At 71.5% G+C, this 57,149-nt stretch carries 49 protein-coding genes and 1 riboswitch (1 of these 50 running past the window's edge); of the genes, 29 read left to right on the top strand and 20 right to left on the bottom strand.

The annotated features are described in order from the left end of the window. On the bottom strand, positions 1 to 1,663 hold the 5' portion of the coding sequence (locus IR155_RS16230; RefSeq protein WP_135114437.1) for a D-alanyl-D-alanine carboxypeptidase. It extends 32 nt beyond the left edge of the window; 1,663 of the gene's 1,695 nt are visible here — the first part of the coding sequence; it begins with the start codon at positions 1,661 to 1,663; its stop codon lies off the left edge, out of view. Between the two features lie 81 nt (positions 1,664 to 1,744). Then, a riboswitch (TPP riboswitch) is annotated at positions 1,745 to 1,854 on the top strand. On the opposite strand from IR155_RS16230, the gene IR155_RS08675 reads away from it, so the two are divergent. The 3 genes from IR155_RS08675 to IR155_RS08665 all read left to right on the top strand — a co-directional run bounded on the left by IR155_RS08675 (position 1,846) and on the right by IR155_RS08665 (position 4,804). Then, positions 1,846 to 2,490 carry an ECF transporter S component gene (locus IR155_RS08675; protein ID WP_135114436.1) on the top strand — a complete coding sequence of 215 codons (645 nt, stop codon included), beginning with the start codon at positions 1,846 to 1,848 and terminating at the stop codon, positions 2,488 to 2,490. It overlaps the preceding riboswitch by 9 nt. Continuing rightward, positions 2,487 to 4,022: an ABC transporter ATP-binding protein gene (locus tag IR155_RS08670; RefSeq protein ID WP_233441157.1), complete on the top strand. Its 1,536-nt coding sequence runs from the start codon at positions 2,487 to 2,489 to the stop codon at positions 4,020 to 4,022. Before IR155_RS08675 ends, IR155_RS08670 begins: the two co-directional genes overlap by 4 nt. Beyond that, positions 4,019 to 4,804 carry an energy-coupling factor transporter transmembrane component T family protein gene (locus IR155_RS08665; protein ID WP_135114435.1) on the top strand — a complete coding sequence of 262 codons (786 nt, stop codon included), beginning with the start codon at positions 4,019 to 4,021 and terminating at the stop codon, positions 4,802 to 4,804. The genes IR155_RS08670 and IR155_RS08665 overlap by 4 nt, the downstream gene beginning before the upstream one ends. Before the next feature lie 497 nt (positions 4,805 to 5,301). Here the strand turns inward: IR155_RS08665 and IR155_RS08660 are convergent, their stop codons facing one another. From IR155_RS08660 to IR155_RS08645, 4 genes are all read right to left on the bottom strand, one after another. Further along, entirely contained in the window at positions 5,302 to 5,802 is a 501-nt protein-coding gene (locus IR155_RS08660) for a nitroreductase family deazaflavin-dependent oxidoreductase (protein ID WP_135114434.1), read from the bottom strand. Positions 5,803 to 5,822: 20 nt separating this feature from the next. Then, positions 5,823 to 6,566 (bottom strand): aminoglycoside 3'-phosphotransferase, encoded by a 744-nt coding sequence (locus tag IR155_RS08655; RefSeq protein ID WP_135114433.1) that lies wholly within the window; start codon positions 6,564 to 6,566, stop codon positions 5,823 to 5,825. 91 nt (positions 6,567 to 6,657) lie between these two features. Beyond that, a complete protein-coding gene (locus IR155_RS08650) occupies positions 6,658 to 7,941 on the bottom strand; it encodes an Nramp family divalent metal transporter (RefSeq protein ID WP_135114432.1) in 1,284 nt (427 codons plus the stop codon). A 118-nt stretch (positions 7,942 to 8,059) separates the two neighbouring features. Next, positions 8,060 to 9,091, bottom strand: a complete 1,032-nt coding sequence (locus IR155_RS08645; RefSeq protein WP_209306759.1) for a TIGR03617 family F420-dependent LLM class oxidoreductase — start codon at positions 9,089 to 9,091, stop codon at positions 8,060 to 8,062. A 155-nt stretch (positions 9,092 to 9,246) separates the two neighbouring features. On the opposite strand from IR155_RS08645, the gene IR155_RS08640 reads away from it, so the two are divergent. From IR155_RS08640 to IR155_RS08625, 4 genes are read left to right on the top strand one after another with little or no spacing between them, the layout of a single operon-like run. Continuing rightward, positions 9,247 to 10,962, top strand: a complete 1,716-nt coding sequence (locus IR155_RS08640; protein ID WP_135114431.1) for a dihydroxyacetone kinase family protein — start codon at positions 9,247 to 9,249, stop codon at positions 10,960 to 10,962. Positions 10,963 to 11,006: 44 nt separating this feature from the next. After that, on the top strand, positions 11,007 to 11,462 hold the full coding sequence (locus tag IR155_RS08635; protein ID WP_135114430.1) for a ribose-5-phosphate isomerase: 456 nt from the start codon (positions 11,007 to 11,009) through the stop codon (positions 11,460 to 11,462). 4 nt (positions 11,463 to 11,466) lie between these two features. Then, a complete protein-coding gene (locus tag IR155_RS08630) occupies positions 11,467 to 12,294 on the top strand; it encodes a triose-phosphate isomerase family protein (protein WP_233441156.1) in 828 nt (275 codons plus the stop codon). Beyond that, entirely contained in the window at positions 12,291 to 13,004 is a 714-nt protein-coding gene (locus tag IR155_RS08625) for a GntR family transcriptional regulator (RefSeq protein WP_135114429.1), read from the top strand. Before IR155_RS08630 ends, IR155_RS08625 begins: the two co-directional genes overlap by 4 nt. Positions 13,005 to 13,550: 546 nt before the next feature. On the opposite strand, the gene IR155_RS08620 is transcribed toward IR155_RS08625, so the two are convergent. Further along, positions 13,551 to 14,957, bottom strand: a complete 1,407-nt coding sequence (locus tag IR155_RS08620) for an HNH endonuclease signature motif containing protein (protein ID WP_167760744.1) — start codon at positions 14,955 to 14,957, stop codon at positions 13,551 to 13,553. Between the two features lie 267 nt (positions 14,958 to 15,224). On the opposite strand from IR155_RS08620, the gene IR155_RS08615 reads away from it, so the two are divergent. The 10 genes from IR155_RS08615 (at position 15,225) to IR155_RS08570 (ending at position 26,225) form a co-directional block, all read left to right on the top strand. Further along, complete coding sequence (locus IR155_RS08615) at positions 15,225 to 16,184, top strand: sugar phosphate isomerase/epimerase family protein (RefSeq protein ID WP_135114427.1); 960 nt, start codon at positions 15,225 to 15,227, stop codon at positions 16,182 to 16,184. Between the two features lie 4 nt (positions 16,185 to 16,188). Further along, on the top strand, positions 16,189 to 17,169 hold the full coding sequence (locus IR155_RS08610) for a 3-hydroxyacyl-CoA dehydrogenase family protein (protein WP_135114426.1): 981 nt from the start codon (positions 16,189 to 16,191) through the stop codon (positions 17,167 to 17,169). Continuing rightward, positions 17,166 to 17,933, top strand: coding sequence for an SDR family NAD(P)-dependent oxidoreductase (locus IR155_RS08605; RefSeq protein ID WP_135114425.1), 768 nt, complete (start codon positions 17,166 to 17,168; stop codon positions 17,931 to 17,933). Before IR155_RS08610 ends, IR155_RS08605 begins: the two co-directional genes overlap by 4 nt. Positions 17,934 to 18,167: 234 nt before the next feature. Then, on the top strand, positions 18,168 to 19,526 hold the full coding sequence (locus IR155_RS08600) for an MFS transporter (protein ID WP_135114424.1): 1,359 nt from the start codon (positions 18,168 to 18,170) through the stop codon (positions 19,524 to 19,526). Between the two features lie 175 nt (positions 19,527 to 19,701). Further along, the gene (locus IR155_RS08595; protein ID WP_135114423.1) at positions 19,702 to 20,409 is read left to right on the top strand and encodes a ThuA domain-containing protein; all 708 of its coding nucleotides are present in this window, start codon (positions 19,702 to 19,704) and stop codon (positions 20,407 to 20,409) included. Beyond that, on the top strand, positions 20,394 to 21,512 hold the full coding sequence (locus tag IR155_RS08590) for a Gfo/Idh/MocA family protein (protein ID WP_233441155.1): 1,119 nt from the start codon (positions 20,394 to 20,396) through the stop codon (positions 21,510 to 21,512). The genes IR155_RS08595 and IR155_RS08590 overlap by 16 nt, the downstream gene beginning before the upstream one ends. A gap of 4 nt (positions 21,513 to 21,516) precedes the next feature. Then, positions 21,517 to 22,686 (top strand): Gfo/Idh/MocA family protein, encoded by a 1,170-nt coding sequence (locus IR155_RS08585; protein WP_135114422.1) that lies wholly within the window; start codon positions 21,517 to 21,519, stop codon positions 22,684 to 22,686. A 55-nt stretch (positions 22,687 to 22,741) separates the two neighbouring features. Then, a complete protein-coding gene (gene rlmN / locus IR155_RS08580) occupies positions 22,742 to 24,001 on the top strand; it encodes a 23S rRNA (adenine(2503)-C(2))-methyltransferase RlmN (protein ID WP_135114421.1) in 1,260 nt (419 codons plus the stop codon). Positions 24,002 to 24,231: 230 nt separating this feature from the next. Next, positions 24,232 to 25,245: an aldo/keto reductase family protein gene (locus IR155_RS08575; protein WP_135114420.1), complete on the top strand. Its 1,014-nt coding sequence runs from the start codon at positions 24,232 to 24,234 to the stop codon at positions 25,243 to 25,245. Between the two features lie 65 nt (positions 25,246 to 25,310). Continuing rightward, complete coding sequence (locus IR155_RS08570) at positions 25,311 to 26,225, top strand: cytochrome b/b6 domain-containing protein (protein WP_209306758.1); 915 nt, start codon at positions 25,311 to 25,313, stop codon at positions 26,223 to 26,225. A 3-nt stretch (positions 26,226 to 26,228) separates the two neighbouring features. Here the strand turns inward: IR155_RS08570 and IR155_RS08565 are convergent, their stop codons facing one another. Both IR155_RS08565 and IR155_RS08560 read right to left on the bottom strand, forming a co-directional pair. Next, on the bottom strand, positions 26,229 to 26,816 hold the full coding sequence (locus IR155_RS08565) for a hypothetical protein (protein ID WP_135114419.1): 588 nt from the start codon (positions 26,814 to 26,816) through the stop codon (positions 26,229 to 26,231). A gap of 217 nt (positions 26,817 to 27,033) precedes the next feature. Beyond that, positions 27,034 to 30,816, bottom strand: coding sequence for a choice-of-anchor I family protein (locus IR155_RS08560; RefSeq protein ID WP_209306757.1), 3,783 nt, complete (start codon positions 30,814 to 30,816; stop codon positions 27,034 to 27,036). 160 nt (positions 30,817 to 30,976) lie between these two features. Between IR155_RS08560 and IR155_RS08555 the strand changes: the two genes are divergently transcribed. Next, positions 30,977 to 31,774, top strand: a complete 798-nt coding sequence (locus IR155_RS08555; protein ID WP_135114418.1) for an enoyl-CoA hydratase-related protein — start codon at positions 30,977 to 30,979, stop codon at positions 31,772 to 31,774. A 22-nt stretch (positions 31,775 to 31,796) separates the two neighbouring features. Here the strand turns inward: IR155_RS08555 and IR155_RS08550 are convergent, their stop codons facing one another. After that, a complete protein-coding gene (locus IR155_RS08550; protein WP_135114417.1) occupies positions 31,797 to 32,102 on the bottom strand; it encodes a TolB family protein in 306 nt (101 codons plus the stop codon). Between the two features lie 81 nt (positions 32,103 to 32,183). Between IR155_RS08550 and IR155_RS16225 the strand changes: the two genes are divergently transcribed. Next, entirely contained in the window at positions 32,184 to 33,398 is a 1,215-nt protein-coding gene (locus tag IR155_RS16225; RefSeq protein WP_167760742.1) for a DUF4082 domain-containing protein, read from the top strand. Here the strand turns inward: IR155_RS16225 and cofE are convergent. Continuing rightward, on the bottom strand, positions 33,365 to 34,156 hold the full coding sequence (gene cofE, locus IR155_RS08540; protein ID WP_135114415.1) for a coenzyme F420-0:L-glutamate ligase: 792 nt from the start codon (positions 34,154 to 34,156) through the stop codon (positions 33,365 to 33,367). The genes IR155_RS16225 and cofE overlap by 34 nt on opposite strands. A gap of 16 nt (positions 34,157 to 34,172) precedes the next feature. Next, the gene (locus IR155_RS08535) at positions 34,173 to 34,682 is read right to left on the bottom strand and encodes a GNAT family N-acetyltransferase (RefSeq protein WP_135114414.1); all 510 of its coding nucleotides are present in this window, start codon (positions 34,680 to 34,682) and stop codon (positions 34,173 to 34,175) included. Positions 34,683 to 34,792: 110 nt separating this feature from the next. On the opposite strand from IR155_RS08535, the gene IR155_RS08530 reads away from it, so the two are divergent. Continuing rightward, positions 34,793 to 35,353 carry a thioesterase family protein gene (locus IR155_RS08530; RefSeq protein ID WP_135114413.1) on the top strand — a complete coding sequence of 187 codons (561 nt, stop codon included), beginning with the start codon at positions 34,793 to 34,795 and terminating at the stop codon, positions 35,351 to 35,353. Positions 35,354 to 35,645: 292 nt separating this feature from the next. After that, entirely contained in the window at positions 35,646 to 36,902 is a 1,257-nt protein-coding gene (locus tag IR155_RS08525; RefSeq protein ID WP_135114412.1) for a hypothetical protein, read from the top strand. Here the strand turns inward: IR155_RS08525 and IR155_RS08520 are convergent. The 4 genes from IR155_RS08520 to IR155_RS08505 all read right to left on the bottom strand — a co-directional run bounded on the left by IR155_RS08520 (position 36,886) and on the right by IR155_RS08505 (position 39,359). Then, on the bottom strand, positions 36,886 to 37,404 hold the full coding sequence (locus IR155_RS08520) for a hypothetical protein (RefSeq protein WP_135114411.1): 519 nt from the start codon (positions 37,402 to 37,404) through the stop codon (positions 36,886 to 36,888). The genes IR155_RS08525 and IR155_RS08520 overlap by 17 nt on opposite strands. Continuing rightward, positions 37,401 to 37,970, bottom strand: a complete 570-nt coding sequence (locus IR155_RS08515; protein WP_135114410.1) for a hypothetical protein — start codon at positions 37,968 to 37,970, stop codon at positions 37,401 to 37,403. The genes IR155_RS08520 and IR155_RS08515 overlap by 4 nt, the downstream gene beginning before the upstream one ends. Further along, on the bottom strand, positions 37,967 to 38,707 hold the full coding sequence (locus IR155_RS08510; RefSeq protein WP_167760741.1) for a hypothetical protein: 741 nt from the start codon (positions 38,705 to 38,707) through the stop codon (positions 37,967 to 37,969). The genes IR155_RS08515 and IR155_RS08510 overlap by 4 nt, the downstream gene beginning before the upstream one ends. A gap of 139 nt (positions 38,708 to 38,846) precedes the next feature. Next, on the bottom strand, positions 38,847 to 39,359 hold the full coding sequence (locus tag IR155_RS08505; RefSeq protein ID WP_135114409.1) for a DUF1990 family protein: 513 nt from the start codon (positions 39,357 to 39,359) through the stop codon (positions 38,847 to 38,849). Positions 39,360 to 39,478: 119 nt separating this feature from the next. Between IR155_RS08505 and IR155_RS08500 the strand changes: the two genes are divergently transcribed. The 3 genes from IR155_RS08500 (at position 39,479) to rocD (ending at position 45,620) form a co-directional block, all read left to right on the top strand. Next, the gene (locus IR155_RS08500; protein WP_135114408.1) at positions 39,479 to 43,285 is read left to right on the top strand and encodes a proline dehydrogenase family protein; all 3,807 of its coding nucleotides are present in this window, start codon (positions 39,479 to 39,481) and stop codon (positions 43,283 to 43,285) included. A gap of 290 nt (positions 43,286 to 43,575) precedes the next feature. Then, the gene (ddaH, locus tag IR155_RS08495; protein WP_228066877.1) at positions 43,576 to 44,436 is read left to right on the top strand and encodes a dimethylargininase; all 861 of its coding nucleotides are present in this window, start codon (positions 43,576 to 43,578) and stop codon (positions 44,434 to 44,436) included. Continuing rightward, positions 44,433 to 45,620, top strand: coding sequence for an ornithine--oxo-acid transaminase (rocD, locus tag IR155_RS08490; RefSeq protein ID WP_135114406.1), 1,188 nt, complete (start codon positions 44,433 to 44,435; stop codon positions 45,618 to 45,620). Before ddaH ends, rocD begins: the two co-directional genes overlap by 4 nt. Before the next feature lie 419 nt (positions 45,621 to 46,039). Here rocD and IR155_RS08485 read toward each other — a convergent pair whose 3' ends face one another. Beyond that, the gene (locus tag IR155_RS08485) at positions 46,040 to 46,915 is read right to left on the bottom strand and encodes an alpha/beta hydrolase (protein ID WP_135114405.1); all 876 of its coding nucleotides are present in this window, start codon (positions 46,913 to 46,915) and stop codon (positions 46,040 to 46,042) included. A gap of 93 nt (positions 46,916 to 47,008) precedes the next feature. Between IR155_RS08485 and IR155_RS08480 the strand changes: the two genes are divergently transcribed. Beyond that, complete coding sequence (locus IR155_RS08480; protein WP_228066875.1) at positions 47,009 to 47,431, top strand: MarR family winged helix-turn-helix transcriptional regulator; 423 nt, start codon at positions 47,009 to 47,011, stop codon at positions 47,429 to 47,431. A gap of 5 nt (positions 47,432 to 47,436) precedes the next feature. Then, positions 47,437 to 48,810: an MFS transporter gene (locus tag IR155_RS08475; protein WP_135114442.1), complete on the top strand. Its 1,374-nt coding sequence runs from the start codon at positions 47,437 to 47,439 to the stop codon at positions 48,808 to 48,810. Between the two features lie 268 nt (positions 48,811 to 49,078). On the opposite strand, the gene IR155_RS08470 is transcribed toward IR155_RS08475, so the two are convergent. The 4 genes from IR155_RS08470 to IR155_RS08455 form a co-directional block, all read right to left on the bottom strand. Beyond that, entirely contained in the window at positions 49,079 to 49,924 is an 846-nt protein-coding gene (locus IR155_RS08470; protein WP_135114403.1) for a transglutaminase family protein, read from the bottom strand. Beyond that, the gene (locus IR155_RS08465) at positions 49,921 to 50,853 is read right to left on the bottom strand and encodes an alpha-E domain-containing protein (RefSeq protein ID WP_135114402.1); all 933 of its coding nucleotides are present in this window, start codon (positions 50,851 to 50,853) and stop codon (positions 49,921 to 49,923) included. Before IR155_RS08465 ends, IR155_RS08470 begins: the two co-directional genes overlap by 4 nt. Further along, positions 50,847 to 52,715: a circularly permuted type 2 ATP-grasp protein gene (locus IR155_RS08460; RefSeq protein ID WP_135114401.1), complete on the bottom strand. Its 1,869-nt coding sequence runs from the start codon at positions 52,713 to 52,715 to the stop codon at positions 50,847 to 50,849. The genes IR155_RS08465 and IR155_RS08460 overlap by 7 nt, the downstream gene beginning before the upstream one ends. Positions 52,716 to 52,790: 75 nt before the next feature. Next, positions 52,791 to 53,459 carry a ThuA domain-containing protein gene (locus IR155_RS08455; RefSeq protein ID WP_135114400.1) on the bottom strand — a complete coding sequence of 223 codons (669 nt, stop codon included), beginning with the start codon at positions 53,457 to 53,459 and terminating at the stop codon, positions 52,791 to 52,793. Positions 53,460 to 53,537: 78 nt separating this feature from the next. On the opposite strand from IR155_RS08455, the gene IR155_RS08450 reads away from it, so the two are divergent. The 3 genes from IR155_RS08450 to IR155_RS08440 all read left to right on the top strand — a co-directional run. Further along, positions 53,538 to 54,587 (top strand): lipoate--protein ligase family protein, encoded by a 1,050-nt coding sequence (locus IR155_RS08450; RefSeq protein ID WP_135114399.1) that lies wholly within the window; start codon positions 53,538 to 53,540, stop codon positions 54,585 to 54,587. A 92-nt stretch (positions 54,588 to 54,679) separates the two neighbouring features. Then, positions 54,680 to 55,669: an LLM class F420-dependent oxidoreductase gene (locus IR155_RS08445; protein WP_135114398.1), complete on the top strand. Its 990-nt coding sequence runs from the start codon at positions 54,680 to 54,682 to the stop codon at positions 55,667 to 55,669. 140 nt (positions 55,670 to 55,809) lie between these two features. Then, on the top strand, positions 55,810 to 57,149 hold a 1,340-nt coding region (locus IR155_RS08440), incomplete at its 3' end, for an MFS transporter (protein WP_135114441.1).

Here is a 57,149-nt window from a genome sequence, read left to right as displayed (position 1 = left end):
TGAGGCGCCAGATCAGGTCGGGGCCGGCGATGTCGCCCTCGAGCGCGAGCGGGATGCTCGTCGAGTCGAACGGGCCCGTGGCGGTGAACTCGCCCACGTTGGCACCGTCGGCGAGGCCGACCTCGATGTCGTACTCCGACTCGATCGCGGGAAGACCGCCGTCCCACAGGATGACCGAGGCGTCCCGGGTCGTGACGACCTCGGCGCTTTCGCCCCACTCGGTGGTGACGGTCGCGATCGTGGTGCCGGCCGTGACCGACGGGCTCGTCTGCAGCGACTGTTCCGCCTGATCCAGCAGCGTGCGGCTCACGACCTCGCGGCCCTCCTCATCCGGCTGCCCGAGCACGGCCGCGTAGACGCGCACCGTGGTCTGGCCGAGGGTGATGTCCTTCGCGGTGAGCAGGTTCCACTGCTCCTGCCAGCCGTCCAGAAGCGTGCCGGTCTTGATGCCGGCGACGCCCGGCTCGCCGAGCAGGGGGTTCGTGTTCTCGACCTTGCCCGCGCCGGGGAGATCGATCTCGGGCATGGCGACGATGTCGGCGATGATCGGATCGGCCATCGCCGCGCTCGCGAGCTTGATCAGCGCCGCGGGGGTGGCGGTGTTCTCGGGGTCGATGCCGCTCGGATCCACCATCGTGATCCCGGAGAGCCCGTGCGCCTCGAGCCACTCCGGCACGGCCAGCACGAACGCGTCCTTCGAGCCCCACAGCTCGGTCGTGAGCCGGTCGACGTAGTTGTTGGCGGAGCCGACAAGGATGCCCTCGAGCAGCTGGCGCTCGGTGAGCGTGCCGTCGATCGGCACATCCAGCGCTGACTCGTTCTGGTACCGGTACTGCCAGTAGAGCTGGCTGTCCTCGGCCGTGAACGAGTAGGACGGGCCGTCCTCGCCGACGCCGAGCGGCGCCTTCTCGAGGATCATCATCGCGGTGACGAGCTTCGTGATGCTCGCCATGGGAGCTGCCGCCTCACCCGAGGCGGCGACGGTGCCGAGGCCTTCGGCGCCGAGGGCGGCCGAGCCGTCGACGGGCCACGTCACGCCCAGCGGCTTGCCCGCGGCGGGCTGCACGGTCGCCTCGGCCACGGTGGGCTCCACCGCGCCGAGCGGCCACAGCGCGCAGCCGGCGACGTAGGCGATCGCCAGCGCGCCTGCCGTCAGCAGCGGCGCGGCCACCGATGCGCGGCGGCCGTCGCGCACGGGCGGCAGCAGGTCGGCGGTGGCGGGAACGTGCGGCGAGGTGCTGAGGGCCGCCGGCGCGGGGCGCGCCGCGATCGCGGCCGGATCGACCCACGCGAGCGCGGCGGTCGTCAGCGCGACCGGCTCGGGCCGTGGCGCGGGGGATCCGGATGCCTTCGGGGCCGGGTTCTCGAGGCCGAGCGCCTCGATCACGATCGCCGTCTCGCGGCGCGCGCGACGTCCGCCGGGCATGGGCTGGGGCTGCGGGTCGAGCTCGTCGGCCGACACCGCCCGCCGGATCGCGCGCTTCTCGAGCTCGATCAGCCCGGCGACATCGAGCGCCTGGGTCGCGCCGAGGGCGTCATCCGGTGCTGCCGGCTCGCGGCGCGCGGTCGCATCGTCGGCGGTCTCCGCGGCGCGCGTGGGCGCCGCGTCGCCTGCGGCGCTCGCATCGAGCGCGCCGCGCGGGGGGAGTTCGTCGGGGGCCACCCGATTACGGTACCTGCGGATGCCCGGGAGTTGCCGGAGATCCGCTGGTCAGCGAGCGCGCCGCGCTGGTCATAGAATCTCCACCAACACCACGGGAGTCCGGCGAGCCGGGCTGAGAGGAAGCGAACCGCGCTTCGACCGTCGAACCTGACCCGGATCATGCCGGCGCAGGGAGGAGAGAGATGAACACGTCCACGTCTGCGTCCATCGCCAAGGACACCACAAAGCCGTCGGGCCGCCGCACCTGGCGCGTCGTCGACATCGTCGTCGCCAGCGTCATCGGCGTCGCCGCCGGTGTCGTCTTCTGGCTGTGGGGCCTCGCCTGGCCGGGCCTCGACAGTCTGCTCGCATTCACCCCGGGGCTCTCGGGCCTCCTCGCCGGCGGCTGGCTCTTCGCCGGCGTGCTCGGCGGGCTCGTCATCCGCAAGCCCGGCGCCGCGCTCTTCACCGAGGTCGTGGCCGCCGTGGTGTCGATGGCGCTCGGCACCCAGTGGGCCTTCCTGACCTTGGTCTGGGGCCTCGTCCAGGGTGTCGCGGCCGAGCTCGGCTTCGCGCTGCTGCTCTACGCCAACTGGCGTCTGCTCGGCGCGCTCACCTCGGGGGCGCTCGCCGGCGTCGCGGTCGCCGTGCTCGACACGAACTTCTCCTCGGTCGCCGCGCTGGCGTTCGAGGCGCGCGCGGTCTACTTCGTGTCCGCCATCGTGTCGGGCGTCGTCATCGCCGGTCTGCTGTCGTGGGTGATCGTCCGCGCCCTCGCCGCGACCGGCGCGCTCGATCGCTTCGCGGCGGGGCGGGAAGCCCGCGCTGTCGGATCCGACGCCGCGTGACCGCACGTGACGTCACCCCCGCCCGCGTCGAGGCGCGCGGCTGGGGGTGGCGGCACGCGGGGCGCTCGCGCTGGGCGCTGCGCGGGGTGGACCTGCGGATCGAGCCGGGCGAGCGCATCCTGCTGCTCGGGGCGAGCGGATCCGGGAAGTCCACGCTGCTCCGCGGCCTCGCCGGCGTGCTCGGCGACGAGGAGGACGGCGAGAGCACCGGCGCGCTGACGATCGACGGCCTCGCCGCGGCGGAGGCCCGCGGGCGTGCGGGGCTTGTGCTGCAGGACCCCGACGCCCAGGTAGTCCTCGCGCGCGTCGGCGACGACGTCGCCTTCGGGTGCGAGAACCTCGGCGTCCCGCGCGAGGAGATCTGGCGGCGGGTACCGGCAGCGCTCGAGGCGGTCGGGCTCGACGTGCCGCTCGACCGGTCGACGACCGCGCTCTCGGGCGGTCAGAAGCAGCGCCTCGCGCTCGCCGGGGCCCTCGCGATGCGGCCCGGACTGCTGCTTCTCGACGAGCCGACCGCGAATCTGGATCCGGAGGGCGTGACCGAGGTGCGCGACGCGGTCGTGCGCTCGGCCGCGGCCACGGGCGCGACGCTCGTGGTGGTCGAGCACCGCGTCGACGCCTGGGCGCCGCACGTCGACCGGGTCATCGTGCTCGGCGCGGGCGGCGAGGTCGTCGCCGACGGGCGGCCGGACGACGTCTTCCGCGGGCACGCGGCATCCCTCACAGAGGCGGGGGTGTGGGTTCCGGGTGTCACGCCGCGCGTTTCGCGCACCCCGGTGGCCGGCGAGGCGGAAGACCTGCTGACCCTCGACGACCTCGCCGTCGGCCGCCGCCCGTTCGGTGCGCGCGAGGCCGTCGTCGCCGCGTCGGGAATCGAGGCCGCTGTCCGCAGCGGCAGGCTGCTCGCGATCACCGGGCCCAACGGCGCGGGAAAGTCGACCCTCGCGCTCACGCTCGCGGGCCTGCTCGCCCCGGTGGCGGGCGAGGTCGCGGCCACGGCCGCGCTGGCGGCATCCGGGGATCCGGGTGCCCGCCGACGCCGTGGGCGGCAGCCGACGGCCGGCGACTCGCCCCATGCCTGGTCGTCGCGCGACCTGCTCACGCGGATCGGGATGGTCTTCCAGTCGCCCGAGCATCAGCTGCTCACCGCGACCGTCCGCGACGAGCTCGCCGTCGGGCCGCGCGCGCTGGGCCTCGACGACGCCGCTGTCGCCGCGCGCATCGAGCCGCTGCTCGAGCGCCTCGGGCTCGCGCGGCTGGCCGCGGTGAACCCGTTCACGCTCTCGGGCGGCGAGAAGCGCCGGCTGACGGTCGCCGCGATGCTCGCGACCCGGCCGCGGATGCTGGTGCTCGACGAGCCGACCTACGGGCAGGACGCCCGCACCTGGCGCGAGCTCGCGTCACTGCTGGACGACGTCCGCGCGAGCGGGGCCGCGGTGGTGTGTGTGACGCATGACCGTCCCCTCGTCGATGCGCTGGCGGACGACATCCTGTCGCTCGCGGCGCCCGCGCAGACGGGGGCGGTGTCATGAGCCTGGTCGCCATCGACGCCCGGCACAGCCCGCTCGCGCGCGTGAACGCGCTCGCGAAGCTCGCCGCCACGCTCGTGCTCGGCGTCGCGCTCATCCTGTCCATCGACTGGGTCTCGGCGGGTGTCTCCCTCGCGCTGACCGCGATCCTGCTGCCGTTCGCGCGCCTGCCGTGGCGGCAGCTGTGGCCGCGGATGTGGCCGATCCTGCTCGCGGCGGCGATCGCGGCGGCCGCGACCGTGCTCTACGGTCGCCCCGACGGGCAGATGCATGTCGAGTGGGGTCTGCTGCGGATCAGCGACGGGTCGATCGCGCTCGCCCTCGCCATCCTGCTGCGCGTGATGGCGATCGCGCTGCCGAGCGTTGTGCTGTTCGCGACGACGGATCCGACGGATCTCGCGGATGCGCTCGCGCAGCTGGCCCGCCTTCCCTCGCGGTTCGTGCTGGGGGCGCTCGCGGGGCTGCGGCTCGTCGGGCTGCTGATCGACGACTGGCGCGAGCTCGGTCACGCCCGCCGGGCGCGCGGCGTCGCCGATACCGGGCGGCTGCGCCGCCTCGCGGGGCAGACCTTCGCGCTGTTTGTGCTCGCCATCCGGCGCGGCACCAAGCTCGCCACGGCGATGGAGGCCCGCGGCTTCGGAGCCCCGGGCCAGCGCACCTGGGCGCGCCAGTCCCGACTCAGCCCGGCGGACGCCGTCCTCGTCGCGATCTCCGTCGTGATCGCGGGCGCCGCGATCGCCACGTCGATGTGGGCGGGCACCTGGACCTGGATCCTCGGCCTCTAGCCCATCGCCTGTTCGTTGAGCGAGCGAAGCGAGTCGAAACGGTGGAAACGAGCCTCGGCACGGTCTGGGCCGTTTCGACTCCTCGCTGCGCTCGTCGCTCAACGAGCGAGGGGGGATGGGGCGCAGCATTCCCGGTCGTTGAGCGAGCGAAGCGAGTCGAGACGGGGGAACGAGCCTCGGCACGGTCTGGGCCGTTTCGACTCCTCGCTGCGCTCGTCGCTCAACGAGCGAGGGGGGATGGGGCGCAGCATCCCCGGTCGTTGAGCGAGCGAAGCGAGTCGAAACGGTGGAAACGAGCCTCGGCACGGTCTGGGCCGTTTCGACTCCTCGCTGTGCGCGTCGCTCAACGAGCGAGGGGAGCGTCAGCGAGGCGAGTCAGCGAGGCGGAGGGGGTCTCGGTCGTCGGGAGGGGGTGAGCGAGGAACGAGCGAGCCGGGCCCCCGCTGGCGAACGAGATCCCCCGCAGCCGAGCGGAAGGCACTCACGGCCCTGCAGGCTCAGCCCAACTCCCGCACAAGCCGAAGACGGAACAGCCGCACCTGCCTGCCCGAGTCGCGCTCGTAGGTGCGGTAGCCGGGCCACTGGCGCTCGATCCGCTTCCACGCGGCCTCGCGGGCGTCCGGATCCGTGTCGATCCGCTCGGCGACGACGGCGTAGCGGCGCCCGCGGACGGTGATCTGTTCCTCCGGGTGCGCGATGAGGTTGTGGGTCCAGGCGGGGTGGCGCCCGCGCGCGAAGTTCGTGCCGGCGACGATGGCGCATCCGGTGCCGTCGGGCGTGTACATCAGCTCGCTCGCGCGGAGCTCGCCCGTGCGTGCACCGACCGTGTGGAGTGTCAGCGAGGGGACGAGCACGCCCGACACCTGCGCGCGTCCCCCGGTCAGCGCGCGCACGACCCGCTCGGCGACGGGAAGCAGGATGGGCCCGGCCCCGCGGAACAGGCGCGTGCGCGTCAGCGGCGCCAGCGCCGCCCGCACGACTCGCACGACTCGCGACATGCCTTGATCCTCCCCCCGGATCAGGTCGCGTTCCAGAGGGCGCGGTAGTACGTCGTGCGGAGCGGATCCGGATCGATGCCGTACGCCTCGAGGAACAGGTCGTCCCACCCGGGGCCGTAGTTCCATTCGAGGCTCATCGTCGCGACCGCGATGTCCGCCCATCGGTCGGCGACGCCGAGTGAGCCGAGGTCGACGTGGGCGGCCCAGCGGCCGTCCTCGCCGAGCAGCGTGTTCGGCGCGCACGCGTCGCCGTGGCACACGACGAGCCGGTCGGTCGGCGGCGGATCGCGCAGCTCGTCGGGCAGGACGATCCCGCGCCCGGCGGCACGGGAGGCCCGCGCGGGCACCGACCAGTCGAACGGGCAGTCGTCGACGGGCAGTGCGTCGTGCAGCGCGCGCAGCCCCTCGGCGATCGCCTGCACGGCCACCTCCGGCCGGGCGACCCAGTGCGGGGCCACGGCCGACTCGCCCGCGAGAGCCTCGGTGACGAGCCACTCCTCGGCCTCGGTCTCGCCGTGCGCGCGCACGCGCGGCACCGGCGTGAACGGCGCCGCCCAGCGAAGCCGCTCCGCTTCCTCCGCCATCGACGCCTCGCCGTGCCGCGGCCCGTGCTTGATGTACGTGTCGCCGGCCCGCCACGTCACCCCGCCCAGTTGGTTGCGCCACACGGGCGCGAGCTCGGCGCCGCCCGCCAGCGCCCGCACGCGCGCAGGCGCCTCGATCGCCTCGAGTGGGATGCGGCCGAGCGGGGAAGGTGCGGACATGCGCCCATCCTGCCCGCTCGCTGCGGCCTCGACTCGCTCCGCTCGCTCGGCCCGTTTCGACTCGCTCCGCTCGCTCAACGACCGAATGGTGTCAGCCGCCGAAGGCCTTCACGATCGCCTGCACCGCCTGGTAGACGCCGAGCACGATGAACAGCAGCGCCGTGATGCCGAGGGCGACGTTTGAGTACCACTTGTTCCGGTAGTCGACGGGGATGCGATCCGTGTTCAGGATCGGCAGCAGCGTGATCGCGAGGAACGGCATGAACAGCGCGCCGAGGAATCCGTACAGCAGGATCAGGAAGATCGGCTGGTCGAGCAGGAGCAGCAGCATCGGCGGGAACGTCAGCCACACGAGGTAGACCTTGAACCACTTGCCGCCGGCCTGGGAGTCGGGGTGCGCCGATCCCTTCCCGGTGACATTGCCCATGAAGTCGGCGAACATCAGCGAGACGCCGTTCCACACGCCGAGCACCGACGAGAAGCCCGCGGCCCAGAACCCGACAAGGAACCACACGCCGATGAAGTCGCCGTACCGCTCGCGCAGCACGCCGTCGAGCGCGAGCAGGCTCTGGTCGCCGCCCTCGAGGGTGACACCCGCGGCGCGCACCACCTCGGCGCCGACGATCAGCATCGAGATGACGAAGATGCCGGTCATGACGTACGCGACCGTGTTGTCGATCCGCATGACGCGCAGGAACCTGGGCTTGTCCCAGCCCTTCTCGCGCAGCCAGTAGCCGTACGCGGCGAGGGTGATGGTGCCGCCGACGCCACCCGCGAGGGCGAGGGTGTTGAACACGCCGCCCTCGGGCATCATCGGCACGAGGCCGGAGATCGTCTCCAGGAAGTTCGGTGCCGCGATGACGGCGAGGATCACGATCGTGACGAACATCAGTCCGACGAGCACGGCGGTGATCCGCTCGAAGACCTTGTACTTGCTGAACCAGATCATCGCGAAGCCGAGGAGGCCGGTCAGGACGGCCCAGAACCAGGTCTGGGCGCCGAAGCTCCCCTCGGGGAACAGGGCGGCGATCGGAAGCGCCGTCGAGCTCATCGCCGACGCGCCGTAGACGAAGCCCCAGATGACGATGTAGGGAGCGAAGTACCAGACGGGCCAGCGGCCGAGCGAGCGCCAGCCCTCGAAGATCGTCCTGCCCGTCGCGACCGTGTAGCGTCCGGCACCCTCGACGAGGACGATCTTCAGGATGACGCCGACGACCACCGCCCACAGCAGCATGTAGCCGTAGTTCGATCCGGCCACCAGCGTCGCGACCATGTCGGCCGATCCGACGCCCGTCGCGGCCACCACGAGGCCGGGGCCGATCACCCGCCAGCGGGGCGTGTCGGTTGTGTCGTCGGGTGTCGTCTGCGTGCTCATGGCACTCCTCACCTCATCGTGCGGACAGGGTTACTGGACACATCCTTTCGCGGCGCGCGGGCGCAGAAGCGCGAAGCGCCGCGGAAGTGGGCAGAAGTGCCCGCGGAGGACCGCTGGCTCAGGGAGTGACCGCGAGCGCGGCGACGTCCGCCGGGTCGGCCGCATCGGGCGCGTTCACGCACACCGTGTCGGCGAGCCCGGCGAAGCGGGCGCGCAGGCCCTCGTGCACCTCGGCGGGAGTGCCGGCGACGGCGAACGCGTCGAGCATGTCGTCGTCGACGAGTGCGGCCATCTCGCGCCACTCGCCCCGGCGGGACGCGTCGTGCAGGCGGTCGGCGATCTCGTCCCAGCCGTGCAGCTCCATCACGGGGCGGTATGCGGGCGTGGACGCGTAGAACGCGATCTGCTGCCGCACCGCGGCCTCCTGCTTCGCGCGCGCGGCGGCATCCGACGCGACGATCACGAACGGCAGCGCGATCAGCTTCACCGGCTCGGTGAGCGCCGAGCGGGTGCGGCCCTTCGCGAGCGCCGGCACGCTGACCTCGGCGAGGTATTCGCGCGTGGTGAAGGCGTGCGCCACGAACCCGTCGGCCGCCTCGCCGGCGAGGCGGGTCATCGCGGCACCGACGCCCGCGAGCCAGATCGGCGGGTTGCCGTGCGGGTTGGGGCCGGGGTCGAACACCGGAGACATCAGCGTGTGCTGGTAGTGCTCGCCGCGCACCTGCAGCCGCTCACCGGTCTCCCACGCGTGCCAGATGGCGCGCAGGGCGGCGATGAACTCGCGCATGCGCGGCACGGGCGCCGACCACGGCATCGAGAAGCGCTTCTCGATGTGCGCCTGCACCTGCGACCCGAGGCCCAGGGCGAAGCGCCCCTCGGCCGCGAGGTGCACGTCGTTCGCCGCCATCGCCACGGTCATCGGGTTGCGGGCGAACGCCACGGCGATCGCTGTCGATACCCGGATGTCGCGTCCCGCGCGCTTCGCCTCGCGCGCCGCGAGGGCGCAGCCGATGAACGGGTCGTGCTGCGTCTCGGTCAGCTGGAGGCCGCTGAAGCCCGCCTCCGCCGCGAACCGCGCCGCCTTCTCCGCGCCGTCGGGGCTCGCGTCGCGCGTGCCGATCTCGATGTGGAACTCCGTCGTCTCACTCACCCGGCCATTCTGCGGGGAGGCGACGGCGACGGAGGCATCCGTTGTCGGATCCCCACGAGAAGGATCCGGACTCGACCACGGGCCCCGATGCGCCTACTATCGATCCTATAGGATTTTGGATCGCGGGCGATGAGGCCCAGAGAGGAAGCGGCGCGATGACGCGACTGTTCAATGACCCGGCGGCGTTCGCCGACGAGATGACCCAGGGCTTCGCGGACGCGGCATCCCGCTGGGTGCAGCGCATCCCGGGCGGCGTCGTGCGCTCGACCCGCTCCGAGGACCAGCAGGTCGCCCTCGTCATCGGCGGCGGCAGCGGTCACTACCCGGCCTTCGGCGGGCTCGTCGGCCCGGGCATCGCGCACGGCGCGGCGATGGGCAACCTCTTCGCCTCGCCTTCGGCACACCAGGTGTACTCGGTGGCGAAGGCCGCCGACCAGGGCCGCGGCGTGCTGTTGAGCTACGGGAATTACGCCGGCGACGTGCTCCACTTCACGCAGGCGCAGGACCGCCTGAACGCCGAGGGCCACGACGTGCGCACCGTGCTGGTGACCGACGACATCTGGAGCGCGCCGCGCGAGCGCATCGATCAGCGCCGCGGGATCGCGGGCGACCTCGCCGTGTTCAAGGTCGCGGGCGCCGCGGCCGAGGCGGGCTACGACCTCGACGGCGTCGAGCGGGTCGCCCGGTTGGCGAACGCCCGCACCCGGTCGTTCGGCGTTGCCTTCTCGGGCTGCACGCTGCCCGGCGCCGACGCGCCGCTCTTCGAGGTGCCCGAGGGTCGGATGGCCGTCGGCCTCGGCATCCACGGCGAGCCCGGCATCGACGAGGTCGACATCCCGACCGCCGCGGGCCTTGCCGAGATGTTCGTGACGAAGCTGCTCGAGGAGCTTCCCGACGGCGTGAGCCTCGGCGGCGCGCGCGTTGTGCCGATCCTGAACGGCCTCGGCAGCGTGAAGTACGAGGAGCTCTTCGTCGTCTACCGCACCGTTCACCGCCTGCTCGCCGAGCGCGGCGCCGTTGTGGTCGAGCCCGAGGTCGGCGAGCTGTGCACCAGCTTCGACATGGCGGGCTGCTCTCTCACGCTGCTGTGGCTCGACGAGGAGCTCGAGACGCTCTGGACGGCACCCGCCGACACCCCCGGTTACCGCAAGGGATCGGTCGCGCCGCAGCGGCACGTGGAGGTGCACGTCGACGCGGCCGACGAGGAGCAGCCGATCGGGCCCGCGAGCGACGAGTCCCGCGCCCTTGGCCGCGCGATCGCCGACGGCCTCGACGCCGTGGCAGGCGCCCTGGACGATGCGGCCGACGACCTGGGCCGGATGGATCAGGTCGCCGGCGACGGCGACCACGGCATCGGGATGCAGCGCGGATCCCGCGCCGCCCGGGACGCCGCGCACCGGGCGGTGGACGGCGGCGCCGGGGCGCGCACAGTGCTCGCCCACGCCGCGGAGGCCTGGAGCGACAAGGCGGGCGGCACCTCGGGCGCCATCTGGGCCGAGATCCTCCGGACCGTCGGCGAGGCGCTCGGCGACGAGTCGACGGCGGATGCCGCGGCGGTCGCCACCGGCGTGACGGCTGCGAAGGACGCCGTGATGGCCTTCGGCAAGGCGAAGGTCGGGGACAAGACGATGGTCGACGCGATGGTGCCCTTCGCCGACGCGCTAGCCGCGGCGGTCGCCGGCGGTCGAGGGCTCGCCGACGCGTGGGACCGCGCGACCACGGGGGCGGAGGGAGCCGCGCAGGGCACCGCCGACCTCGTCGCCACGCTCGGCCGGGCCCGCTCGCACGGCGAGAAGTCGATCGGCACTCCCGACCCGGGGGCGGTCTCGTTCGCCCTCGTGTGCCGCACCATCCACCGCACCCTCGGATAACGAACCGCGACACCGCGATCCCGCGGAGCTAAGGAGCAAGGAACATGGCACTTCGTCTCATCGTCGGCAGCGACGACGCCGGCTACCAGTACAAGGAGGCGCTGAAGGCGGACCTCGAGCAGAACGACCTCGTGGCGAGCGTCGTCGACGTCGGCGTCGACGCCGACGGGCACACCTCGTACCCGAAGATCGCGATCGAGGCCGCCGAGCGCGTCGCGCGCGGCGAGGCGGATCGCGCCCTGCTGATCTGCGGCACCGGCCTCGGCGTCGCGATCGCGGCGAACAAGGTCACGGGCATCCGCGCCGTCACGGCCCACGACTCGTACTCGGTGGAGCGTTCGGTGCTCTCCAACAACGCGCAGGTGCTGTGCATGGGGCAGCGGGTGGTCGGGCTCGAGCTCGCCCGGCGCCTCGCGCGCGAGTGGCTCACCTACGAGTTCGACGAGACCAGCCCCTCGAACGAGAAGGTCCAGGACATCTGCTCCTACAAGGGCGTCTGATCCCGTGTTCGTCATCGGCGCGAGCCTGAAGCTGTACTTCGGGCGCGAGCGGACGATGACGTGGGCGCGCGCGGTCGCCGAGCTGTGCGCCGCACACCCGGCGGTCTCGTCGGGAGTCGTGGAGCCCTTCGTCATCCCGAGCTTCCTGTCGATCCCGGAGGTCGTGTCGCTCGTGGGCGACGGACCTGTGCGTGTGGGGGCGCAGGATGTGTTCTGGGACGAGGGCGCGTACACGGGCGAGGTGTCGGCGCGGCAGCTGGCGGAGTTCGGCGTGAGCTTCGTCGAGATCGGCCACGCCGAGCGGCGCCGGATGTTCGGCGAGACGGATGAGACCGTCGCCCGCAAGGTGGACGCGGCGCTCGCCGCGGGCCTCGTGCCGCTCGTCTGCGTGGGCGAGGAGGTGCGCGGTTCGCCGGCCGCCGCCGCAGACGCCTGCGTGGCCCAGCTGGAGGCGTCGATCGGGCCCGCGCTCGCCGCGGGCCGGACGGGGCGGGTGCTCGTCGCGTACGAGCCGGTGTGGGCGATCGGCGCGGCCGAGCCGGCGCCGGATGAGCACATCCGGGCGGTCTGCCTCCGGCTTCGGGAGGCGCTCGGGGACTCGGGGGCCGGTGACGGCTCGGCGGTGCTGTACGGGGGGAGCGCGGGCCCCGGGCTGCTGTCGCGGATTCCGGATGCCGTCGACGGGCTGTTCCTCGGGCGGTACGCGCATGATCCCGCGGCGTTCGGCCGTATTCTCGATGAAGCTCTCGCCTGCGCGAGTGCGGGCGGTCAGCGTTCGGCGGCCGGGGATGAGGGGCGCGGCGGCGACGTCGCGGAGAGGAGTGGGCGATGAGCAGTCTGCCGCTCGGACGCGTCGTCGAGATCGAGCGTCGCGGTCTGCGCGACCGCGTCTACGACATGATCCTCGAGATGCTCCTCACGGGTGAGGTGGAGCCCGGGTCGCGCCTCTCGATCGATTCGATGGCGAGGCTGCTCGACGTGTCGCCCACGCCCGTCCGGGAGGCGATGGTGCAGCTGGAGCGCACGGGCCTCGTGACGCGCGAAGCGCTGCGCGGGTACCGCGTGGCCCCGCCGCTCGGGGCGGACGAGCTTGCGCAGCTGTTCGACGCGCGCCTGGTGATCGAGCCGGCCGCGGCCGCGGGCGCTGTGGCCGCGCGGGAGGAGCACGGCGAGTCCCTGCGAGCGGCTCACGCCGCGCACGTCGCCGCCGCGCAGCACGTGATCGACGAGCACACGGATGCAGGCGTCCCGCTCGAGGTGACGAAGAGCTATTTCGCGGCGGACGGCGAGTTTCACCGGCAGCTGTTCCTCGCGGCGGGCAACCATTACCTGCTCGAGATGTACGACGGGCTCGGCGCCCTCGTCCACCGGATGCGGCAGGCGGTGCTGGGGGGCCCGGATGACGTGCGCGAGGCGGTGGCCGAGCACGAGGCGGTGTTGCACGCCGTCGAGCGCGGCGACGCGGAGGCGGCGGTCGTGTGCATGCGCAGCCACATCCAGAACGTGCGCGGCCGTTCGCTGCGCGACACCGAGCGCGCGTAGTTCCGGCGCTGGATGCGCACCCGGCGGCAGGTGCGCACGGACCCGGCGCCGGGGGTGCCTAAGCAACCCGGGCGAAGTGCGCTCAGCCAGTGACGCTGAGCGCGTTGCCTGCGACGCGGCCGGTGGAGCCCGTGCGGCTGCGCGGGCCCGTCATCTCGACTCGCTTCGCTCGCTCGATAACCGATTTGGCTGGCTCTCGCCTGGCATGTGCGCTGTTGCCTGCGAGGCGACCGGGGCGGGGCCGGTGCGGCTGTGCGGGTCTGTCATCTCGTCTCGCTTCGCTCGCTCGATAATCGGATTGGCGCGACCGGCACGCGGCCCGTGTGGCTGTGCGGGTCTGTCATCTCGTCTCGCTTCGCTCGCTCGATAATCGGATTGGCGCGACCGGCACGCGGCCCGTGTGGCTGTGCGGGTCTGTCATCTCGTCTCGCTTCGCTCGCTCGATAACCGGATTGGCGCGACCGGCGCGGAGCCCGCGCGGCAGTGCGGGCCCGTCATCTCGACTCGCTTCGCTCGCTCGATATCCGAGCTGGCTGCCCGCGCGCGTCAGGCGGCGCGCGGGGGTGGGTCCCAGAGCCAGCGCAGTGGGGACTTCGAGCGCAGCTCTCTCGGCGGGCCGTCCGGCGGGTGGAGCATGTGCGGGCCCGTGCCGTCGCGGCGGATGCGATGACCGCGGTGGTGAAGGTTCATGTGGTGATATCGGCAGAGCAGCACGCCGCGGTCGACGTCGGTGCGCCCGCCGTGGGCCGCCCACTCGTCGATGTGGTGCGCCTCGCAGTACGAGGCCGGCATCGTACAGCCGGGCCACACGCAGCCGCCGTCCCTCACCGCCAGCGCGAGGCGCTGCTTCGGCGTGAACAGGCGCTGCTCCCGCCCCACGTCGAGCGGGTTTCCGCACGAGTCGACCGTGACCTCGACCGTGCCGGTGGTGCAGATCGCCTGCTCCACCGCCGCCGCGGGGAGGGCGTCTCCGCCGTCCTCGAGGTGCCCGACCGGATCGTCCTTCACGACGACGACGCGCACCCCCGGCTGCCGGGCGCCGAACACCTTCTCGGCGTCGGCTGTCGCGCCCGCACGGAGCACATCCATCAGGAGGTCGTATGCAAGCTGCTCGTTCGTGCGCGGATCGTCCACCAGCTGCTGCGCCCGATCGGCCTCGGCCGGGTCGACGAACCGGGGACCGCCGCGGCGGGGTCGCAGTGCGGCGTCGATCATCGCCTGCACCCAGGCCGAGCCGTGGTCGTCGTACCGGATGCGGGCGTGGCGCACCCCGTCGGCGTCGGTCCACATCCGGAACGACCGCGCCTCGTGCCGGGCGAGGTATCGCGCCTCGGCCCCGGTGGGATCGAGCCGGTCGCGGATCTGCCGCGCCACCGCCGCCAGGTCTTCCACCGTGCGCACCGCCACCTCGGCGAGCAGCTGCTCGGCGGCAAGACGCCAGGCCTCGACCGCATCGGCGTCCGGCCCATCCGCTCCCGGCTCGACCGGAGGCGCACCCAACCCGCGCAGGATCGCATCGGCCTGCGCCGTCGTCGCCCGTCCGTCGAGCACGGCCGCGTCGACGGGCTCGTGCCACGGCACCTCCCGCCCGGCGCCCGGTTCCCGTTCCGAGGCCTGCCCCGGCAACGCCGCCTCGACCAGCGACTCCCCGAGCCGCACGTGCCTCACCGCCTCCGCCCGCGACGATCCGGACAGCTCCTGCACCAGATCGACGGCATTGCGGTGCCCGCGCGCCTGCGCAAGGCCACCGTGCCCGGCCTCCCGGGTGGATCGCGTGGCGACGACTCCCGCCCCGATCGACTGCATCCGCTGCCCGGCCTTCACGAGGGCCGCCCCCAGCCCCGTGAACCGCACGACGTCCTCGTCCGAGAGGGCCGAGACGGAGTCCACGCCGACCGCGGCGAACGACGCGAGTGCGTCGATCCGCTGCTGCAGCTCGGTGAGGAAGTCCATGCCCCCAGTCTTCCCGGGGCCACCGACATTCAGGCCCGAAATCCCCAGTTCAGCGGCCACATCCGCAAACCGGTGGATAACTCGCCACGGAGGCATCCTGTGGACGAGAGGCAAACCGCCGAGGCGCCCGCCGAACGCCGGCAACCAGCCCGAGACCACACCCCAGATCGACCCCCGCGACCAAGCCCCCTTGACTTCCCGCTCCCTCGATCCTATAGGATCTTCGGTGGCGCCACGATGGCGCACGGAATGCAACGGAGCACACCTATGGCGACTGCCTCGTACGAGTACACCCGGGAAGCCTGGCCCATCGCGACCTGCCTGCACGGGTTCCCGACCGTCGGCAAGGACGGCACGGCCCTGCATGACGCGTCCCCCGAGGTCTGGGACGACATGTTCGAGCAGATCGAGGACGTCGGCTTCACGCTCGCCGAGCTCGCCGACAGCCACGTGCGCCCCGCCGACCTCGACGCGAGCCGCACCGACGAGTTCCTGTCGATCGCCAAGGCACACGGGGTGCGGATCCCGAGCGTTCACCTTCAGCGTCAGAGCGTGATCTGGCCGGGCCGCGAGGAGCAGAACCTCGCCTACGCCCACCGCACGATCGACGCCGCGGCCGAGTGGGGGATGGACGTCTTCTCCACCGGCCTTCACCAGCCCTTCACCGAGGCGCAGCGCAAGGCCCTGTGGTTCTGGACCGCGCAGGGGCCGAAGGACCCGGATGACCCCGAGGTCTGGAACGCCGCCGTCACGCGCCTGCGCGAGCTCGGCCGTCACGCCGCCGAGGTCGGACTGCAGATGTCGCTCGAGATGTACGAGGACACGTACGTCGGCACGGCCGACAGCGCCGTGCGCCTGATCGAGGACATCGGCCTCGACAACGTCGGCATCAACCCCGACATCGCCAACCTCATCCGCCTTCACCGGCCGATCGAGGACTGGCGCGAGATGTTCGCGAAGACCCTGCCGTACACCAACTACTGGCACGTGAAGAACTACACGCGCGACGAGGCGGCCGACGGCTCGTGGGCGACCTCGGTTCCCACGTCGATGGAGCTCGGCCTCATCAACTACCGCCAGGTCGTCCGCGACGCCATCCAGGACCATGGCTTCCGCGGCATCTTCCTCATGGAGCAGTACGGCGGCGATTCGCTCGGCGTCTGCGCCACGAACGCGGCGTACCTGCGCACGCTCATCCCCCGCACCGTCACCGACATCAAGGAGTGACCGAATGACCACCATCGCCATCGTCGGCTCGGGCTACATGGGCGGCGGCATCGCCCAGGTGCTGGCCCTCGCGGGCTACGACGTCCGCATCGCGGACGTGTCCGCCGAGATCGCCGCAGCCAACCTCGAGCGCCTGATCACCGAGGCCGGCCAGTTCGTCGCCGACGGTCTGTTCCCGGATGACGCGGTGCAGCGGATCCAGGATCGGATCAGCGCGGCCGAGTCGATCGAGGACGCCGTCGCCGACGCCGACTTCATCGAGGAGGCAGTGCCCGAGAAGATCGAGATCAAGCACGCGACCCTCTCGCGGATCTCGCAGGCGGCCCGTCCGGATGCGGTCATCGGATCCAACACGTCGACGATCCTGATCGCCTCCCTCGCGACCGCGGTGGAGCGCCCGGAGCGCTTCCTCGGTGTTCACTTCTCGAACCCGGCGCCGTTCATCCCGGGCGTGGAGATCATCCCCCACGAGGGGACGGACGAGGCGCTCCTGCCGTTCGTCGAGGAGATCGTGCGGGCGACCGGCAAGCAGACGGCGCGGGTCAAGGACTCGACGGGGTTCGTGCTGAACCGCCTGCAGTACGCGCTGTTCGCGGAGGCCTCGCAGCTCGTCGAGGAGGGCGTCGCGTCGGCGACCGACATCGACACGATCGTCCGCACCACGTTCGGATTCCGGCTGCCGTTCTTCGGCCCGTTCGCGATCGCCGACATGGCCGGGCTCGACGTCTACGCGTTCTGCTACGAGTCGCTGCAGACCCGCTGGCCCGAGCGCTTCGCCACCCCGGCCGCGCTCAAGGAGCTCGTCGACGCCGGCAAGCTCGGCACGAAGTCGGGCGGCGGCTTCCTCGACCTGCCCACCGAGCGCACGCCCGAGCTGATCGCGTACCGCAACAAGGCGTACGTCGCGATGCAGAAGCTGCTCGACGAGCTCGGGCCGGCCCCGATCCACGCGCCCGCCGACGAGGCTCGGGAGGCGACCGCATGACGACGTTCCCCGAACAGTGCAGCGTGATCCTCACCGGCGCGGCCTCCTCCCGCGGCATCGGCCGCGCCACCGCGCACTACCTGGCGGAGCGGGGCTGGAGCGTCGGGATCATCGACCTCGACGAGTCCGCCGCTCAGGCCGTCGCGGCCGAGGTCGCCGAGGCCCACGGTGTCACGGCGGCCGGCGCCGGCGCGAACGTCGCCGACGAAGCCCAGGTGCGCGCCGCGTTCGACGCGCTCGAGCCGCAGCTGCCCCAGCTCGTCGCGCTCGTGAACCTGGCGGGGGTCTCCTCGGCCGACCCGTACCTCGAGGTCACACCGGACGAGTGGAACCGCGTGATCGGCGTGAACCTCAACGGCGTCCACTACGCAACCCGTCGCGCCGTCGAGACGATGACCGCGAACGGCGTCGGCCGCGTCGTCAGCATGTCGTCGATCTCGGCGCAACGGGGCGGCGGCACGTTCTCCAAGACCGCCTACTCGGCCGCGAAGGCCGGCGTGATCGGCTTCACACGGTCGGTGGCGCGCGAGCTCGGCCGCCACGGCGTCACGGTCAACGCCATCGCGCCCGGCCCGATCGACACCGACATCATGGGCGGCACGCTCACCGAGGAGCGCAAGAGCACCATGGCGGCCGACGGCGTGCTCGGCCGGATCGGCACCCCGCGCGACGTCGCGGCGGGCATCGCCTACCTCATCAGCGAAGACGCCGGCTATGTGACGGGCCAGACCCTGAACATCGACGGCGGCACCTACATGCACTGACGGGACATCCATGAATTTGCGCAGCTGGTCGAAGAGCCGCCTGATCTTCCTGGGCCTGGGCATCGTCCTGGTCGCGATCGGCATCTGGCTGATCGTCCCGGAGATGCTCGCCGGCTGATCGGCCCGACAACCGCGGCCAGCCACCGCGATCGGGCCGGCCCCCGCGATCGGGCCGGCCCCCGCGGCCGGCCCATCCGGTCCTCATCCCAAAGACACTCAAAGGAGAGTTCACTCATGGCAGACACCGCGACACTGCGGACGGAGCCTCTCGCCAGTGCGGTCCGCAAGGCGACACGGCACCTCATGCCGATGCTCGTCATCCTGTACTTCGTCGCCTTCCTCGATCGCACGAACGTCGGCTTCGCGGAGGATGCGCTGCAGATGGAGCGAGGGATCTCGGCGGGCGCCTTCGCGCTCGGCGCGGGCATCTTCTTCATCGGCTACGCGATCTTCGAGATCCCCAGCAACCTGCTGCTGAAGAAGTTCGGCGCCCGCTGGTGGCTCGCCCGCATCGCGATCACGTGGGGCATCGTCGCGGCGGCGTTCGCGTTCACGACGAACGACACGATGTTCATCATCCTGCGGTTCCTGCTCGGTGTGACCGAGGCGGGCCTGTTCCCGGGCGTGATCATGTTCCTCGCCGAGTGGTTCCCGAACAAGGTGCGCGTGCGCATGTTCGCGATCTTCTACCTCGCGCAGCCCTTCTCGCAGATGCTCGGCGCCCCGCTCTCGGGCGGCCTGATCAGCTTCGGCGACCAGTACACCCCGTGGGCCGGCTGGCAGGTGATGTTCTTCAGCGAGGGGATGCTCGCGGTCATCGCCGGAATCGCGGCGATCTTCCTCCTGATCGACAGCCCGCAGAAGGCGAAGTGGCTGGATCCGGATGAGAAGGCCGAGCTGATCGACGTCATGGAGCGCGAGGACTCGGTGCGGCAGGAGGACGGCCCAACAGGCGTCTGGCGCGCGATGTCGAACTGGAAGGTCTGGTACTTCACCGTCATCTACTTCTGCCTGCAGATCGCGGTGTACGGCACGACGTTCTACCTGCCGCAGCAGGTGTCGGGGCTCATCGGGCAGGAGGTCGGCTGGCAGGTCGGCCTGGTCACCGCCATTCCGTGGCTCGTCGGCCTGTTCGCCTGCTACTACTTCGGCAACAAGGCGAACACGATCAAGCGCCGGCGCAACTGGGGGACGATCTTCTACATCCTCACGGGAGTGTTCATCCTCGGCTCCGCGTGGGCGGGCGCCGCGAACCAGCCGGTGCTCGGCATCCTGTGCATCACGATCGCCGTGGCGAGCTTCCTCTCGGTCGGCCCGATCACCTGGTCGTTCCCCACGGCGTTCCTCACGGGAACCGCCGCGGCGGCCGGTATCGGCCTGATCAACTCGCTCGGAAACCTCGGCGGCTTCGTCGCGCCGCTGATGCGCACCGCCTTCAACGAGGCGATGCCGACCGACAGCGGCGCGTGGGGAGTCGTCTCGCTCGGTGTGTTCGCGTTCCTCGCCGCCGCGATGATCGCCGGCACCCGGTTCTTCCGGGCGAAGGCGGACGACCTGCTGGAGGAGGAGGCGCTGAAGGCGCCCGCCCACTGATCGCCTCACGCCGATCATCGGCGGTGACGACGGGCTGGTGCGGGTGGTGGACCGGCTCGTTGCGGCTCAGCCGGCGCCGCGGCCGCGCATCCCGGCTCACAGATAGATTGGCGACGGTGCGCCCCTCGGCGCGCCGATCCCCTCAGCAACAGCGTCGTCGATGAAGGAGAACCCGATGTCCGAACCCGCCAGGCAGCGCCAGGCCCTCGTCGTGCGCGGCGGATGGGACGGGCATCACCCCGTCGAGGCGACCGAGCTGTTCATCCCGTTCCTGCGGGAGAACGGCTTCGACGTGCGGATCGAGGAGAGCCCCGCGGTGTACGCCGACGCCGAGGTCATGGCGGCGACCGACCTCATCGTCCAGTGCAACACGATGAATTCGATCGAGAAGGACGAGCTGCTCGGGCTCCGCGCGGCGATCGAAGCCGGCACCGGGATGGCCGGATGGCACGGCGGCATCGCCGACTCGTATCGCAACAGCTCCGACTATCTGCAGCTCATCGGCGGGCAGTTCGCGACGCATCCGGGACGGCACCCCGACGAGCGGCCGGGGAACGAAGAGGACAACTACCTTCCCTACACGGTCGAGATCACCGACCTCGGTCGCACGCACGAGATCACCGCCGGGATCGACGACTTCGAGCTGAACACCGAGCAGTACTGGGTGCTGCACGACGACCTGATCGACGTGCTGGCGACCACAACGCACCCCACGCAGCCGTACCACCCGTGGCACCGCCCCATCACATCGCCGGCGGTCTGGACGCGCCTGTGGGGGAAGGGGCGGATCTTCGTCGCCACGCCGGGCCACTCGGTCGACGTGCTTGAGGACCCGAACGTCCGCACGATCATCGAGCGGGGGATGCTGTGGGCGAGCCGGTGACGCGCGGGGCCTGGACCCCGGGATCCGGTCCCCTCCGGGTCGGCGTCGTCGGATGCGGCAACATCGTCGAGCAGTACCTGCAGACGTTGCCGCGCCTTCCCGACGTGCGGCTCGTCGCCGCGGCCGACCTCGACCGGTCGCGCGCGGAGGCGGTGGCGGCCCGCGTCGACGGCGCCCGGGCGCTGACCGTCGACGAGCTCATCGCCGACCCCGACGTCGATCTCGTGCTGAACCTCACGATCCCCGCCGCGCACGACGCCATCGCGCTCGCCGCGATCCGCGCCGGCAAGCACGTGCACGGCGAGAAGCCGCTCGCGGCCGTGACCTCGGCGGCGCGCGCCGTGCTGGATGCCGCCGCCGAGGCGGGCCTCGTCGCGAGCTGCGCGCCCGACACGGTGCTCGGCACCGGCACGCAGACCGCGCGCGCGGCCATCGACGAGGGCCTCATCGGGCGCCCGATCGCCGCCACCGCGGTCATGCTGACCCCGGGCCACGAGCGCTGGCACCCGAATCCCGACTTCTACTATCAGCCGGGCGGCGGCCCGCTGTTCGACATGGGGCCGTACTACATCTCCGCGCTCGTCACGCTGCTCGGACCGGTGGTCTCGGTCGTCGGCGCCGCGAGCAGCTTGAGGACTGAGCGGACCATCGGATCCGGATCCCGCGCGGGCGAGGTCATCCCGGTCGACGTGGACACCCACGTCACGGGCGTGCTCGTCCACGAGTCGGGTGCACTGTCGACCCTCGTGATGTCGTTCGACGCGGTCGCGACCCGCTCGTCGAGCATCGAGATCCACGGCACCGCCGGATCGATGATCGTGCCCGACCCGAACCACTTCGCCGGCGACGTCGAGGTCAACGTCCTCGACGGCGACGGGTGGCAGACGCTGCCGCCCTCCGGAGGGTACGTCGACGCCGGTCGCGGCATCGCGCTGCAGGACTTCGTGGCCACGGGCGCCGCGCCGCGCGCGTCCGGCGCGCTCGCCTTCCACGTGCTCGATGTCATGGAGTCGTTCATCCGCGCCGCCCACGAGGGCCGCGCGATCGAGGTCGCCAGCACGTGCGACCGCCCCGCCCCCGTCCCGCTCACGGAACTGGATTGATCCGATGCATCACAAGCCCGCCCTCCGCGTCGCCCTGATCGGCTACTCCTTCATGGGGAAGATCCACGCCCAGGCGTGGCAGACCGCCCCGCGCTTCTTCGACGTCGAGGCCCGCGTCGACCTCGTCGTCGGCCGCGACGAGGCCGCCGTTGCCGACTTCGCCCACCGCTTCGACATCCCGCGATGGACGACCGACTGGCGCGACGCCGTGAACGACCCGGACATCGACGCGATCGACATCTGCGTGCCGGGCGACCTTCACGCCGAGATCTCGGACGCCGCGCTCGCCGCGGGAAAGCACGTGCTGTGCGAGAAGCCGCTCGCCAACTCGGTCGCCGACGCCGAGCGGATGACCCGCATCGCCGCCGACGCCCGCGCGAAGGGTGTGCAGTCGATGGTCGGCTTCAGCTACCGCGGCACCCCCGCGCTCGGGGCGATGAAGAAGCTCATCGAGGAGGGCCGGATCGGCACCATCCGCCACATCCGCGCCACGTACCTGCAGGACTGGATCGTCGACGAGGACTTCCCGCTCGTCTGGCGCCTGCAGCGCGACAAGGCGGGATCCGGATCGCTCGGTGACATCGGCGCGCACATCGTCGACATGGCGACGTTCCTCACCGGCCAGCGCCTGACGGGAGTCAGCGCCCTGACCGAGACCTTCGTGAAGGAGCGGCCGATGGTCGCCTCCTCCGGTTCGCTCGCCGCGACGGCCGGCGAGGGGACGGGCGTCGTGGACGTCGACGACGCCGCGGTCTTCATCGCCCGCACCGACGGCGGCGCGCTCGCCACGTTCGAGGCGACGCGCTTCGCCGCGGGGCGCAAGAACGCGATCCGGATCGAGATCAACGGATCCAAGGGATCCGTCGCCTTCGACTTCGAGCGGATGAACGAGTTCGAGTTCCACGACCACACGCTTCCGGGCGCCGAGGCGGGCTTCCGCCGCATCCTGGCGACCGAGCCCGAGCATCCCCACCTCGAGGCGTGGTGGCCCGCGGGCCACGGCCTCGGCTACGAGCACACGTTCACGCACGAGGTGGTGGAGTTCGCCCGCGCCGTCGCCGCCGGCACCGCGCCGAGCCCCTCGTACGAGGACGGCCTGTACGTGCAGCGGGTGCTCGACGCGGTGGAGCGCTCGGCGGCCGCCGGCGCGGGGTGGGTCGCGCTGGAGGGCTGATCCCGGGCCGGCCGCACCAGCGTGATCCCAGCCGCTCTCCCGTAGCCTTGACCCCATGACCGACACGCCCGCGCGCACTCCTTCCGACAGGCCTGTGAACACGCCCGTCCGTGCGACCGGCGTGCGGCAGGTGCGCCCCAAGACCGAGGGGTGGCAGCAGGCGAAGGACGAGACGGGTCGCCCGCTGCTCCAGTTCGCGAGCCCGAAGCGCGGCAAGCCGCCCGTGCACCTCGCCGACCTCACGCCCGAGCAGCGCGTCGAGAAGGCGAAGGAGCTCGGCCTGCCGGGCTTCCGGGCCAAGCAGCTGGCGAAGCACTACTTCCAGCACTGGACGAGCGACCCCGCCGACATGACCGACCTTCCGGCCGCCGGCCGCGAGGAGCTCGTCGCCGGCATGCTGCCGAACCTCCTCACCGAGGTGCGTCGTCTGCAGACCGACAACGGCGACACCATCAAGTTCCTGTGGCGCCTGCACGACGGCGCGCTCGTCGAGTCGGTGCTGATGCGCTATCCCGGCCGCATCACCCTGTGCGTCTCGTCGCAGGCGGGCTGCGGCATGAACTGCCCGTTCTGCGCCACCGGCCAGGCGGGCCTGACGCGCAACATGTCGTCGGCCGAGATCATCGAGCAGATCGTGCGCGCGAACCGCGCCATCGCGAACGGCGAGCTCGGCAAGCGCGAGCACGCCGACGAGCGCGTCACCAACATCGTCTTCATGGGGATGGGCGAGCCGCTCGCGAACTACGCCCGCGTGATGCACGCCGTCCGCACGATGGTCGACAAGAAGGACGGCCTCGGGATGAGCGCCCGCGGTATCACCGTCTCGACCGTCGGTCTCGCGCCCGCCATTCGGAAGCTGGCGGACGAGGACATCCCCGTCACCTTCGCCCTCTCGCTCCACGCGCCCGACGACGAGCTGCGCGACGAGCTGATCCCGGTCAACTCGCGCTGGAAGGTCGACGAGGTCCTGGATGCCGCGCGCGGCTACTTCGAGAAGACCGGTCGCCGCGTGTCGATCGAGTACGCGCTCATCCGCGACATGAACGACCACCCGTGGCGCGCCGACCTGCTCGCCGAGAAGCTCAACGCCCGCGGCCGCGGCTGGGTGCACGTCAACCCGATCCCGCTGAACCCGACCCCCGGATCCGTCTGGGATGCGTCGGAGCGCTCGGTGCAGCGTGAGTTCGTGCGCCGCCTCAACGACGCCGGCGTACCGACAACCATCCGCGACACCCGCGGCAAGGAGATCGACGGCGCCTGCGGCCAGCTTGTGGCGACGGAAGAGGACCAGGCCGCCGCGACAGCCTCGGTCTGAGGCCTGCCGCCGCTCGCACCCCGCCTGCCGCCGAGCAGGCATCCCCACGCCCAGCAGGCATGTGCGCGCATGCCTTCTCGCGGCGGAGATACCTGCTCGCGACATCGGATGTGCTCCCGGCGAGGTCGGTCGATCTGCCCCGGCTCTGAATCCAAGAGCTGCGACAGATTAATCGTCTGATCAGGCGAATTCGCGCCGTCGCACTCCCCGGTGCGCGATAGCGTTAGGCCATGGTCAACTATCGCTATCTCGGCAACAGCGGCTTCAAGGTCTCGGAGATCACCTACGGCAATTGGGTGACCCACGCGTCGCAGGTCGAGAACGACGCCGCGATCGCCACGGTCCACGCCGCGCTCGACGCCGGCATCACCACATTCGACACCGCCGACACCTACGCCAACACCGCCGCCGAGGAGGTGCTCGCCGAGGCGCTGAAGGGCCAGCGTCGCGAGGGCCTCGAGATCTTCACGAAGGTCTACTTCCCGATCGGCCCGATGGGCCCGAACGACACCGGCCTGTCGCGCAAGCACATCATGGACGGGATCCACGGATCGCTGCGCCGCCTGAACGTCGAGTACGTCGACCTGTTCCAGGCGCACCGCTACGACTACGAGACGCCGCTCGAGGAGACGATGCAGGCCTTCGCCGACATCGTGCGCCAGGGCAAGGCGCTCTACATCGGCGTCTCGGAGTGGACCGCCGAGCAGCTGCGCGAGGGCCACGCCCTGGCGAAGCAGCTGGGCTTCCAGCTCGTCTCGAACCAGCCGCAGTACTCGATGCTCCACCGCGTGATCGAGGGCAAAGTCGTCCCCGCCTCCGAGGAGCTCGGGATCTCGCAGATCGTCTGGTCACCAATGGCGCAGGGCGTGCTGAGCGGCAAGTACCTCCCCGGTCAGCCGGTGCCCGAGGGAAGCCGCGCCACCGACGAGAAGAGCGGCGCGAACTTCATCCAGGGCTGGCTGCGCGACGAGGTGCTCACCGCCGTGCAGAAGCTCAAGCCGATCGCCGAGCAGGCCGGCCTCACGATGCCGCAGCTCGCGATCGCGTGGGTGCTGCAGAACCCGAACGTCGCCGCGGCGCTCGTCGGCGCCTCGCGTCCCGAGCAGCTCGCCGACACGGTCAAGGCGTCGGGCGTGAAGCTCGAGGCCGACGTGATGACCGCGATCGACGAGGCCCTCGCCGGTGTCGTGAACGACGACGCCGAGGGCACGTACAGCGTGTCGCCGAAGTCGCGCCTCGTCTGACGTCGTGTTACCGCCGGGAGGGCGCCGGACGGCGTCCTCCCGGCGAACCTTGGCATGATCTACTCGTGACCTCTGCCCGCCTCCCGACGCCGCTGCGTGTCGTCTACGGGCTCTTCGGCATCGCCGCGCTCACGGCGCTCGCCTTCACGGTTGTGTTCTTCACGCGCTGGGTCTCGTCGCTCGGCCCGGTCGAGGCGTTCCTCGCCGCGTATCCCGGCACGGCCCCGCTCCCCGAGGGACGGGGCGTCGGCATCCCACCCTGGCTGTCGTGGACGCACTTCCTTAACGCGTTCTTCCTGCTGCTGATCATCCGGTCGGGCATCCGGATCCGCGGCGAGAAGACCCCGAGCGGGCTCTGGACCTCGCGACGCGTCAAGAAGCGCAGGATGAGCCTCACGATCTGGTTCCACCTCGCGATCGACGCGCTCTGGATGCTCAACGGTGTCGCGTACGTCGTGCTGCTGTTCGCCACCGGGTACTGGGTGCGGATCGTGCCGACGAGTCTTGACGTGTTCCCGCACGCGCTCTCGGCGCTGATCCAGTACGTCTCGCTCGACTGGCCGACCCACGGCGGCTGGACCGGATACAACGGCCTGCAGCAGCTGTTCTACTTCGCGATCGTGTTCCTCGCGACGCCCCTCGCCATCCTGACCGGCGCGCGGCTGAGCGCGTTCTGGCCCCGCGGCGACTCGCGCCTCAACCGCGCGTTCCCGGTCGACCTGGCGAAGGCCATCCACTTCCCGACGATGCTGTTCTTCGTCGGCTTCGTGATCGTCCACGTCGGTCTTGTGCTCGCGACGGGCGCGCTGCGCAACCTGAACGCGATGTACGGCGGGCAGGATGCCGTCAACTGGACGGGCTTCTGGATCTTCGTCGCCTCGCTCGTCGCGATGGCCGGCGGATGGATCGCGGCACGCGACCGCGTCATCGCGCCGATCGCGCAGCTCTTCGGCGACGTCCGGATGCGCCCGACCCGCTGAGCCTCACTCGACGGTGAACGTCGCGGGCTCCGAGCTGACGTGCAGGCCGTCGCCCGCCATCAGCTCGGCCTCGCCGGGACCGGCGTCCTCCGGGACGGTGAAGGATCCGCTGAGCGTGCCGTCCTCGGCGACGCTCGCCTCGCCGAGGTCCACGGTCTCGCCGTCCTGGATCCAGTGGACGTCGACGACCGAGACGGCGTCGGCGCTCGTCGGCTGGCCTGTGTCCCCGCACACCACGTAGCCCTCGCCGGCGACGTCGAACCGGGTGCCCGGCGTGCCGCGATCCGGGGACATGGTCAGCGTCGCCGCGGCGCACGCGGAGGAGGACGAGACGCCGCCGGAGTTCTCGGCGGGCGCCGGCGCGGGGGCGGACGCGCAGGCGGTGAGCATCAGTGCGAGCCCGAGGAGGGACGCGCTGGCCGCGGACGGACGAGCCATCGCGATCACGCCGCCGGGTAGGGCCGCAGCTTCTCGACGCCGGGCGGGCAGGATGCCGGGCGGGCAGGATGAGGCAGCGTTCGCCGCGGGGGCGACGGTGACGCTGGCCGTGACGGCGAGGACGAGCGCACCAAGCAGCGCAGGGATTCGCATCGGTCGGCTCCGATCGTCGAGGGATTCGCGGCGCTGTTTCACTGTGCGCGCCGCACACGATGATCCACCACCCTCGTGGCGGGCAGAGCTCCCCATCCTGTTCAGCGGGCGTCCCGATCGCGGGGACACGGACGGCGGGAAAGAGTGAGGCCCCTGACGTCACCCGATAGACGGCAGGGGCCTCGATCCGCCGGGCAGAGAGCCGGCGGATGCGTCGTCATCGTGCCATCGGCACGCCCCCGCGACGACGCAGGATCAGGAGAAGACCACCGGCGGCGATGAGGCCGGCCGCGGCGAGGGCGAGGCCCCACGGCGACTGCTGCGCGCCGGTTGCCGCGAGTGCGCCCGAGGCGACGACGGAGAGCTGCGCCGTCACCGGGTCGAGGCCCTCTGACGTGATCTCGAGCGTGTGCGGGCCCACCTCGAAGTCGGCCGGGATGGCGATGTCGAACGCGATCGCACCGTTCGCGTCGGCGGCCGGGAGACCCTCGACGACGATCGGGTCGCTGAACAGCGTGGCGCCGACGACCTGGCCGGGCTCGAGGCCCGTCAGCTCGACGCCGAGCGTTCCGCCCTGCTCGACCGTGGTCGAGCTCAGCTCGATCTCGACCCACGCACCGGCCGGATCCTGCGGCTCCGGCGTCTCGGTCGGCGCCGGCGTCGGGGTCGGCTGCGGCTCGGTCCAGACGCTGGCGCGGCCGAGCGGGGCGGGGTCGACGACGTCGACGGCCTCGAAGTAGTCGACCGTGGCCGCGAGGTCCACGAGGCCCGAGTCGGCGGTACCGGTGCCCTCGGCGAGCGTGGTGAACCCGTCGCCGCCCGACGCGAGGAACGAGTTCGTCACGACGACGAACTCATCCGTCGGCGCGATCTCCTCGCCCTGGTAGGTCATGTTCACGATGTGCTCGCCCGCGGGAGCGTCCTCGACGTACTCGTACGCGAAGCCCTCCGAGACGCCCAGGTGCAGCTTGGGACGCTCGGCCCCGGGCTGCCACTGCTCCTCGAGCACCTGTGCGAGCTGCTCACCGGTCAGGGTCAACGTCACGAGCGTGTTGCCGAACGGCTGGACCGCCGCGACGTCGGCGTAGGTGACGGTGCCGTCGCCCTCGAAGAGCAGGTCGTCGCGCAGGCCGCCGGGGTTCATCAGCGCGATCTGCGCATCCTGCTCCCCGCCGTAGTTCTCGTACTCCGACGTCGCCCAGAGGTAGATGTCGGCGACGAGGTTGCCCATCGTCGACTCCACGCCGCGGTCGTCGCCCGACGGCGTTCCGCCGCGCAGGATGTCCGCCGAGATCTTTCCGACGGCGACGGATCCCAGCACCTCGGCCTCGGCCTCGGCGTCGGCGACGATCTGCGCCACCGTCTCATCGGCGGGGAAGTTCGCCACCGGCTCCTCGCCCGAGTCGTCGACGAGGTCGACGGTCGAGCCGGCGATGGAGATCAGCTCGTTCGTCGCCGAGTCGACGACGATATCGAGGGCACCGAGCGTGGTGCCGTGCTGGTGGGCCTGGATGACCGGGCGGCCGTCGACCTCGCAGTCGACGAGCTGGTGCGTGTGACCCGACACGATGGCGTCGATGTCAGCGGAGGCGCCGCGGACGAGGTCGCCGTACTCCGACTTCTCCGTCGCCAGGGCCTCGCAGTCCTCGCCGGCCGAGCCCGAGTGGGTCAGCAGCACAACGACGTCCGCCTCGCCCGAGGCGGTGATCTCCTCGGCCACGCGGTTCGCCGCCTCGAGCTGGTCGCCGAACTCGATGTCGGCGATCCCCGCGGGGCTCACGAGCGTCGCGGTGTCCGACGTGACGGTGCCGATGAAGCCGACCTTCACGCCGCCGACCTCGCGGATCGCGTACTCCTTGAGCGCGGGCTCGGTCGTGCCCTTCTTGTAGACGTTGGCGCCGAGCGCGAACTCCGTCCCGTCCATGCCGGTCTTCTCCGCGAAGCGGGGGATGACACGGTCGGTGAGGTCGGAGAAGCCCTGGTCGAACTCGTGGTTGCCCACCGCCGAGACGTCCAGGCCGCCGGCCGACAGCGCGTCGATCGTCGGCTCGTCGTCGGCGATGAACGACGTGAACGTCGAGGCGCCGATGTTGTCGCCCGCCGAGGCGAACAGGGTGTTCGGGTTCGCATCCCGGTACTGGGCGACGGCGCCCGCGAGCACCGCGGCACCCGCCTCGTCGCCGTTCGCCGAGACGCGGCCGTGGAAGTCGTTGATCGTGAGGACCTGGACCTCGGTCGTGCCGTCCTCGATCGTCCACAGCGTGGTCGATCCGGTGACCTCGTTGCCCACGGCGAGCATCGGCTTGCCCGTGGGAGACTCCTCCGCCGGGATGAAGTCGAGGCCCTCGGGGCCGAGGTCGCCCGCCGAGTTCACGAGCGCCGCGATCTCGGCCTCGCTCGCGCCGGCCTCCTCGAGCGCCTCGACCTCGTCGGCCAGGTTCACCGAGAAGTCGCGGTTGTCGACGTACGAGACGTACGCCGGAGCGGCGGGGTCGGTGAGGTCGTAGACCATGACGCCGCTGAGGCGCTCGAGCCCGATGAACGCGTAGGGGCGGCCGTTGACCTCGCCGATCGTGAGGTTCTCGGGCTCGACGCCCTTCGCGTCGCTGCGGCTCTCGGCCTCGTTGTCGTCGTGACCGGCGTTGAAGACGACGCCGTCGATGCCCGAGGTGATCTCCTCGAAGGCGGCGCCCGAGTCGAACACCAGGTCTCCGGTGGTGGTCCAGACCGAGAACGAGCGGCCGCCGTAGGTGTACAGCTCGCTGTAGCAGCCCTGGGCCTCGTCGAAGCCGTCCTCGATCGAGACGTCGAGGCGGCCGAGCTTGTCGTCCTCCACGAGCGGCTCGAGCTCGGCGCAGACCGGGCCGTAGCCGTAGATGTCGCCTTCGGCGTCGGTGTCCTCGTTGTCGTCGCCCAGGTCCTTCACGCGGGCGGCGTCGACGTAGCCGCCCCACTCGCGCACGTCACCCTCGTTGGCGGTGACGAGGAAGGTCTGCCCATTCGCCTCGTACGCGGCGATGCCGTCGGGCATGTACATGCCGTGAAGGCCCGGGTACTTCGCGATGTTCACCGTCGGGGCATCCTCGGGGTCGCGGTCGGAGGCGTCGATGCCGACCTCCGCGTAGTCCTTGGTGCCCAGCGGCAGGATGTCGGTCACGGTGGCGGTCGTGAGGTCGACGACCGCGAGCGAGTTCGCCTCCTGCAGGGTCACGTAGGCGGTCGTGCCCGAGACGGTGACGTACTCGGGCTCGAGGTTGCGCGAGACGGGCAGGTCGTCGCCGTGCGGGGTCGGGCCGAACGTGCGGACGCCCTCGGGGAGGGCGTCGCCCTCGAAGGCGTGGAAGTCGGCGGTCGCGACCGCATCCTGTCCGGGGTTCGCGATCGTCTCGGGGAGCGCGATCACGCTGATCGTGCCCTCCGGATCCGTCGAGAAGTCATCCGCGGGCTCCCCCTCGTTCGCGACGACCGCGTAGGCGCCGTCCGGGGAGACCGTGACCATGTCGGGAAGCGACCCGACCGCGACGGTGCCGAGCACGGCGGCGTCCGCCGAGTCGGCGTTCGCGTCGAAGAACAGCACGCGCCCGGGCAGGGTCTTGTCGCCGGAGTCCTCGAGCACGACGACGCCGAGGCCGTCCTCGCGGATCGCGACCGAGTTCGCCACGGCGCCCTCGGCGCCGAGCTCGAACAGCTCGGTGGGGTTCGCCGGGTCGCTCGCATCGATCACGAACACCGTGCCGGCGGCGGCGTTCACCGAGAACAGGCGCTCGCCGTAGTGCTGGACGATCTCGGAGGCGCCCTCGTCGAACAGTCCGGTTTCGAAGGTGCCGGTCGGCGACAGCGTGAACGGCGCGCCCTCGGCGGTGTGGTTGGTGGGGTCGGCGACGATCGCGGCACTCGCCGAGAACGGCACGAGCGCCAGGGCGCAGGCGGTGGCGGTGGCCGCGGCCGTCGCGGCGACGCGACGGCCCAGCGCGGCGGGGGAGCGGTGGGAAGAAGGCATCGGTGTCCTCGGGGTGACGGGGGGAAACGCGTTCGGGACGACGCTTCCCCCAGTCCTAAGCGGCCGAGGTTGCGGGAAGGTGAACTGGGCATCACGATCGGCTCGTGCTCTCGTCCCGGGGCGGGCTGGCATGCTGGGAGGACCCACGCGAGGAGGCAGGATGACCGACAGCGACGCGCAGACGAACGCCTACGAGACGATCCGGGTGGAGACCCGCGGCAGGGTGGGCTGGATCACGCTCGATCGCCCCGAGGCGCTGAACGCCCTCAACCGCCAGGTGATGCGGGACCTCGTGGCGGCCGCGACCGCCTTCGACGCGGACGAGGGGATCGGCGCGATCGTCGTGACCGGATCGGAGCGCGCCTTCGCCGCCGGGGCCGACATCAAGGAGATGGAGGGCCTGCGCGGCCGCGACTTCGCCGTCGGCGGCGGCTTCGACCAGTGGCGCGCGTTCGCCGACATCCGCACGCCCGTCATCGCCGCGGTCGCCGGCTACGCGCTCGGCGGCGGGTGCGAGCTCGCCATGATGTGCGACGTCATCCTCGCGGCCGACTCCGCGAAGTTCGGCCAGCCCGAGATCACGCTCGGGGTCATCCCCGGGATAGGCGGCACGCAGCGCCTCATCCGCGCGATCGGCTACTACAAAGCGGCGGAACTTGTGCTGTCGGGCCGCACGATCGACGCCGCCGAGGCCGAGCGGATCGGCCTCGTCTCGCGCGTGGTGCCGGCCGCCGAGCTGCTCGACGAGGCGGACGCGCTGGCGCAGGGGATCGCGGCCAAGCCGCTTCCCGCGCTGTACGCCGCGAAGGCCGCGCTCGACGCGGCGCTCGAGGTGCCGCTGGCCGAGGGCCTGCGCCTCGAGAAGCACCTGTTCGCCTCGCTGTTCGACACCGAGGACCAGAAGGAGGGGATGGCGGCGTTCCGCGAGAAGCGCCCTCCGGAGTTCCGGCACCGGTAGCCCGCTCGGGCGGCCGGCGACGTCAGCGCAGGACGGACGGGGACCAGGCCTGCGGGATGAAGAGGGTCGGGGTGGAACCGGACGCGAGGTCGAGCGCCCAGACGTCGGTGACCCCCGCCTCATCCCGTCGCGGCAGCCCGTAGAGCACGGTGTCGTCGTCCAGCCATTCGAGCTGGTCGTCGACCGAGCGGGCCTCGGCGAGCTCGTGCTCGACGCCGGTCGCGAGGTCGAGCACGGCGATCCCCCAGTCCTGGCCGCCCCGATCCTTCTTGTAGGCGACCCGCGTGCCGTCGGGTGAGATCGACGGGCACTCGCTGTTCTCGCGCACGGCCCTGAGCGTGCGCTCCGAGGGCGACGCGCAGTGGTCGTTCACCACCGCGCCCCCCGCGTCCGCCGAGGGCCAGTGCCCGTGCTCGCTGTTCACCGAGACCGCGGAGCCGGGCGTGCTCGAGGTACCGGATTCGTCGCCCGTGACGCTGGGCGTGCGGTTCGCCCCGGCGCGGACGGCACCGTCACCGCCATCCGGTTCTACAAGGGCCCGGGCAACGTCGGTCCGCACAGCGGCGAGCTGTGGCGCGCTGACGGCACCCGGATCGCCGAGGGCGCGTTCACGGCTGAGAGCGCGCAGGGATGGCAGACCCTCGTGCTGGATGAGCCGGTCGCCGTGACCAAGGATGCCGAGTACATCGCCGCGTACCGCACGACCGTCGGCCGCTACTCGTACACCGCGGGGTCGTATGCCGCGGCGTTCGAACGCGGGCCCCTCCGGGTGCCGGCGAACGGCGGCGCCTACTCGTACGACGGCGGGTTCCCGGGCGACCGCAGCGCGGGAAGCTATCTCGTCGACGTCGTGTTCGAGCCGGATGCCCCGGTTCCCACGGCGATAGACCGTGCGCCCGCCGACGGGGTGCTGAATGCCGATCCGGGCGCGCCCATCACCGCCCGCTTCGACCGCGCCGTCGCGGCCGGCGCGCAGCTGACGGTCAGCTCGCCTTCGGGCCCCGTGGCCGGGACGTCGGCGCTCTCCCCCGACGGCCTCGAGCTGACCTACACTCCCGAGGCGCCGCTCGCCGAGCGGACGCGGTACACGGCGACGACGTCGGGCACGGGTGGGCCGGATGCCACCTGGTGGTTCGAGACGGCGTCCGCAGATGGCTGCCCGTGCGGTCTGTTCGCGGGTGCGGTGCCGGACACCGCCTCGGCGAGCGACGGTGCGAGGGTCGAACTCGGCGTCGGTTTCGCGCCCACCGAGGACGGCGTCGTGACCGGTGTGCGCTTCTATCGCGGCGCGGGCAACGCCGGCCCGCACACGGGCACGCTGTGGGATGCGGCCGGGGGTGTCCTCGTCACCGTGAGCTTCTCGGCGACCGGCGATGCGGGGTGGCAGACCGCCCTGTTCGAGCAGCCCGTCGAGGTGAGAGCGGGGACGTCCTATGTCGCGTCGTACCTCGCCCCGCAGGGCGGCTACGCCGTGACCTCCGAGTTCTTCACGGGCGCACCTCTTGCGGTCGGTCCGCTCGAAGCGGCCGCGTTCAACGGCCGCTACGCCTACGGCGGCGGGTTCCCCCAGGACTCCTACCGCGGTAGCAACTACTTCGTCGACGTGGTCTTCGAGCGCGGCTGAACTGAGGCTGTCCCGTCAGCGAAGCCCTCGGCGTAGGCCTCGTCGTAGCCGAGGCGGAACATGTCCCGCTCGCCCGTGCGCGGGATCGTGCGCGCGCCGGGGAGATCCAGCTCGCCGACGAGGTCCGCGCGGCCCCGGACGACCGCGACGGGCATGCCCGTGGCCTTTCCCTTGACGAGATCGGCCGCCGCGCACAGCTCGTCGGCCACGCAGGGAAGCGTGACGTGCAGCGGGCGCCCCTGGGTGTCGGTGGAGCCGCGGAGGTCCTCGAAGACCTGCACGCCGCCCGCGCCGATCGCGTGGTCGATCTGCCCGTCGCGCCAGGCGCGGCCGAGGGTGTCCGAGATCAGCACCCCCACCCGCACGCCCAGCCGGGCGCGCAGCCCCTCGGCGAGGGCGCGCGCGGAGGCATCCGGATCGACCGGCAGCAGCAGCACCGTCCCCTCCGGGGTGTTGGAGGCGTCGACGCCGGCCGCCGCCGAGACGATCCCGAGGCGGTTCTCGACGATCCGCGTCACGTGGCCAGACGCCGACGTGCGGGTCGCGACCACGCGCACGGTCTCGGCCGTGATCGCGTCCTCGCGGTCGTCCGCCGTCACGAAGCGGCCCTCGGCTTTCGAGACGATCTTGCTCGTGACGACGAGGATGTCGCCGTCGGCGAGCGGATCGGATGCGTCGACCGCCGATCCGATCACGTCCACGAGGTGATCGCCCGCGGAGATCTCGGGGATCCCGGCGAGCGGCCAGACGGTCAGCACCCTCGGTGTCCCCGGTTCAGGGGCGGACGTAGCGCACCTCGGTGAGCGTCTCACCGAGGAACACCTCGTCGCGGCGGGCGCCGTCGAGATGGAAGCCGCGCTTCTCGTAGAACGTGCGTGCACCGGGGTACTGCTCCGCGAGCCACAGGTACAGCGGCTCGCCGTCGTCGACCACAGCGTCGAACAGCGCGCGGCCGATTCCCTTGCGGTGCCACGAGTCGAGCAGGTACACGAAGTAGAACTCGCGGGGAGCGGGGGCGTCCGCGTCGCGTGCGGGACCGCTTGCCGCGAAGCCGACGATCTCGCCGTTCACAAGCGCTGCCGCGTGGCGGATCTCGTCGCTCTGCGAGGTGTAGTGCGTCCACAGCTCCGCCAGGCGGCGGGGCGAGACGTTCTCGAGCGTTGCGCTCGAGATGAGGCCGTCGTAGGTCTCGTGCCAGACCTTCGCGTGGACGCGGCCCATTGCCTCGGCGTCCACGTCGCGAATCGGCCGGACCAACAGATCGGTGAGCGATTCGGCTGTCATGGCCAGACTCTACGCACGGACATCGGCTGACGAGAAATCCGCGCGACGCGTTGTCGACAGCGGACAACGAACCCGGGGATCCTCAGAGGGATGTGCCAGCATCGCGACTCGTGAATGTGATCTGGCGGACCCTCATCGTGATGTTCCTGGCGCGCCGACGCCGTCGGCGCGGCGGGCGGCTCGCTCCGACCGCGGTGGGGCGCATCCGGCTCACGACGCTGCCGACCGACATCGACATCCTGCGGCACATGAACAACGGCCGTTACCTGTCGCTGTTCGACCTCGGCCGGTGGGATCTGATGGTGCGCACCGACCTGGCCGAGATCATGAACGCGCGCGGCTGGTATCCGGTCGTGGCGAGCGAGACGGTCACGTTCCGCAAGTCGCTGAACCTCTGGCAGCGCTTCGAGCTGCAGTCGCGCTGGGTCGGTCACGACGACCGGGCCCTCTACCTCGAGCACCGCGCGGTGGTGCGCGGCGAGATCTACGCGAGCGCGATCATCCGCGGCCGCATCCTGCGCCGCTCGGGCGGTACGGTGCCGATGGCGGAGGTGCTGGAGGCGCTGGGCCTCGAGGACGCCCTGCCCGAGATGCCCGCCTGGACGCACGAGTGGGCAAGCAACGTCGCCCTGCCCTCGACCCGCCGCCCGGCGCCGAGCGACTGGGACTGAGCCGCGACGCTTCGGTCGGTCGCTTCGGCTCGCTCCGCTCGCTCAGCAACCGGCGGTGTCGCCCCCGGGTTATCGAGCGAGCGCAGCGAGTCGAGATGACCGGCGGCAGCCCGGCTTGCCGCACCCCCACCGGTTATCGAGCGAGCGCAGCGAGTCGAGATGACGGGCTCGCACGAATGGCTGCCGACCGGCCCTTCCGGCGCCGCGACAGGGCCGGATGGCACCGAAAGCGCGTCGCGGCTCCGGCAGAAGTGCCCACCGCGAGGGGGATCGTGCGCGGTAGCGTTGGCGCGTGCTCGGGATGCTCGCGACGACGGGACGGCTGCTCGCCGCCCACTGGCCCGCGCTGCTCGCCTGGTACGCCGCGGGCACGCTCGCGCGGTACGTCTGCATTCAGATCGCCGGATTCGTCGGCGCGTACAGCGACATCGGCGGCGTGCTGCTGCAGCCGCTGGCTCCCCTGTCGCGGCTGGTGGCGTACGTGGCGATGCTGCTCGTGGTGCGGGACGGCCTGCGGCACCTCGGCGTGCTCGCGCCGCGACCGGAGGATCCGGCCGAGCGTCGCCGCGACTTCGGGCGGGCCCTGCTCGGCGGCACGGTGCCGTTCGTCGCGTTCTACACGGCCTACAACTACCTCACCGAGGACTGGGCCGACTTCGCGGAGCGCGCCCTCGACCAGCGCAAGCAGCACGCGTTCGAGAACGTCGACTGGGGCTTCACCGTCGGCGATCTCGTGCTCTCGCCCCTCTCGATCACGCTCATCGTCGTCGCGTTCGCCGCCCGCTGGTTCCTCGGGCGCGAGCGTGCGAAGAAGCGCCTGTGGCTCACACCCGTGCTCGTCTACCTCGAAGCCCTGTGGGTGGTGCTCACCGCGCTCGTGATCTTCGACCTGGTGGGCATCGTCACCCAGTGGGCCGAGGGGCGCATCGCCTGGGTGTGGCTCGCCGACGCGCGGGAGTGGCTGGCGGGAGTGCTGTTCCCGCTGGTCTGGCTCGGTGACGGGCTGGTCTGGCTGATCGGGGAGGTGGGCGGCGTCATCCTGCTGCCGCTCGCGTGGCTCACCGTCGCCGGCGCCATCTACGGAAAGGCGGTCTCGGCCCAGGCACCGCAGCTCTCCGGGGCCGCGATCGACCGCACTGTCGCCCGCTACCGCGCGCTGCGCGGCCCCATCCGCCGGGCGCTCGACGACCTCTGGAAGCAGGTCACCCAGCGGTTCGCCCCGATCGGTCAGGCGATCGTGCTGATGTGGCGCGCGGGTCCGCTGCTCATTGCGAGCTACGTGCTGCTGTTCACCGTGCTGCTGCCGCTCGAGCCCGCACTCGGGTGGGTGGTGACACGCATCGTCGGCCCGCAGTCGCTCACCGGCTTCTGGGTTGTGCTGAGCGAGTCGCTGTTCCTGATCCCGCCGCTGATCATCGAGCCGCTGCGGATCGCGATCGTGGCGGCGGCGTACGACGCGACGCTGACACGGCTTGCTCCGGATGCGCCGGCCGCGCGGCCGGCCGCGAGCGCGGGCGGCGACGCGGCCCCCGTCAGCGCTCGTCCGTGAACCGGAGGAACTTCGGCAGCTCGTCTGCCACGACGACGTCGATGTGCAGGCGCTCGGCCGCATCCGCCGGCACGAAGTACGGCACTCGCACCTCGTAGGGTCCGGTCGCCGCCATGTCGCAGAAGGGCTGCTCGGGCCAGCTGAGCCCCGCCCCGTTCCACTGCGACTCCCAGGAGCGCCCCGCTCCTTCCGCCTCGGTCAGCGTGATCGTGCACCCCATTCCCGTCCCGCCGGGGATGACGGTGAACTCGGCGACGAGCAGCCGCGCATCCGGCGGCACCGCGTCGCGGTGAAGCGAGGTCTCGTCGACCACGCGGGGATCCCGCCACTGGGCCCCGGCGAACTCGGCGGTCTCCCCCGCCTCGATCGGCTGCACGGGCGAGCCCGACTTCGCGCCGGTCCAGGCGGCCACCCCGGTCGCCATGACGCCGACGGGGATCAGCACCGCGAGGGCGATCAGCGCGAGCGCGTTGCGCCGCAGCCACGGCCCCAGCCGGCTCATTCCGCCCACCCCGGCGGCGCGAGTTCGACCTCAGGCTGCACCTCGAGAGCATCGAGGTCGATCGGCATGACCACCAGCGAATCCGCTCGCTCATCGCCGATCGCGCCGTACGCGATCCCCAGTTCGGCGATACCGCCCGCATTCTCCGGGAGCTCGAAGGCGGCGCTGATCTGGCGGGGTAGACCGACGCTCAGCCGTGCGGGCGGCCCGAACCCCAGACCGGGTCGCTCGCTTGCGCGGTACGTCCGGTCGCCGATCCGCAGGCGCATCACGCTGAGATAGGCCTCTCTCTCGGACTCCGTCGCCTCTGCCTCGAACTCGACGACCACCCAGCGCCCCTCCGCGTACCAGCCTCGCTCGGGCTCCGTGACCTTCGAGGCGGCGTGCACGCCGTTCACCGTCACCCGCAGGTTGCGCCCCTCCGCCGGCTCCCCGATCCGCGCGTCGACGCGGAAAGGCTCCGCAGCGATCATGCCCGGGGGTGTGATCGCGTGAAGGCCCCACGCGGCCGCCACCAGCGCCGCGGCGGCCGCCCAGTGGAGGGCGAGGCGGGCGGCCCGGTTCATCCGGCTTCCTCCGCGTCGACGTCCTCGGCGGTCAGCTGCACCCGCGCCGCCGGCGTCGGGTCCTCCCACTGCCCGCCGTTGCCGGTGAAGAGAAGTTCGGGCTCCCACCAGTGGAGATCCGAGATGGCGAGTGGCACCTCGTCGCCCGCCGCGTACCGGTCGGCGGGAACGGGCCACGTCAGCACCAGTTGGGCGGGCACCCCCGGCTGCAGAAACGGGCCGGTTGTCGCGTCGTCCATGCGCGCGACCGAGACGGTGGGCATCTTGCTGCCGTCGACGCGCTGGGCCGGCAGCCCGGGAACGGCGAACGTCTGGGGGGCATAGGACGCGGTGGACAGCGGGCTGTCAGTCACGTTCTCCATCGTGACGACCACCGCCAGCACGCGCTCGCCCTCCTGCGGTGTCGTGCCGGAGCCGCTCAGGTCATTGAGCAGCACGGCACGCTCGAACGTGATCGCGAACTGGTCGTTCGTGTGCGTGTCGCCCGCCATCAGCTGCGGCAGCGCCGCCGCCTCCGCAACGGGCGCATCGGCCAGGCCTCCGAACGCCGCGGTCGCCGCGAGGAACAGCGCCGCGGCCGTGACCGTGACCCACGAGCTCGGCAGGCGTTGCGCGGCGACCTTCGCCCAGCTCGCCGGGGTGCGCCGTGACGCGCGCTTCTGCGGGTCCGCGGATTCCGAGGTGGAGTCGGATGCCGCGCCGGTCGCCTGGTCGGCGGGCGGCTCGGGCGCGCTCATCCGCGCACCCCCGCGCGCGCCGGCGGGGCGAGGTGCGGGCCCCCGCCCTCGCACGTGATCGCATCCCCCGAGCGCATGCGATCATCCTGCCAGGCCCGCCCGCGGCGGCAAACGGGGCGGACTGCCCGGGGCTCGGTGCTCATCCCGCCGCCAGCGCGCGCAGGTAGCGCTCGGTGTAGACCCACTGCATCACCCGGATGGCCGGGTATCCGAGCCACAGGAGCCAGCTCGCCGGGCGGGAGAACGCTCGCACGCGCAGCCACACGGATCCGTCCGGATCGCGCTCGACGAGGAACGCCTCCTCTCCCCGCTCCGGGTGACCGCGCAGGGTGCCGTACGCGAAGCCGCGCACATCCTGTTCCTCGACGACGTAGGCGACGCGGCACGGCACGTCCCGCGGCCAGAGCCCGATCCGCATGATCACCACGTCGCCCGTGGCGAGTTCGCGATCCGGCGCGGCGACGCGGATCCCGGATCGACGCTGGATGCCCCAGCGCAGGGTCGCGTCGCCCGCGGCGCGGAAGGCGGCATCGCCGCTGCCGATCCGCACGCGACGCTCGATCGGCCGGTACCCCCGCGGCGGGCGCTGCAGCAGATCGGCGCGGCGGGTGCCCTCGACCTCGCCGTAAGTGAACGCATCGCGCGAGCGCATGGGGCCATCCTGTCAGCGCGCCGCCGGATCCATCGGCGCTCGGCAGACTCACGGCTGCGGTGCGCGACATATCGCCCGGCGCACCGGCGATCTCGCGGTGCGCTCCTTAGGCTGATCGCATGGCCGACGATCTCGACCCTGCTTCGGCAGAACCCAGCGCGCCCACCGGCACCGCAGCCCCCGCCCACCTCGTGGAGGCCTCCGTCTCCCTCGCCCAGCGGTGGGTGACCGAGGCGGCAGCAGTGGAGGCCGATCCGGCCGCCGCGCGCCTCGCGGGAGTGCTGCAGGATCCGAACGGGCTGCCGTTCACCCTCGGCTTCGTCGACGGCGTGATGCGCCCCGAGAGCGCGACCGCCGCGGCGGGCAACCTCAACCGGGTCGCTCCGCTCGTGCCCGAGTTCCTGCCCTGGTACCTGCGCGGCGCGGTGCGCGCCGGCGGACTGGTGGCACCGTTCCTGCCCGTGCCGACCGTGCCGATCGCGCGGCGCGTGCTGCGCGAGATGGTCGGGCACCTCATCGTCGACGCCCGCCCCGAGAAGCTCGGCCCCGCGATCGCGAAGCTGCGCGAGGGCGGCGCCCGGCTGAACCTCAACCTGCTCGGCGAGGCGGTGCTCGGCGAGCAGGAGGCGAAGCGCCGCCTGGCCGGCATCCACGAGCTCGTCAAGCGACCGGATGTCGACTACGTCTCGGTCAAGGTCTCGGCGATCGCGAGCCACCTGTCGATGTGGGCCTTCGACGAGACAGTCGACCAGGTCGTGGAGCGCCTGCGCCCGCTGTACCTGTCGGCCGCCGCGCACGGCACGTTCCTGAACCTCGACATGGAGGAGTACCGCGACCTCGACCTCACGATCGCGGTGTTCCAGCGGCTGCTCGCGACCCCCGAGCTGAAGAACTACCGCGCCGGCATCGTGCTGCAGGCGTATCTTCCCGACGCGCTCCCCGCCCTCGAGGGCCTCACGGCCTGGGCGACCGAGCGCGTCGACGCGGGCGGCGCGGCGATCAAGGTGCGCCTCGTCAAGGGCGCGAACCTCGCGATGGAGCGGGTGGATGCCGTTATGCACGGCTGGTCGCTCGCGACCCACGGATCGAAGCTCGACAGCGACGCGTCCTACCTCCGGTGCCTCGACTACGCCCTTCACCCCGAGCGCACCCGCGCCGTGAACCTCGGCGTCGCGGGCCACAACCTGTTCGACATCGCCTACGCCTGGCTGCTCGCGGGCGAGCGCGGCGTGCGGTCCGATCTCGAGTTCGAGATGCTGCTCGGCATGGCGCAGGGCCAGGTCGCGGCGGTCACCCGCGAGGTCGGCCACGTCCTGCTGTACGTGCCGGTCGTGAGCCCCGACGAGTTCGACGTCGCCATCAGCTACCTCGTGCGCCGCCTCGAGGAGAACGCCTCGAGCGACAACTTCCTCTCCGCCGCGTTCGAGATGGCCGACGACCCGGCACTGTTCGCCCGCGAGCGCGACCGCTTCATCGCCTCGGTGGAGCGCTCCGCCGATCCGTCCCTGCCGGTCGGGCCGAACCGCGAGCAGGATCGGGCGGATGCGCCGAGCGCCGCGGAGATCGCGGACGAGCAGCAGGATCAGGATCTGACGCAGCTTGTGCTCGACATCGCGCGCGGATCGCAGAGCCCCGCGCTCGCCACGGCCGACGACACGGTCGCGGTCGATCCGGCCGACGAGTTCCGCGCCGTCCTGGATGCCGACTTCGTCGAGACCGCGGTGTTCGCCGCGCGCGAGGTGGGCCGCGCCACGGGCGCTCCGGGCTTCGAGAACGCGCCCGACACCGATCCGGCGCTTCCTGCGAACCGCGAGTGGGCGCGCGACATCCTGGCGCGGATCCCGTCCTCCACCGCGGGGGACGCCACCATCGCGGCCGCCCGGGTCACGGATGCCGCCGCGCTCGAGGAGGTCGTCGCCCGCGTGCGCGCCGCCGGCGAGGAGTGGGGCCGCCGCCCGGCGGTCGAGCGCAGCGCCGTGCTGCAGCGCGCCGCCCGTGCCCTCGAGGCGCGCCGCGGCGAGCTCATCGAGGTCGCCGCATCCGAGACGGGGAAGGTGTTCGCCGAGGCGGACGTCGAGGTCAGCGAGGCCGTCGACTTCGCCAACTACTACGCGGCCACGGCCCGCGAGCTCGACCGGGTCGCCGGCGCGGTGTTCGAGCCCTCCCGCGTGACCGTCGTCACCCCGCCGTGGAACTTCCCCGTCGCGATCCCCGCCGGTGGCGTGCTCGCCGCGCTCGCCGCGGGATCCGGTGTCGTGTTCAAGCCGGCGCCGCAGGCGCGGCGCTGCGCCGCCGTCGTCGCCGATGCGCTGTGGGACGCCGGCGTGCCGCGCGAGGTGCTCGCGCTCGTCGACATCTCCGAGGGTGACCTCGGCCGGCAGCTGATCTCGCACGAGGCCGTCGACCGGGTCATCCTGACCGGTGCGTGGGAGACCGCGAAGCTGTTCCGCAGCTGGCGTCCCGACCTGCCGCTGCTCGCCGAGACCAGCGGCAAGAACGCCATGATCATCACGCCCTCGGCGGATCTCGACCTCGCCGCGGCCGACCTCGTCAAGAGCGCGTTCGGGCACGCCGGGCAGAAGTGCTCGGCCGCCTCGCTCGCGATCCTCGTCGGCCCGGTCGGCCGATCCCAGCGGTTCGCCCGCCAGCTCGTCGACGCGACCCGCTCGCTGCGCGTGGGCCCGCCGTCCGACCCGCTGTCGGAGGTCGGCCCGGTGATCGAGGTGCCGAAGGGCAAGCTCGAGTGGGCCCTCACGACCCTCGAGGAGGGCGAGCAGTGGCTCGTGCCGCCGAAGTCGCTGCGCGACACCGGCTGGGGCTACGAGGAGGGCCGGTTCTGGACGCCGGGCATCCGCACGGGCGTCAAGCCGGGCTCCCGCTTCCACCGCGAGGAGTTCTTCGGCCCCGTGCTCGGCATCATGCACGCGCCCAACCTCGAGCGCGCCATCGAGCTGCAGAACGCCGTCGACTACGGTCTCACCGCCGGGCTCTACACGCAGGATCCGGATGACCTCGCCTACTGGCTCGAGAACGTCGAGGCCGGAAACCTCTACGTCAATCGCGGCATCACCGGCGCCATCGTGCAGCGCCAGCCCTTCGGCGGCTGGAAGCGCTCGTCGGTCGGCACCGGCACGAAGGCCGGCGGCCCGAACTACCTGATCGGCCTCGGTTCGTGGCGCGCCACGTCGGGCGGACCCTCGGGCAAGTCGCTGCACCTGCGAGGGCTCGACACCCGCATCGTCGCCCTCATCGAGGCGGCGCAGCCCTCGCTCAGCTACGAGGAGTTCGACTGGCTGCGCCGCGCCGCGCTGTCGGACGCGATCGCCTGGGACCGCGAGTTCGGCAAGGTCAAGGACGTCTCGGGGCTGGGCATCGAGCGCAACCTGTTCCGCTACCGCTCGACGCCGGTCGCCGTCCGCGCGACCGCCGACGCCACCTGGCAGGCGGTGCTGCGCGTCGTCGTCGCGGGCATCCGCGTCGGCGGCGAGTTCACGCTCTCGGCTCCGGTCGGGCTGCCGCCCGCGGTGCGCCGCGTGCTCGGTCAGCTGGATGTGCCGGTGTACGTCGAGTCGGACGAGCAGTGGATCCAGCGGATGCGCGGTGCGGTCGCGGAGGAGTCGTCCTCGAGCGAGTCGGGCACCGACGGCGAGGGTGCTCCCGCCACGAGTTCGATCCCGGTCGGGGCCCTCATCTCGGGCCCGGTCCGCGCGACGCGCGCCCGGCTGGTGGGCTCCCCCGAGACGGTGGCCTCCCTGCATGCCGCGCTCGCCGCGGGCGTCGAGGGCGATCCGGATCTGGCGATCTACGCGGGCGAGGTCACCACCGCCGGTCGCGTCGAGCTGCTTCCGTTCCTGCACGAGCAGTCGATCACCATCACCGCCCACCGCTTCGGCAATCCCGACCGCTGGAGCGCCGAGATCATCTGACCGGCGCGGCCGTCCGCGCGGGATGCCGCCCGGCGCCCCGCCCCCTGAACAGGCACCCGCGCGTCGATCAGGCATGCGCGCGCATGCCTGATCGGCACGCGGATGCCCGCTCGGCGAGGGGAGGCAGCCCGCGCCGGTCGGCGGCGAGAGGCGGCATCCTCCGCGACCGTGCAGGCGGCGCGTGCCAGAATGGACGCGGCGTGCCCGTGCCGCTGGCGTCCCCATCGCTCCGCCGGGCCTCTGGACAGCGTCCGCCGCACCTTCACATTTGAGAAGTCGCCAGGAGCATGATGTCCGACAACGCACCCGCCCGCATCCAGCACAAGCGCCGCTACCTGATGTGCCGTCCCGAGCACTTCACGGTGAGCTACTCCATCAACCCCTGGATGGAGCCCGCCAACCCGACCGACACTGCCAAGGCCGTCGCGCAGTGGCAGAAGCTGTACGACACGTACCTCGAGCTCGGTCACGAGGTCGAGCTGATCGATCCGCTGCCCGGCTACCCCGACATGGTCTACACCGCCAACGGCGGCTTCGTGATCGACGGCGTCGCCTACGGCCCCGAGTTCCGCTACGTGGAGCGCCAGGGTGAGGCGCCGGCGTTCATCGACTGGTTCCGCGCCAACGGCTTCGACACGCGCGTGCCCGAGGAGGTCAACGAGGGCGAGGGCGACTTCCTGCTCGCCGGCGACGTCATCCTCGCGGGCACCGGCTTCCGCTCGACGGGCGACAGCCATGCCGAGGTCGCCCGCGTCTTCGACCGCGAGGTCGTGAGCCTGACGCTCATCGACCCGCGGTTCTACCACCTCGACACGGCCCTGACGATCCTGGATCCGGTTGTCGAGCCCGGCGCGGAGCCCGGCATCGCCTACCTCCCGCACGCGTTCGACGACGCGAGCCGCGCCGAGCTCGAGCGCCGCTTCCCGAACGCGATCCTGGTCTCGGACGAGGATGGCGCCGTGTTCGGCCTGAACTCGGCGAGCGACGGCCGCAACGTGATCATCTCGCCCCGTGCGACGGGCTTCGAGGCGCAGCTGCGCGAGCGCGGCTACACCCCGATCCTCATCGACCTGTCCGAGCTGCTGCTCGGCGGCGGCGGCATCAAGTGCTGCACGCTGGAGCTGCGTGGCGCCTCGGCGGTGACCGAATGACCGCCGCGCACGAGGTGCACGTCGCCCACAACTACCACCCGCTGCCCGTCACCATCGCGACCGGTGACGGTGCGTGGGTGACCGACAGTGAGGGCAAGCGCTACCTCGACATGCTGTCGGGGTACTCGGCGCTGAACTTCGGGCACCTGAACTCCGAGCTCGTCCAGGCGGCGCAGGATCAGCTCGCCCGCCTCACGCTGACGAGCCGCGCGTTCTACAACGACCAGCTCGGACCGTTCACCGATGCCCTTGCCGCGCTGTGCAAGAAGGACCTCGTGCTGCCGATGAACACCGGTGCCGAGGCCGTCGAGACGGGCATCAAGGTCGCCCGCGCCTGGGGTTACCGCGTGAAGGGGATCGCCGCCGACCGCGCGAAGATCATCGTCGCCGAGGGCAACTTCCACGGCCGCACCACGACGATCGTCGGCTTCAGCGACGACCCGCAGGCGCACAACGACTTCGGTCCGTACGCGCCCGGCTTCGTCGCGGTTCCCTACGGAGATGCGGACGCGATCGAGGCCGCGATCGACGACGACACCGCCGCCATCCTGATCGAGCCGATCCAGGGCGAAGGCGGCGTCGTCCTGCCTCCCGAGGGCTACCTGCGCCGGATCCGCGAGCTCGCGACCGCGCGCAACGTCCTGTTCATCGCCGACGAGATCCAGTCGGGTCTCGGCCGCGTGGGCGAGACCTTCGCGTGCGACCGCGAGGGTGTCGTGCCGGATGTCTACCTGCTCGGCAAGGCGCTCGGCGGCGGCATCCTGCCCGTCTCGGCGGTCGTCGCGAACGAGGACGTGCTGGGCGTCATCCGCCCCGGCGAGCACGGCTCGACCTTCGGCGGTAACCCGCTCGCCGCGACCGTGGGCCTGAAGGTCGTCGAGCTGCTGCAGAGCGGCCGCTTCCAGGAGCGCTCGCGTCAGCTCGGCGAGCACCTCCGCGCGGGCCTCGAGAAGCTCGACGGGATCACCGCGATCCGGTCGGCCGGTCTCTGGGCCGGCGTCGACATCGACCCCTCGCGCGGCACGGGCCGCGAGGTCGCCGAGCGGCTGCTCGCGCGCGGCGTGCTCGCGAAGGACACGCACGGCCAGACGCTGCGCATCGCCCCGCCGCTCGTCATCCGCGCGACGGAGCTCGACTGGGCGCTCGAGCAGCTCGCCCAGGCGCTCACTCCCTCCGCTCGCTGACCCCCTCCGGTCGTTGACCCCCCTTCCGGTCGTTGAGCGAGGGAGCGAAGCGACCGAGTCGAAACGGTCCAAGCCCTCCCACGGCTGATGCCGCCGGCGGTCCGGGCCGTTTCGACTCGCTCCGCTCGCTCAACGAGCAGGGGTGAGTTGCGGGAGTGCCTGATCCCCTCCGGTCGCTGACCCCGTCCGGTCGTTGAGCGACGAGCGAAGCGAGGAGTCGAAACGGTCCAAGCCCTGCCACGGCTGATGCCGCCGGCGGTTCGGGCCGTTTCGACCCTGATCCCCTCCGGTCGCTGACCCCCTCCGGTCGTTGAGCGACGAGCGAAGCGAGGAGTCGAAACGGTCGAAGCCCCGCCGGGGCTGATGCCGCCGGCGGTTCGGGCCGTTTCGACTTGCTCCGCTCGCTCAACGACCGAGGGTCAGCGCAACGGGAACCGCTCGTCCAGCCAGGCGAGCAGATCCGCGCGGATCTCCGCCTGCGCGATCTCGTTGAAGATCTCGTGCCGGGCGCCGGGGTAGACGCGCGTGGTGACGTCCTCGAAACCCGAGCGCTGCCGATACGCCTGGGCGAGGCGCTCCACCGAGCGCGGTCCCCCGACCGGATCGTCCTCACCCACCATGAGCAGGATCGGGATGTCGTGACCGACAGCGTCGCGCAGCCCGCGACGGGGGCGGCCGAACATGATGCTCGCGGAGTCGCGCAGGCCGAAGAGCTTCAGCAGTGGCGTCGTTGTGGTCAGCGGGTCGTCGAGGAACGCGCGCCCGACCGCCGCGTCGGATGACAGCCACTCGACGCCGAGCGCATCCGGACCCTTCCACCGCGCGTTGAGCGGCAGCGGGTTGAGGGATCCGGGCCACCGCAGCGCCGAGCCGCTCAGGATGACCGCGTCGTACGCGTTCGGATGTACGTCGAGCAGCATCTGCGCGAGGAACGACCCCCACGAGTGCCCGAGCAGGATGAGCGGCAGCTCGGGGTTCTCGTCCCGCGCGATGCGGGTCATCCGCCGGCACGCCATGAGCGTCGCGGCGTGGCCGCCGACCCCCAGCCGGCCGAGGCGCGTCGCATCGTCCCCGTGCTGCCGCATGCCGGTGCGCCCGTGGCCGCGGTGGTCGTCGGCGTACACCGTGAACCCGGCGCCGACGAGCGCCTCGATCAGCGCCGCGTAGCGCCCGGCGTGCTCGCCGACCCCGTGCAGCAGCTGCACGACCGCCCGGGGCTCGTCGGCCGGATGGACGTCGTAGACGATCGCGACCCCGTGGTCGTCGATGAACTCCTGGTCCCGCTTCGACGTCATGCGCCGATCCTCCCAGAGCGCGGGCCTCCGGATGTGCATCGCAGGCGGCGCGCGGGAATACTTATCCAAACTAATGAGTTATGGTAATCAATGATGACTGACCTCTCCTCTGATGCCTCCGAGATCCGCGCCGCGACGATGCGGCTCGCCCGACACCTCCGGCAGCAGCGAGCGGTGAAGACGATGTCCGATGGGCAGTTCGCCGCGCTCGCCGTGCTGCGGTACCGCGGGCCGCACACCCTCACCGCGCTCGCCGAGCGCGAGGGAGTGTCGGCGCCGTCGATGAACCGCACCGTCAACAGCCTGGAGGAGGAGGGCTACGCCACGCGCGAGCCGGATCCCCTCGACCGCCGCAAGGTCAACATCACCATCACCGAGCGCGGCACGACCGTGGTCGACGAGACGGTGCACCGCCGCGACGAGTGGCTCGCGCGGGTGCTCGCCGACCTCCCCGCCGCCGATCGGGATACGCTGCTCGCCGCCGCCCGGATCATCCTGGAGGCGATCGAGCGATGAGCGTCATGTTCCGGTCCTTCTCGTCCTTCAACTACCGCGTCTGGTTCATCGGCGCGCTCGTGTCGAACATCGGCGCCTGGATGCAGTCGACGGCGCAGAGCTGGGTGGTGCTGACGCAGCTCACCGACAACGACGCCGGCGCGATGGGCGTCACCATGGCCCTGCAGTTCGGTCCGCCGCTGCTGCTCGTCGGCCTGTCGGGGTGGGTCACCGACCGCTTCGACCGGCGCCGCGTGCTCGTCGTCACGCAGCTCGTGCTGCTCGCGTTCTCGCTGACGATCGGCATCCTGCTCCTCGCCGGCGCCATGACCCTGCCGATGATGTACGGCTTCGCGCTGGCGACCGGCGTCGTCGTCGCGTTCGACAACCCCGCGCGGCAGGCGTTCGTGACCGACCTCGTCAACCGCGAGATCGCCTCGAACGCGGTCGCCCTCAACGCGGCGTCGTTCAACGGCGCGCGGATGATCGGTCCGGCCGTCGCCGGACTGCTGATCGTCGCGGTCGGCACGGGCTGGGTCTTCCTCATCAACGTGCTCGCGTACGCCGGGATGCTCGGCGCGCTCCTGCTCATCCGCACCCGGGAGCTCATCCCGCGCAAGCGCGCGGATGCGTCCTCGCGGATCGCGGACGGCTTCCGCTATGTCGCCCGGCGCCCTGACCTGATGGTGATCTTCGCCATGGTGTTCCTGATGGGTGCGCTCGGCATGAACTTCCCGATCTTCGCCTCGACGATGGCGCTGGAGTTCGGCGAGCAGGCCGACGGCTTCGGCCTGCTGAGCTCGATCCTGGCGATCGGATCCCTCGCGGGAGCGCTGCTCGCGGCCCGTCGCGCCCGTGCACGGCTGCGCGTGGCGATCCTGGCGACGGGTGGGTTCGGGCTCGTGTCCATCGCGTCGGCGTTTATGCCCGTCTACTGGCTCTACGCGCTCTGCCTCGTGTTCGTCGGCTTCACGGTGGTCACCACGCTCACCACGGCCAACGGGTACGTGCAGACGACGACGGATGCGTCGGTGCGCGGTCGCGTGCTCGCGCTCTACGTCGCGGTGATGATGGGCGGCACGCCGCTCGGAGCGCCGCTCGTCGGATGGGTGGCGGCCGAGTTCGGTCCTCGCTCGGCGATCCTGCTGGGCGCGGTGGGCGGCCTCGCCGCGTGCGCGATCGGTCTGACCTGGGTGATCGCGTCGGGCCGCCTTCACCGCCGCCAGGACGAGAGGTTCCGGCTCACGCTCGACGAGACGCGCCCGCTCTCGGTCATCACCCGCCCGGTCGCCACGGTCGCGCCCGAGGAGTTCAGCGACCAGGGCGCCCAGACCTCGGCGATCCGCCTCGTCGACGAGGACGACGACGACCTCGACGAGCGCCCCCGCCGCCGCGCGTAGGCCCGGGTCGACGGCGCCAGATCACATCCATCCGGTGACTGCGCATCCGCCGGGATGTGATCTCGCGTGCGGGATGTGCGCCGACCGCGCGGGATGTGCGCTCACGGCGTGACATCGGCACCCCGCGGGCCCGGCTCCCGTGTGAACGAAGTGAGCGTGCCCCGGATGGGGCCCGCAGCGCGAAGCGCTGCCGCGACGGAGCGCAGCGACGGCGCCTCGCTCGCGAGGGTGCCGCTTGGGGCCCCGAAGCGTGCGAGCCCGAAAGAGATCACGCCTCGCGCGTGATCGTCACCGTGACGTAGAGCTCGCTCTTGAACGGGCCGGCGTAGACGCCGCGCAGCGGCGGGACGTCGTTGTAGTCGCGGCCCCGGCCGACGAGCACGTGGCGGTCGCCGATCTCGATGCCGTTCGTGGGGTCGCAGGCCTGCCAGTCGCCGGCCCACCACTCGATCCACGCGTGCGACTCGCCGCGCACCGCCTCGCCGACCTCGGCGTTGGGCCGCGGGTGAAGGTAGCCCGAGACGTAGCGCGCGGGGACGCCGACCGACCGCAGCGCACCGAGCGCGATGTGGGTGATGTCCTGGCAGACGCCCTTGCGCGACTCCCACGCCTCCGCCGCGGTCGAGTGGACGCCCGTCACGCCCGGCATGTACTCCACGGCGTCGCCGATCGCGGTGGCGATCGCGTGCGCCGCCTCGCTCGGGTTCTCGTGCGCGTCGGCGATGCCGCGGGCGATCTCGGCGACCTCCGGATGCGGCTGCGTGCGGCTCGTCTGCGCGAGCATCTCGACCATGTCGATCGAGCGGGTCGCGTCGCGGGCGAGGCGCTCCCACGTGATGTCGGCGTGCTCGATGGGGCGGGGGCGCACCTCGACGAGGCTGCGCGACACGATCCGCAGCTCGTCGTGCGGCGACTGCACGTCGAAGGACGTCACGCGCGTGCCGAAGTAGTCGACGTACGAGTTCACGGCCGCGGTGGGATGGATGTCGACCGACGACGACAGCACGAACTGGCTGTCGGTCGTGCCCGGCAGCATCCGCGCCTCGTTGTACGACGCCGCGACGTTGCCGGGGTAGTCGAACCCGGTCTCGTGCTCGATCCGCAGTCTTTTCACGACACCTCCCCGATCCACGTGCGCTCGGCCTGCGTCGGGAAGAACCGCTGCCGAATCGCATCCGAGGCCTCCCGGGTGACCTGCTGCACCTGATCCATGTGCTCGGGGAGCTCGCCCAGGATCTCGCCGATCGGGCGGTACTCGAGATCGTTCCGGATGCGCCCCAGCGCGCGCAGGACGGCGTTCGAGTGGCCGACGCGGTCGGCGACCGGATCGATCGCGCTCATGCACTGCTCGGCCTGCGAGATCGAGAAGATGATCGACCGGGGGAAGAGCCGGTCGAGCAGCAGGAACTCCGCGGCGTTGCGCGCGCTCGGCATACCGCGGTAGGTGCGCAGGTACGGCTCGTACGCACCGCAGGAGCGCAGGATGGTCGTCCACGACGGGCCGGATGCCTGCGTCAGCGACCGGGTCGCGAGCAGTCGGGCGGTCATGTCGGCGCGCTCGATGCTGCGGCCGAGCGTGAAGAACTGCCACGACTCGTCGCGGCTTGTGGACGAGTCGGCGATGCCGACGGCGAGGGCCGCCCGCTCGCGCACCCACTGGAAGAACTCGTGGGCCTTCTCGGTCTGCAGGCGGCGCGGCATCCGGGCGCGGGTGGTGTTGAGGCACTCCCACAGCTCGGTGGAGACGATCTCGCGCGCGCGGCGGGCGTTCTCCCGCGCGGAGGTCAGCGAGTACGCGATGCTCGACGCCGTCGTGCGGTTGACCGCGAGGTGCTCGAGCACGTGCTCGCGCCGCACGGTCTCGACGTCCGCGGGGGCCGGCGCTCCCATCACGGCGAGCAGCGACCGGCACGCGGTGTCCTCGTCGATCCACGGGTCCTCGAGCAGCAGCTGCAGGTGCACGTCGAGGATGCGGGCGGTGCCGTCGCTGCGCTCGATGTACCGTCCGATCCAGAACAGGCTCTCGGCGATCCGGCTCAGCATGACGTGCCTCCTGCCGCCGGCAGCCCGGGGCGTTTCGACTCGCTTCGCTCGCTCAACGAACGAGGCGGGTGCGCGCTTGGTGCGGCGAGGCCGCCTGCCGTGGGGCGTTGCGACAGCACTGCGCTTCGCTCGAAGGCCGGCGGCCGCCATCCGGTTGCTGAGCGAGCGAAGCGAGCCGAAGCGACCGACGCCGAACCATCGACGCTGTCCCGCCCCTGCTGCTGCTGTTCGCCCTGCTCGGCGGTGCCCGGATGATCCTGCGGCGAGTGGCTTGGCTCATCCTGCGCCTCGTAGACGATCGGCACCGCGGCCGTCACCGTGGCGGCCTGATCGGCGACGAGACCGGCGAGGCCCGTCCCCTGGCCGTACTCGACGTGGTTCGGCGCCATGCCGCCGACGACCCAGGTGTCCTTCGAGCCGCCGCCCTGGCTGGAGTTGACCACGAGCTGCCCCTCGGGAAGCGCCACGCGCGTGAGGCCGCCGGGCAGCACCCAGATGTCCGATCCGTCGTTCACCGCGAAGGGCCGCAGGTCGGCGTGGCGCGGGCGCATCCCGTCCTCCACCAGCGTCGGGATCGTCGACAGCATCACAACGGGCTGCGCGATCCAGCCGCGGGGGTCGGCGATCAGGCGCTTGCGCAGGCTCTCGAGCTCGGCGGGCGAGGCGTCGGGGCCGACGACGAGGCCCTTGCCGCCGGATCCGTCAACGGGCTTCACCACCAGCTCGTCGAGGCGGTCGAGCACCTCCTCGAGCGCGCCGGGATCCTCGAGGCGCCAGGTGTCGACGTTCTTCAGGAGGGGCTCCTCGTTCAGGTAGTACCGGATGAGATCCGGCACGTACGTGTAGAGCAGCTTGTCGTCGGCGACGCCGTTTCCGACCGCGTTGCAGATGCCGACGTTGCCGAGGCGCGCGGCGAGCAGCAGCCCGGGCGCCCCGAGCATCGAGTCGGCGCGGAACGTCAGGGGATCGAGGAAGTCGTCGTCGACGCGGCGGTAGATCACATCCACCCGGCGCAGGCCCCGCGTCGTGCGCATGTAGACCTTGCCACCGGTGCAGGTGAGGTCGCGTCCCTCGACGAGCTCGACGCCCATGAGGCGGGCGAGCAGGGTGTGCTCGAAGTACGCGGAGTTGTAGACGCCGGGGGTCAGCACGACGACGTTCGGATCCTCGATGCCCGGGGGCGCGGCCGCCTTCAGCGCCGCGAGCAGCTTGTTCGGGTAGTCGCCCACCGGACGCACCTGCATCGACACGAACAGCTCGGGCAGGGTCTGCGCCATCACCCGGCGGTTGGAGATCACGTAGCTGACGCCCGACGGCACGCGCACGTTGTCCTCGAGCACGCGCATCTCGCCGTGCTCGTCGCGGATCAGGTCGATGCCCGCGACCTGGATGCGCGCGCCGTTCGCCGGATGGATGCCCGCCGCCTGGCGGTAGAAGTACTGCGACGACGCGATCAGTGCGGCCGGCAGCACTCCGTCGCGCACGCAGTAGCGGCGGCCGTACGCGTCCTCGAGGAACGCCTCGAGGGCCCGCACCCGCTGCTTCACCCCGGCCTCGACCCGGGCCCACTCGTCGTACGCGATCACCCGCGGCACGGGGTCGATCGGGAAGGGGCGCTCCTCGCCGGCGAAGTCGAACGTGACGCCCTGCGCCAGGTAGCTCGACGCGAGCGACTCGGTGCGGCCGCGCAGCTCATCCTGCGTCATCCGCGCGAGCGCGTGGTACAGCTCGCGATACGCGTCGCGCGCCGCGGTGTCGCCGCCCGTGCCCGGGTGGCCGAACATCTCGTCGAACGCGGGGAGCCCCTGGATCGTCTTGCGCGGCGCGAGGGTCGAGCCGTAGCCGTCGAACAGGTCACCCATGTCGCGAGCGTAGCCCGGGCGGTGTTGCGCGGGTGTTTCCGCGCGTATCGCGGAGTGGCGCAGGGCGGCGCCGCGTCAGCGCCCGGTTGCCCAGCCGGCGAGGCGGGCGATGAGCGCGCGATGCGACGGGGAGTCGTACGAGCGGGCGTCGTGGCCGAGCAGGTCGACCGCGACGCGGCTCACCGTCTCGCCGCCGAGGTGCTCGCGCGTCCAGACGACGGGATGGATGACGTCGTCGTGCTCGTGGGTCGCGACGACGTGGGATGCGCCGATCGCCTGCAGGAATGCGTAGCGCTCGTCGAACGCGACAAGCGGCTCGTCGCCGGCGAGCGGATGATCCGCCCACGCGAACTCGGCGTCGGAGATCGGCGGATGCATCGAGACGCCCGGCAGCCACACCCCGCCCGTCGCGGACGCCCACGCGGCGTAGTCGCGCAGCGACGCGAGCGCGGCGTGCAGGGCGAGGATGCCGATGCCGCGGTCGAGCGCGGCATCGAGCCCCACGATGGACTCCGCCGGCGCGCCGACGGAGCCGCCGTCGCGCCACGGATCGCCGGCGTTGACGACAAGCAGGTCGACGCCGGCGAGCCGCTGCAGCCCCTCGTCGACCGGCGCGATCACCGCGTCGAAGCCGCCCTCCTCGAGGATCCGAGCGACCCGATCCGACGTCTCTTCGAACGGATGCCACGGGTCGGCGTAGCGACCGGTTCCGGTGGCGATCAGGGCGCGACGGGTCGAGGACATGCGCCCATCTCACCAGACCCGGGGAGTCGTGGGCTGCCGCCGGGCCGGGATGTCCGCGGCCCGACCTAGGCTTGATGTATGCACGGCGAATACAAAGTGCCCGGGGGGAAGCTGGTCGTCGTCGACCTCGACGTGGTCGACGGCCGGATCGCCGACTTCCATCTCGCCGGCGACTTCTTCCTCGAGCCGGATGACGCCCTGCTCGACATCAACGCGGCGGTGAACGGGCTGCCCGAGACCGTGGACGTGCCGACGATCGCCGCCGCCGTCCGCGGCGCCCTTCCTGCCGGCGCGCAGCTGCTGGGCTTCACTCCCGAGGCGGTCGGCACGGCCGTGCGCCGCGCGCTCGTGACCGCCTCCGCCTGGACCGACTTCGAGTGGGAGATCGTCGACGACCCCGCCGTCTCGCCCCACGTGAACCTCGCGCTCGACGAGGTGCTCACCGGCCGCGTCGGCGAGGGCCGCCGCAAGCCGACCCTGCGCATCTGGGAGTGGGACCAGTCGGCCGTCGTGATCGGATCCTTCCAGTCGTATCGGAACGAGGTGGATCCGGATGGCGCCGCCCGCCACGGATTCGACGTCGTGCGACGGATCTCCGGCGGCGGCGCCATGCTCATGGGCGCGGGCCAGATCATCACCTATTCGCTGTACGTGCCGGCCTCGCTCGTCGCGGGGCTCACGTTCGCCGACTCCTACGCGTTCCTCGACGACTGGGTGCTGCAGGCCCTGCGGTCGATGGGGATCGACGCGACGTATCAGCCGCTCAACGACATCGCGAGCCCCACCGGCAAGATCGGCGGCGCGGCGCAGAAGCGCCTCGCGAACGGCGGCGTGCTCCACCACGCGACGCTCAGCTACGACACCGACGGCGAGGTCATGACGCAGGTGCTGCGCATCGGCCGCGAGAAGCTCAGCGACAAGGGAACCGCCTCGGCCGCGAAGCGCGTCGACCCGCTGCGCAGCCAGACGGGCCTGAGCCGGCGGGAGATCATCGACCGGCTGATCCGGTCGTTCCAGACGTTCACCGGCGCGACGATGGGCTCGGTCACCCCCGACGAGTACGCCGAGGCCGAGGCGCTGGTCGAGAGCAAGTTCGCCACCGAGGCCTGGCTGCACCGGGTGCCGTGACCCTCACGCCACCGATCGTCTCCCTGCAGCCGGTAGCCTGACCACGTTCCGGCGGGGGAGCCGTCGGACGACGAACGTCGAGGAGAGCAAGGATGCGATTCGGGATCTTCATTCCGCAGGGCTGGCGATTCGACCTTGTCGACATCGATCCGGCGCAGCACTGGAGCACGATGCAGTCGCTGGCGATCGCGGCCGATGCGGGGCCGTGGGAGTCGCTGTGGGTGTACGACCACTTCCACACCACGCCCGAGCCGAGCCAGGAGGCGACGCACGAGGCGTGGACGCTGATGTCGGCGTTCGCCGCGTCGACGAGCCGCATCCGGCTCGGTCAGATGTGCACCTGCATGGGCTACCGCAACCCCGCGTACCTCGCGAAGGTCGCCGCGACCGTCGACCACGTGTCGGCCGGACGCGTCGAGATGGGAATCGGCGGCGGCTGGTACGAGCACGAGTGGCGCGCGTACGGCTACGGCTTCCCCGAGATCCCGGATCGCCTGAAGATGCTCGGCGAGGGCGTCGAGATCATGAAGCAGGCGTGGGAGACCGGATCCGCCACGCTCGACGGGAAGTACTACCAGGTCGACGGCGCGATCGTCCGTCCCCTCCCCGTGCAGGGCGGCGGCATCCCGTTCTGGATCGCCGGCGGCGGCGAGAAGGTCACGCTGCGGATCGCCGCGAAGTACGCCTCGTACACGAACTTCAACGGCGGCGTGGAGGCGTTCACGCACAAGAGCGAAATCCTGCGCGGCCACACCGACAAGCTCGGCCGCGACTTCGACTCGATCACCCGCTCGGCGAACTTCAACACCGTGATCGGCGAGAACGAGGCCGAGGTCAAGGAGCGTCTCGACGCCATCGCGGCGCGCGTGAAGCCGTACCTCAGCGACGCCGGCTTCGAGCGCTTCATGCACAACTACTCGGCGGGCGAGAGCCTCGTCGGCACCGTCGAGCAGGTGCTCGAGCAGCTGTCCGGGATGAAGCAGGCGGGCATGGGCTACGCCATCCACTACTTCCCGGAGTCGGCCTACGACCCGAGCGGCGTCGAGCTGTTCGAGCAGAAGGTGATCCCCGAGCTGCAGTGACGCTCGGGTTCACGCAGGGCGGGGTTCTCAATGTCGGAACCCCGCCCTACTCTCTTCGTCAACAGCACTGACCAGCGGACGGAGGAGTCGAAGTGAGCCAGGTCGCCGACCCCGTCGCCGTGCAGCCGCCGCCGGGCGGGATGAGCACGTTCCTTCACGTCCTGATCAACACGGCCGTGGCGAATATCACCACGAGCTTCCTCTGGTTCGGCCTGACCTTCTGGATCTACGCCGAGACGCGCAACGTCATCGCCACGGGCGTCATCGGCGGCGCCTACATGCTGTTCATCTCGCTGTTCAGCATGCTCTTCGGCACCCTCGTCGACAGGTTCCGCAAGAAGGCCGTCATGCTGTGGGCGACGGTGATCGCGTTCGGCGTCTTCTGCCTCGACACGGCCTTCTTCTTCCTCATCGGCGAGGCGCAGATCGTCGATCTGACGCTGCCCTGGTTCTGGATCTTCGCCGTCGTCATGCTCGCCGGCGCCGTCGTCGAGCAGCTGCGCAGCATCGCGCTGTCGACGACCGTCACCCTGCTGGTGCCAGACGAGCGCCACGCGAACGCCAACGGCCTCGTCGGCACCGTGCAGGGCGTGTCGATGCTCGTCACGAGCGTGCTCAGCGGGCTGTCCGTCGGCCTGCTCGGGATGGGCTGGACGCTCATCATCGGGCTCGCGGCGATGCTGCTGGCGATGGTGCACCTCGCCGCCCTTCACATCCCCGAGCGCGAGATCGTCCACGCCGAGGGGCAGACGAAGTGGGTCGACATCCGGGGAGGCTGGCTCGCGGTGCGCGCCGCGTCGGGGCTGTTCGCGCTCATCCTGTTCTCGACGATCAACAACTTCGTCGGCGGCGTCTACATGGCGCTCATGGACCCGTACGGCATCGACCTGTTCGGCGTCGCGGGGTGGGGCATCTGGTTCGCCGTCGCATCGACCGGCTTCATCGCCGGCGGTGTGGTGGTCGCGGCGACGGGCCTCGGCCGCAAGCCGATGCGCACCATGCTGCTGCTCGCCGCCTTCATCGGCCTGGTCGGGGCGACGTTCGCGCTGCGCGAGTGGGGCTGGCTGTTCATCGTCGGGTGCTGGCTGTACATGGCGGTGATCCCGGCGGTCGAGGCGGCCGAGCAGACGGTGATCCAGCGGGTCGTCCCGTACGAGACGCAGGGGCGCGTGTTCGGTTTCGCGATGATGTTCGAGGCCGCGGCCGCGCCCATCACGGCCCTGCTGATCGCGCCGATCGCGCAGTTCTGGGTCATCCCGTACATGCGCGAGGACGGTGAGGCGCAGTGGGCCTGGCTGCTCGGCGAGGGCCAGAACCGCGGCATCGCGCTGATCTTCCTCGTGGCGGGGCTCGCCTGTGTCCTGATCGCGGTGCTGGCGTTCCTCACGCCCCAGTACCGCCGCCTCTCCGCCCAGTACGAGCAGTCGGCCCCGCCGGCGGAGGACGAGGGCGAGGCCGAGGTCCCCGCCCCCTCCGACTC

Origin of the sequence: Microbacterium paludicola (assembly GCF_015235415.1) — a bacterium.
GTDB lineage: Bacteria > Actinomycetota > Actinomycetes > Actinomycetales > Microbacteriaceae > Microbacterium > Microbacterium paludicola.
Note: the sequence above shows the minus strand (reverse complement) of the source record. Positions and strands in the feature narration are given on the sequence as shown.

Excerpts from the sequence above, each read along its gene's own strand:
- IR155_RS08620 (WP_167760744.1), bottom strand. The coding sequence starts at position 14,957 with ATGGACTTCCTCACCGAGCTGCAGCAGCGGATCGACGCACTCGCGTCG.
- IR155_RS08585 (WP_135114422.1), top strand. The coding sequence starts at position 21,517 with ATGCATCACAAGCCCGCCCTCCGCGTCGCCCTGATCGGCTACTCCTTC.
- IR155_RS08465 (WP_135114402.1), bottom strand. The coding sequence starts at position 50,853 with ATGCTGAGCCGGATCGCCGAGAGCCTGTTCTGGATCGGACGGTACATC.
- IR155_RS08665 (WP_135114435.1), top strand. The coding sequence starts at position 4,019 with ATGAGCCTGGTCGCCATCGACGCCCGGCACAGCCCGCTCGCGCGCGTG.
- IR155_RS08520 (WP_135114411.1), bottom strand. The coding sequence starts at position 37,404 with ATGAGCCGGCTGGGGCCGTGGCTGCGGCGCAACGCGCTCGCGCTGATC.
- IR155_RS08480 (WP_228066875.1), top strand. The coding sequence starts at position 47,009 with ATGACTGACCTCTCCTCTGATGCCTCCGAGATCCGCGCCGCGACGATG.
- IR155_RS08555 (WP_135114418.1), top strand. The coding sequence starts at position 30,977 with ATGACCGACAGCGACGCGCAGACGAACGCCTACGAGACGATCCGGGTG.
- IR155_RS08615 (WP_135114427.1), top strand. The coding sequence starts at position 15,225 with ATGGCGACTGCCTCGTACGAGTACACCCGGGAAGCCTGGCCCATCGCG.
- IR155_RS08640 (WP_135114431.1), top strand. The coding sequence starts at position 9,247 with ATGACGCGACTGTTCAATGACCCGGCGGCGTTCGCCGACGAGATGACC.
- IR155_RS08460 (WP_135114401.1), bottom strand. The coding sequence starts at position 52,715 with ATGGGTGACCTGTTCGACGGCTACGGCTCGACCCTCGCGCCGCGCAAG.
- IR155_RS08595 (WP_135114423.1), top strand. The coding sequence starts at position 19,702 with ATGTCCGAACCCGCCAGGCAGCGCCAGGCCCTCGTCGTGCGCGGCGGA.
- IR155_RS08485 (WP_135114405.1), bottom strand. The coding sequence starts at position 46,915 with ATGACGTCGAAGCGGGACCAGGAGTTCATCGACGACCACGGGGTCGCG.
- IR155_RS08655 (WP_135114433.1), bottom strand. The coding sequence starts at position 6,566 with ATGTCCGCACCTTCCCCGCTCGGCCGCATCCCACTCGAGGCGATCGAG.
- ddaH (WP_228066877.1), top strand. The coding sequence starts at position 43,576 with ATGTCCGACAACGCACCCGCCCGCATCCAGCACAAGCGCCGCTACCTG.
- IR155_RS08635 (WP_135114430.1), top strand. The coding sequence starts at position 11,007 with ATGGCACTTCGTCTCATCGTCGGCAGCGACGACGCCGGCTACCAGTAC.
- rocD (WP_135114406.1), top strand. The coding sequence starts at position 44,433 with ATGACCGCCGCGCACGAGGTGCACGTCGCCCACAACTACCACCCGCTG.
- IR155_RS08505 (WP_135114409.1), bottom strand. The coding sequence starts at position 39,359 with ATGCGCTCGCGCGATGCGTTCACTTACGGCGAGGTCGAGGGCACCCGC.
- IR155_RS08510 (WP_167760741.1), bottom strand. The coding sequence starts at position 38,707 with ATGAGCGCGCCCGAGCCGCCCGCCGACCAGGCGACCGGCGCGGCATCC.
- IR155_RS08675 (WP_135114436.1), top strand. The coding sequence starts at position 1,846 with ATGAACACGTCCACGTCTGCGTCCATCGCCAAGGACACCACAAAGCCG.
- IR155_RS08535 (WP_135114414.1), bottom strand. The coding sequence starts at position 34,682 with ATGACAGCCGAATCGCTCACCGATCTGTTGGTCCGGCCGATTCGCGAC.
- IR155_RS08500 (WP_135114408.1), top strand. The coding sequence starts at position 39,479 with ATGGCCGACGATCTCGACCCTGCTTCGGCAGAACCCAGCGCGCCCACC.
- IR155_RS08515 (WP_135114410.1), bottom strand. The coding sequence starts at position 37,970 with ATGAACCGGGCCGCCCGCCTCGCCCTCCACTGGGCGGCCGCCGCGGCG.
- IR155_RS08650 (WP_135114432.1), bottom strand. The coding sequence starts at position 7,941 with ATGAGCACGCAGACGACACCCGACGACACAACCGACACGCCCCGCTGG.
- IR155_RS08450 (WP_135114399.1), top strand. The coding sequence starts at position 53,538 with ATGCACGGCGAATACAAAGTGCCCGGGGGGAAGCTGGTCGTCGTCGAC.
- IR155_RS08565 (WP_135114419.1), bottom strand. The coding sequence starts at position 26,816 with ATGCGAATCCCTGCGCTGCTTGGTGCGCTCGTCCTCGCCGTCACGGCC.
- IR155_RS08560 (WP_209306757.1), bottom strand. The coding sequence starts at position 30,816 with ATGCCTTCTTCCCACCGCTCCCCCGCCGCGCTGGGCCGTCGCGTCGCC.
- IR155_RS08475 (WP_135114442.1), top strand. The coding sequence starts at position 47,437 with ATGTTCCGGTCCTTCTCGTCCTTCAACTACCGCGTCTGGTTCATCGGC.
- IR155_RS08660 (WP_135114434.1), bottom strand. The coding sequence starts at position 5,802 with ATGTCGCGAGTCGTGCGAGTCGTGCGGGCGGCGCTGGCGCCGCTGACG.
- IR155_RS08605 (WP_135114425.1), top strand. The coding sequence starts at position 17,166 with ATGACGACGTTCCCCGAACAGTGCAGCGTGATCCTCACCGGCGCGGCC.
- rlmN (WP_135114421.1), top strand. The coding sequence starts at position 22,742 with ATGACCGACACGCCCGCGCGCACTCCTTCCGACAGGCCTGTGAACACG.
- IR155_RS08625 (WP_135114429.1), top strand. The coding sequence starts at position 12,291 with ATGAGCAGTCTGCCGCTCGGACGCGTCGTCGAGATCGAGCGTCGCGGT.
- IR155_RS08600 (WP_135114424.1), top strand. The coding sequence starts at position 18,168 with ATGGCAGACACCGCGACACTGCGGACGGAGCCTCTCGCCAGTGCGGTC.
- IR155_RS08575 (WP_135114420.1), top strand. The coding sequence starts at position 24,232 with ATGGTCAACTATCGCTATCTCGGCAACAGCGGCTTCAAGGTCTCGGAG.
- IR155_RS08455 (WP_135114400.1), bottom strand. The coding sequence starts at position 53,459 with ATGTCCTCGACCCGTCGCGCCCTGATCGCCACCGGAACCGGTCGCTAC.
- IR155_RS08445 (WP_135114398.1), top strand. The coding sequence starts at position 54,680 with ATGCGATTCGGGATCTTCATTCCGCAGGGCTGGCGATTCGACCTTGTC.
- IR155_RS08610 (WP_135114426.1), top strand. The coding sequence starts at position 16,189 with ATGACCACCATCGCCATCGTCGGCTCGGGCTACATGGGCGGCGGCATC.